Origin of the sequence: Streptomyces sp. NPDC056296, from assembly GCF_042268605.1 — a bacterium.
Lineage (GTDB): Bacteria > Actinomycetota > Actinomycetes > Streptomycetales > Streptomycetaceae > Streptomyces.
This window is the reverse complement of the sequence record NZ_JBHJRX010000004.1, coordinates 1-56,914: the sequence shown is the minus strand read 5'-3', so window position 1 is coordinate 56,914 and position 56,914 is coordinate 1. Positions and strand designations below refer to the sequence as shown.

Genomic DNA, 56,914 nt, shown 5'->3' with positions numbered 1-56,914 from the left:
CGTCCGCATGGACATTCTGGGAGCCACACTGCGCATCTACGTCGACGACCTGGACAAGGCGATCCCCTTCTACGAAGGTCTGGCCGGCGGCCGGGCCCACCGCTTCGAACGCGGCGGTGTCGAAGTCGCCGCGGTCGGCTGCTTCCTGCTGATGAGCGGGCCCGAGTCCCAGCTCGAGGTGTTGCGCAAGGTCGCCGCGACGATCGCCGTGACGGACGTCGAGGAGACCCATCGGGTCCTCACCTCGCTGGGCGCGGACGTCATCGCGGGTCCGGTCCCGACCCCCGCGGGCCGCAACCTGATCGCCCGGCACCCGGACGGGGCGATCTACGAGTACGTGGACCGGCGGGGTTAGCGGGGCCGGCGGGGGCAGCTGGAGCAACGGGGGCAGCTCGGCCTGCTGGGGCAGCGGCGGGGCGGCGGGCTCACCCCTCGTCCGGCCGCATCCGGAAGTCGTGCCGGGCCGGGAGCGGTTCGTCGTCGAGCCGGGCCCACAGCCGGCCGATGCTCTCCGCGCCCTCCCGCAGGTCGGCGACCTCGAAGCCCTCGTCGAAGACGGCCCGCGCCGCCTCGCGCCGGTCCTCGGCGGCCAGCAGTTCCGCCTCGGTCAGCCGGAACCGGCCGCGGGCCCGGGTCTCGGGGTCCAGCCGATCCCACACGGCACGGGCGTCCGCCGTGCGCCCGACGGCGAGCAGTGCCTCGATCGCCTCACGGCCGAGCGCGGCGGCGACGGCCGTCCGCTCCGCGTCGTCAACGCGGACGTCCGTCTCCTCCCGCCGCTCGCGCGGTCGCTCGCACAGGTCGTCGAAGGCCTCGGCGTACCGGTCGGCGGCCCGCTCGTGGTGGCCGTCCTCCCGGTCGGCGACGGCGAGGCAGCGCAGCAGCGGCCAGCCGGCGGCGGCGGTCTTCAGGCCGCGCTCCCAACTGCGCACCGCCTGGGCCCGGTCGTCGCCGTGCCACTGGGCGACGCCGAGGTGGTACTCGGCGAGCGGTGTGGCGGCCGTGGTCTCCAGCATGTCCCGCCAGGGCCGGGCGACCAGCGTGTCCCCGGGCGGTTCGTGGTGCCCCGGTTCGGGCAGGGACCCTGCGCGCAGCAGGTGCAGCCAGGGCCGCTGCTCGTCGCCGAGGGTGTTCTCCTCGAAGGGCGTGCCGGGCAGCTTCCAGCCCGCGCGCAGCACTTCGAGCGCACCCCAGCCCGACCCGGTCGCGAGGGTCTCGCCCGGCTCGGCGTCGGCGTACGGCTGCCAGGCCCGGTACGCCGCGTCGACGTCGGCGCGCGGCAGTACCGCCTCCAGTCGCTCCTCGGCGCCGCGCAGTACGGCGTGCCACTCGCCCTCGGGTGCCGCGTCGAGCGGCCCGTAGGCCTCCAGCCAGGACACCTCGCTCTCCGCCTCCAGCCTGACGTGTTCCAACTGGGTGCGGGCGAGCCCGGCCTGGATCTCGCAGTAGCCGCCGGTACCGGGCTCGGTGAGCCACTCCTGCCAGCGCCGCCCGCCGGGGCCCGTGCCCCACACGAACAGCTTGCGGCCGCGCAGCACGTCGGTGGACGTCTGCGCCAGCCCGTGGCCGTGCTCGTCGAGCGCGGCGATCCAGCGGCGCCGGCCATCCGGCACCTCGTAGAAGTAGTCGGCGGCGTACGTGCTGTTCAGCGGGTACGTCCGGTCGGCTCCGCCGTACGACGGGACGGGCACCCGGCGCAGGCGCCGCTCGTAGCCGAAGTGATAGGCCTCGTCGGCCGGGGCGAGGACGCGCCGCTCCTCGGGCACGGCGATGTTGGACCACCAGTACGTCGGCACCGGGCGCTCGTGCGGGTTGCGGATACGGACGCCGACGTGGAGGAAGTCGGAGCCCTCCGGCAACCACAGGTCGACCTGGAAGGGCAGGTCGCGCAGCCGTTCCCACTCCCACAGGCGCAGCATCTCTCCGCCGTCGGGGGCGGGCACGCGGGCGGCGTGCACGGGCGAGCAGGACAGGGTGGTGTGGCCGGTGGCGCCGATGTTCCATTCGATGCCGCCGGAGAACCAGGCGCCGTTGAGGGCGAAGTTGGCGGGCTGGAGCACGGGGTTGACGTAGAGGAGCTCGCGGTCGGTCGGCTTGTGGTGGAGGGAGGCGATGCGGCCGCCGAGGCCGGGCAGGACGGTGGCCCGCAGCCGGTCGTTCTCGATGACGAGGGCGTCGACCTGCCGGGCCTCGCGCCGCCGGTCGTAGCCGTCCCGGACCCGCACGGGCAGCAGGCTGCGCAGTGGCTCGTAGTCGACCTGGCGGGCCATGTCGCGCGGCAGGCCGGCCCGGTCGCGTTCGTCGATGCGGTGGGCCTCGTCCAGGGGGCGCAACGGCGGCAGGGGGTTGTCCGGTCCCAGCGGCGCGGCGGGCAGGCTCAGTACCTCACGTCGGATCGTCGTCACGCTTCCCCATGGAAGCCGCTCACCGGTGCCGTGAACAGGGGCGCCGCCGGTCACGTTCGCGCGACGTCGCTCACGTTTAATTCGCTGGGTGCCGTGTCGGCGGCGGCACAGGGTCGTGCGGTCGACGCGGGGAAGTCACGGTCTCGGCGGTGATCGCCCAGCGCTGGTGGTCGCGCCAGGCCCCGTCGATGTAGAGCATCCTCGGGGAGAAGCCCTCCAGGTGGAAGCCGCAGGCGCGGGCCAGCCCGATCGAGGCGGCGTTGCCCGGCTGCACGTTGATCTCCAGCCGGTGCAGCCGCATCGGTCCGAACGCGTACCGCACGACGAGGTCCAGCCCCTCGCGCATCAGCCCGCGCCCCGCCGCGTGCGCGAAGGCGCCGTAGCCGAGCGCGCCGCTGAGGAAGCCGCCCTCGACGATGTTGTTGATGTTGACGAACCCGGCGATGGAGCCGCCCTCCGCCCCGTCCTTCTCGCACAGCAGGAACCCGGCCTTCGTCGGGTCCTCGATCAGCCGGGCGGCGTAGGCCTCGTACGCCTGGGCGCTGTCCGGCGGGAAGAGCCACGGGTGGTGCAGGTCCTTGCTCTCCCGGGCCCGGGCGGTGAACTCGGCGCCGTCCTCGTAGGTGAAGTGCCGTATGCCCACGCGAGGGCCTTCGGCGAGGTGGCGGGATGCGTTGTGCGGCATTTCGCCAGCCTACGACGCCGTGTCGCCGCGCGCGGGCCTCGTCGGCGCAGTGGTCAGCCGGCACAGCGGTCAGCGCAGTGCCGGCCGGTCCAGCGTCAAGGTGCCCGCGTCCGCGTCCAGTTCCGCCGTTACGCCGAACGGGACGGTCAGCGCCCCCTCGCAGTGGCCGAAGCCGAAGTCCTCGACGACCGGCACGCCGAGTCCGCCGAGCCGGTCGGCCAGCATCGGCCGCAGCCGCTCGTAGGGCTCGCACGCGTGCCACGAGCCGAGCAGCACCCCGCCGACCCCGTCGAGCCAGCCGGCGCGCAGCAGCTGGGTGAGGTAGCGGTCCAGCCGGTACGTCTCCTCCCCCACGTCCTCCAGGCACAGCAGGCCGCCGCGCGCGGAGGGACGGGCGTGCGGGGTGCCCAGTTCGGCGGCGAGCAGGCACAGGCAGCCGCCGAGGGTGACGCCGCGCGCCCGGCCGGGGACCATCGGCGTGCCACCGGAGGCGATCACGCGGACCGTCTCCGGAGCGAACAGGGTGGCCCGCAGATGCTCCTGCGCCCGCGCGTTCTTCAGGAAGTCGATCCCCGCGGCCATCGGACCGTGCAGTGTGACCAGGCCCAGCCGGGTGGCGAACGCCTCGTGCAGCGCGGTGATGTCGCTGAAGCCGACGAACACCTTCGGCCCGGCCGCGCGCATCGCCTCCCAGTCGAGCAGGTCGGTCAGGCGCTGCACGCCGTACCCGCCGCGGGCGCACAGCACCGCGTCCACGGACGGGTCGCACCAGGCGGCCTGGAGGTCGGCGGCCCGGTCGGCGTCGGCGCCCGCGAGGTAGTGGAAGGTGTCGTGCCGGTCCAGGACGTGCGGGGCCACGACCGGGTCGAGGTCCCAGCCGCGCAGCACGTCCAGGCCCGCCTGAAGCCGCTCCTCGGGCACGGGCCCACTGGGCGCGACGACGGCCACCCGGGCGCCGGGGGCGAGCCGGGCCGGCCGGGTCAGGTCTCCCACCCTCGTCACCGGTCCAGCGCCAGGGTCGGGATGCCGCGCGGATTCAGACCGAAGACCTGGGAGTAGAGGGAGAGTTCGGCCTCCAGAGCGCGCACCATGGTCTCCGCCCGGCGGAACCCGTGCCCCTCGCCCTCGAAGGTGAGGTACGCGTGCGGCACTCCCCGGCCCGCCATGCGGGCGAGGAACCGCTCGCACTGCACGGGCGGGCAGATCACGTCGTCCAGCCCTTGGAGCAGCAGGAACGGCGCGGTGACGCGGTCGGCGTGCTCGGCGGGCGACCGCTCGACGTACCGGGCGGGCACCTCGGCGTACGGGCCGATGAGGCTCTCCAGGTACTTCGACTCGAAGTCGTGGGTCTCCCCCGTGCCCCAGCCGGTCAGGTCGAGGATCGGGTAGCTGACCGTGCCGCAGGCGTAGACGTCGGTCGTGGCCAGCGAGGCGGCGGCCGTCCAGCCACCCGCGCTGCCACCGCGCACGGCGAGCCGCTCCCGGTCGGCGGTGCCCTCGCCGGCCAGGGCGAGGGCGACGGCGGCGCAGTCCTCGACGTCGACCACGCCCCACTGCTCGCGCAGCCGGTTGCGGTACTCCCGGCCGTGCCCCGTGGAGCCGCCGTAGTTGACCTCCGCGACGCCGATGCCGCGCGAGGTGAAGTAGGCGATCTCCAGGTCCAGTACGAGGGGAGACCGGCTGGTGGGCCCGCCGTGCGCCCAGACCACGTACGGCGGCAGCTCACCGTCCGGTGCGCGGCAGCCGGGGTGGTGCGGCGGATAGAGGTGGGCGTGGATCTCGCGCCCGGCGGGTCCGGTGAAGGTGCGGATCCGCGGGTCGGGGTAGTACGCCGGGTCCACCGCGTCGTCGTGCCGGGCGCCGACCACCCGGGCGCGGCCGGTACGGGCGTCGAGCTCGACCACCTCGAAGGCGCTGCGCGGGCTCGCGCCGACGGCCACGACTACCTCGCCGTGCGCGGCGAGGGTCGCCGCGAACTCGGTCCAGGGGCCCGCGGCGTCGACGACCTCACCGGTCTCGGGGTCGAGTATGCCGAGGGCGGTGGCGCCGCGGCCGTGCACGACGGCGATCAGGCCGCTGTCCAGCGGGGCGAACCAGCGCTGCCCGAGCTTCCACAGCGGCCCGCCGAACTCCTCCCCGCGGGCGCAGAGCGGCCGGCCGTCGCGGTAGAGGTTCCACCAGCCGGTGCGGTCGGAGGCGTGGAGCAGAGCACCGTCGGGCGCCCAGTCCGCCTGGGCGATGGACTCCTCGGGCCCGCCGGCGACCGTCCGGGCGTCCCGGAACGTACCGTCGGGGCCGATCTCGGCCACGACCAGTTCGGTGCCGTCCCAGGGCATGCGCGGGTGGTCCCAGGCGAGCCAGGCGGCGCGCCGCCCGTCGGGCGAGACGCGGGGGCCGGTGACGAAGCGGTGCCGGGCGCCGGTGAGTTCGCGGACCGCTTCCCGTTCGTCGGCCGCCGAGCCGTCCAGCGGCACCGCAGCCAGGACCCGGCGCACATCGCTCGGCCCGTCACCGGTGAACTCCTCCAGGACGCACCACACCTCGCCGCGCTCGCCACGCACGTCCGGCTCCGCCCAGCGCAGCCCGCCGCCCACCGGGGAGACGGGCGTCAGCGGGCGCGGCTCTCCGCCGCCCGGCTCGTAGGCGTACAGCCGCTGGTCGGCGAAGTTCACGAAGACCACCAGCGGCCCGGTGTCGGTCATGAGCGCGGCCCAGGGCCGGCCGCCGTACTCGATGACGCGGCTGCGCACGTTCCACGGAGCGGGCAGCACCGGTTCCTCGGCGCCGTCGGGATGCCGCCGCACCAGCGTGCGCCGACCGCCCTCGATGGGCCGGGGCGCGGTCCACCACACCTCCTCGCCGACGAAGGCCACGTCGTCGGGGCGCCCGTCGTGCGCGGCGGCGAGGGCCGCGTCGATGGGCGAGGGCCACGATCCGTACGGCAGAGTCCGCACCGACTCCCCCACTTTCTCCTCCAGATGCTTGTCGAGCGGGCCCTGCTGAGGCCCGGCCGCTACGCCGTGCGCAGGAAACGGTCGAGGACGCGGACGCCGAAGTGCAGCGCCTCGACGGGGACGCGTTCGTCGACGCCGTGGAAGAGGGCCTGGTAATCGAAGCCCTCGGGCAGCTTCAGCGGCGCGAATCCGTAGCCGGTGATACCGAGCCGCGAGAACTGCTTGGCGTCCGTGCCGCCGGACATGCAGTACGGCACCACGTGCCCCTCCGGGGCGAACTCCTCGACGGCTGCACGCATCCTGGCGTACGCCGGCGAGTCCACCGGCGCCTGGAGGGCGACCTCGCGGTGGGCGAACTCCCAGTCCACGTCAGGCCCGGTGAGCCGGTCGAGGGTACTGCGGAACTCGTCCTCGCAGCCGTGCAGGAAGCGCCCGTCGACGTAGGCGACGGCCTCGCCCGGGATGACGTTGACCTTGTAACCGGCGTCCAGCATGGTCGGGTTGCCGCTGTTGCGGACGGTGGCCTCGACCAGCCCCGCGGCGGGCCCGAGCTTGTCCAGCAGCGTGTCGATGTCGCGCAGGTCGGTCTCGATGCCGTAGACGGCGGCGAGTTCGGTGAGGGCGGCGCGCACGGTCGGGGTCAGGCGCAGCGGCCACTCGTGGTCGCCGATGCGGGTGATCGCCGACGCGAGCCGGGTGACCGCGTTCTCCCGGTTCACCTTGGAACCGTGGCCCGCCCGCCCGCGCGCGGTGAGCTTGACCCAGCCCGTGCCGCGCTCGCCGGCGGCGATCGGATAGAACTGCCGCCCGGCGCCGTCGTGGAAGGTGAACGCCCCCGACTCGCTGACGCCTTCCGTACAACCCTCGAACAGCGCCGCGTGCCGGTCGGCGAGGAACCCGGACCCGTCCTCGGCGCTGGCCTCCTCGTCCGCGGTGAACGCGATGACGACGTCCCGCCGGGGCCGTACCCCCTGCCGGGCCCACTCGCGCACGACGGCCAGGATCATCGCGTCCATGTTCTTCATGTCGACGGCGCCGCGCCCCCAGACGACGCCGTCGCGGATCTCGCCGGAGAACGGGTGCACGCTCCAGTCGGCGGCCTCGGCGGGCACCACGTCCAGATGCCCGTGCACCAGCAGCGCACCGGCCGACGGGTCGGTGCCCTCGATCCGGGCGACGACGTTGGTGCGGCCCTCGGTCCGCTCCAGCAGAGTGGGCTCGATCCCGGCCTCGGCGAGCCTCGTGGCGGCGTACTCGGCGGCCGGGCGCTCGCGGCAGTCGCCGCCGCCCCGGTTGGTCGTGTCGATCCGGATCAGCTCGGAGGTGAACCGGACGACCTCGTCCAGCGCCTCCGCGCCGGCGTGCTGGGACTGCTCAGCCATACTGCTCCTCCACCGCGGCCGAGGCGATCGTGGTGACCGCCTTGAAGGTACGGATCGCCTCGAACATGGTGTCGTGGGTGTACGCCACCTTCCGCTCCCCGACCCTCGCCACACCCGGCACCACCGTCGAGGCCGCCGCCAGGTGCTCGGCGTCGAACTCCACGGCGACCGTGAACGGCCCGCCGCTCACCGGCTCGTACCGCACCGCGAGCGCCGCCGCCTCCTTGGCCGCCGCCCGGATGTCGGAGGCGGTCCTGGCCGGCGTACGGCACACGGCCGCGTACCGCGACACATGGTCCTTGACCGCGACCTTCAGCGCCTCGGGCGCGTACCCGAGCGCGTCCTCGCAGGCCACGTCGTCCCCGGTGACCAGCACGACCGGCACCCCGTACTCGGCGACGACGTGTGCGTTGAGCAGACCCTCACTGGCCCGTACGTCGTTCAGCCAGACGCCGGTGATCTGGTTGGCGAGGTAGGTGTGCGCGAGGACGCCCTCCATACCGGCGCCCGCGTGGTACCCGACGAACGCGATGCCGTCCACGTCCCCGTGCTGGACGCCCTCCACCATGGACAGCGCCTTGTGCCGCCCGGTGAGCATCTGCGTACGCTCGTCGAGCCGCTCCAGGAGCAGGTTGCGCATGGTCCAGTGGGCCTCGTTGACGAGCACCTCGTCGGCACCGCCGTCGAGGAAGCCCAGCACGGCCGCGTTCACGTCCGAGGTGAACATCGACCGGCACCGCTCCCACTGCGGCGTCCCCGGCAGCACGTCGGCCGGCCAGGTGACACCGGTGGCGCCTTCCATGTCGGCGCTGATGAGGATCTTCATGCCTCGAAACCGTACGTGGTGCCCAGCGACCTCGGCCAGGGCTGTGGACAACTATCGGTGGTCCGGACCACTGAAGTCACCTCGTACGGTCTACGACCAGCCCTTTCCAAGAGATCGGCCGGTTCGTATCAGCCGTTGGCCGACGGCACTTCTGCGTGGTCCTCGAGTCCGAGCGTGCGGATGAGGTCGTGCATGTCAGCCTCGTACAGCTTGCCGGGCTCGTGGACCTGGTGCCGCAGGTGGCCGTAGACCTCCAGCGTGAGCAGCCCGTGCATCCGGCTCCACACGCGCAGGCAGAGCGCAACCACCGCGGGCGGCAGGTCCGGAAACAACTCCCGGGCCATGACGGCGAGGCTCGGCTGGAAGTCGGACCAGTCGTAGTCGCACCCCGCCTGCGAGGCGGCGGCCTGCGGCCAGGCATCGGCGACCAGCCCGAGGAGCACGGCGCACAGACGGTGTTCGGCTTCCTGGGCGGCACCGGCCTCGGGGGCCTTGTAACCCGGGACCGGGTCGCCGTAGATGAGGCGGAACTCCTCGGGGTTCGCGATGGCCCACTCCCGGTAGGCGTGGGCGTGGGCCAGCACCTTGTCCGCGGAGCGCCCCGACGGCGCGTGCCGGTGTGCGGCCTCCAACACGTTCGCCAACGAGTCGTACACGTCGGCGGTCAGCGCGGTGATCAGATCGTCGCGGCTGGTGAAGTAGCTGTAGATGGCGCCCGCCGTCATGCCCATCTCCCGGGCGATGGCTCGCAGCGAGATGGCCGCCGGGCCGCCGGTCGCCATGTGTGTGAGCGCAATCGCCTTGATCTCGGCTGTGGTCTCGGCCCGCAGTCGGGCCCGCCGGCTCTGCGTCGTCGCGTCTCCCATGCTTGACAGCCTAACAGCGTTGAGCGACAGTACGCCGTGCAAACATTGAACGCCGTGTAGTAATAATTCACCGTGCAGAAATCATCTTCCGCTCAGGCGTTCCCATGCCGTTCGTGCCGACCAACTAAGGAAGCCATGGCCGTGGTTGATACCACCCCCGGGACCCAGCGGCGCACCGGGCTCATGCTCGCGCTGCTGGCGTTCGCCCAGTTCATCGTCGCCGTCGACTACAACATCGTGTTCGTCGCTCTTCCGGAAATCGGCGGAGGGCTCGGCTTCGGCGCCCAGTCGCTGCAGTGGGTGGTCAGCGCCTACGCGGTAGCCTTCGGCGGATTCCTGCTCTTCGGCGGCCGTATGGTCGACCGCCTCGGCGCCCGCCGCATGTTCATCCTCGGGCTCGTGATCTTCGGCCTCTCCTGCCTCCTCGGCGGTTTCGCCGAGTCCCCCGGCGTGCTGATCACGGCGCGCGCCATCCAGGGCTTCGGCGCCGCTCTGCTCACGCCGGCCACGCTCACCCTGATCAACACGCGCTTCGCCGAAGGCCCCGAGCGCAACAAGGCACTCGCGGTCTGGGGTGCCTGCGGCAGTGGCGGTCTGGCCGCCGGCGCGCTGCTCGGCGGGGTCCTGACCGATGCCTGGGGCTGGGAGTGGGTCCTGTTCGTCCTCGTACCGCTGGCCCTGCTCGCGGCGGTCGCCGCTCCCGGCACCCTCGCTCCCGACGAGCGCGCCGCCGGCTCTCAGGGCGGCTTCGACGCCGTGGGCGCGATCCTCGCCACAGCCGGTTCGTCGCTGCTGGTGCTCGGTCTGGTCAGCGGCCCCGAGGCGGGCTGGGGTTCGCTGCGCGGTGCCGGTTCGATCGTCGCCGGTGTCGTGCTCCTCGCCGTCTTCGCGATGGTGGAGAACAAGACCAGCAACCCGCTGGTGCCCATGCGCCTGTTCGGCAACCGCAGCCTCGTGACGGCCATCCTGATCATCCTGGTCTTCCAGAGCGCTCTCGGCGGCTCCTACTACATCTTCACCAACTACCTCCAGGGCGTGCTCGCTTACGACGCGCTGGAGGCCGGCCTCGCCTTCGTCCCGCTGACGATCATCTCGATGGGCGCGTCCCTGAAGCTGGCGGGCCTGCTCCTCGGCTCCTGGGGCCCGCGCGCCACGCTCTTCACCGGCATGGCGGTGAACGGCATCGGCATGATCGTGCTGGCCGTCCCGATGACGACCGGCGCCTCCTTCTGGGCCCTGGTCCCCGGCCTGGTCATCTGGGGTATCGGCGGCGGTGTCACGTTCCCGGCGATGTTCGTCTGCGCCGCGTCGGGTGTGGCTCCGCAGGAGGCCGGTGTCGCCTCGGCGCTGGCCACCACCTCGCAGCACATCGGCGGAGCCGCCGGACTCGCGGTTCTCGTCGCGGTCGCCACGGCCGGCCTGTCCGGCGAAGCCCCCGCCGTGGCGGACCTCTCGGACGGTCTGCGCACCGCGATGTGGATCGGCGGCGCGGCCTCCGTGATCGGTGGTCTGCTGGCGTTCACCCTCAAGAAGCCGGGGGCTCCGGCGGCCGAACCGGTAGAGGTGCCGCAGGAGCGTACCGACGACCTCGGAGTACGCAGCGCGGGCTGACGCGGGCCCGCCCTCAGAACACTTGACCGGCCACGCGTGTCCGCTCAGGCAGGGGCAAGCGCCGCCTCACCACTCGTTCGCGCCCACTCAGCTCCGCGTGTGCCCGACCACCACCCACGTCGACGGCAGCTCGATCCGGGTGCCGTCCGGTGTGTACTCCGTGGTGATCAGCGGCAGTTCACCGCTCGCCAGGACGGTGAGTCCGGCCGCGCGGAGGTACTCCGGCACCGCCTCGTCGGGGACCGCTCCCGGGGTCAAGCCGTGCCGGAGGACGGGCGCGAGCTTGGCAGGCGGTCCCTCGGGCCCCTGGGCCAGCCCCATCAGCACGGTCTTGGCCGCCTGGGAGGGCTCCACCAGGAAGGCGCGGCCGCGTTCCCCGAGGAGCGCGGCGAGGGCGTCGGCCAGCGGTTGCCGGTCGTCGGGCTCGCACTGGTGCAGGACGCCCCGCACATAGACGTTGGCGTCTCCCAGCTCCGCGTGCAGCGTCTCCGCCTCGGCCTTGTCGGCGGCGTCCAGTTGCCGGTACGCCGCCTGGCCGGCGGGGTCGGCGTGCCGGGCGTGGTCGAGGGCGGCGGCGCTCAGGTCGGCGCCGACGACATGCGGGAAGCGGTCGGCGAAGTAGCGGGTCTGGGTGCCGTTGCCGCAGCCGAGGTCGATCATCGGCAGGCCGGGATCGGTGAGGTGCGGCTCGAAGTGGGCCAGGTGGCGGCCGGCGGTCAGTATCGGCTCCGCGTCCCAGAACACCGCTCCTTGGCCCTCGGGTGCCTCGTTCCAGAAGCTCTCCCAGGCGTCCCGGTACCGACTCGTCACGCTCATGCGCGTCTCCCCAGGTGCGACGACGTACGACCCGTCGGCGATGACGGGCTCGTACGGTGTACCGCGCCCGGCGCACGGCCACAAGCGTCCGGCGCATTCCTTCACCGGACGTGCGAACGGAGTGCGCCCCCCGGGGCCGTGAGGCGTCTCAGCGGCGGGGCAGCGTCAGTTCGAACCAGACTGTCTTGCCCGTCCTGGTGCGGCTCGCGCCCCATTCGCGGGCGAGGGTGCTGACCACGCGCAGCCCTCGCCCGGTCTCGTCGTCGGGGCCCGCGCTGCGCAGCGTCGGCAGTTCGTGGTCGTCGTCGTCCACCTCGCACAGCAGCGTGTCGGCGCGGATAAGCCGCAGCTCGACGGGACGTGAGTGGGCGTGCCGTACGGCGTTGGTGACGAGTTCGCTGACCATCAGCTCGGCGGGGTCGGCCAGTTTCGGCAGGCCCCAGTCGTGCAGCTGCTCGCGGACCGCCGCGCGGGCTCGGCCGACCTCGGCCGGGTCGCGGGCGAGGCGCCATTCGGCGACGGCGTCGGGCTCGATGCCGGTGAGTCTGGCCATCAGCAGCGCCACGTCGTCCTTGCGGCCCCCGCGCGTGCCCAGCGCGCGGATGATGGTGTCGCAGGCGTCGTCCATGGACGCGGCCGGGTGGGCGGCGGACTCGCAGAGGGTGGCGAGGCCGACGCCGATGTCCTCGCCGCGCATCTCCACCAGGCCGTCGGTGCACATCACCAGCCGGTCGCCGGGCGCCACCGGCACACGTACCGCCTCGAAGGGCACCCCGCCGACGCCGATCGGCGCTCCCGTGGGCAGGTCGATCAGCTCGCTGTGGCCGTCCTCGGCCCGGACCAGCACGGGTGGGATGTGACCGGCGTTGGCGAGGTGCAGTTCACCGGCGATCGGGTCGTAGACGGCGTACAGGCAGGTCGCCAGGTGGGTGTCGCCGAGCCGCTGGGCGAGGTCGTCGAGGTTGCGCAGGAGTTGGGCGGGCGGCAGGTCGAGCCCTGCCATGGTCTGCACGGCGGTGCGCAACTGGCCCATCATGGCCGCCGAGTTGAGGCCGTGCCCCATGACGTCGCCGACCACGAGGGCGGTGCGGGCGCCGGGCAGCTTGACCGAGTCGAACCAGTCGCCGCCGACCCGGCCGAGGAGGGTGCCGGGCAGATAGCGGGTGGCGATGTCGCAGCCGGCCATGCGCGCGGGGATGTGCGGCAGCATGCTGTCCTGGAGCGTCTCGGCGACGTTCTCCTGGTGCGTGTACATGCGGGCGTTGTCGAGGACGAGACCCGCGCGGGCGGCGAGTTCGGCGCCGGTGACCCGGTCCATGTCGTTGAAGACGGGCCGCTCCGGGTGCCGGAGAAGGATCATGAAGCCCAGGACGACGTTGCGCGCCTTCAGCGGTACCAGCAGCATCGAGCGGCCCGTGATGAGCGGCCGGATGTCCCGCTTCTCGAACTGGGAGGCGATGGCGTGGCCCATCTCCTCGGTGATGCGGGGGACCAGGACCGGCTCGCCGCTGGTCATGCACTGGAAGAAGGGGGTGTGCGCCGGGAACGGCATGGCCTCGCCGACCGGCACGACGTCGTCCCAGCGGCCGGGTTCGTCGGTGTGCTCCAGGGCGACCCGGTGCCACATCGTCGTCGTGTCCGGCACGCCGTCGGGGAACCCCTCGCCGGCGACGACCTGTTCGCGCAGATAGGTGCCCGCGACGTCGGTGAAGCGCGGGACGACCGCCTTGCTGACCTCGACGATGGTCCGGGAGAGGTCCAGCGAGGTGCCGATCCGTCCGCTGACCTCGTTGAGGAATTCCAGGCGCTCGCGGACTGCGGCGTACTCCAGGTCCTCCGCCTCGTCCCGCAGCTCGTCCGGCACCGGCTCGCCCGCCGCCAGCGCCCGGGCCGCCCGCTCGCGACGCGCCCTGCGCTCGGCGCGCCGGGGCACGCCCCAGTCGGGGGTGACGGGCACCCGGTCGTGCTGGCTGAACTCCAGGATCGGGTAGCCCAGTTCGAGGACCTGCGCGACGATGCGGGCGCTCTCGCCGACGCTCATGCTGGGCAGGATCTCGGGGAGGCGGCGGGCGAGTTCCTCGGCGCCGGGGAAGTCGGTGTGCAGCGCGAAGCCGGGCGCGATCCGCTCGACGGCCGTCTCCTCGGCGCCGCCGTCGGCGTAGTCCCGGCGCAGGCCGTCCGCGTCGGCGGCCAGCACCAGCAGCCGCTCCGGGCCGGGTCCCACCAGCGGGTACGCCCACCACAGCACGTCGACGCGGTCGTTGCCCGGCACGGTCAGGCGGGCGCGGCCCGCCGCCGGGTAGGACAAGCGCCCGTCGAGGGAGGACTCCAGACCGGGCCCGAGGCCGTCGTAGGCCGCGTACGAGCCGTATCCGGTGACGTCCTCGTCCCCGGGGAGCACGCCCGAGACGGGCAGCAGGTCGGGGGCGGGTCGGCCGATCGCCTCTTCCTTGGGCAGGGCGAACAGCCGTCGTGCGCCCCGGCTCCAGTGGGAGACCAGCCCGTCGCGGTCCACCACGACGACGGCCAGCGGGACCCGGCCCGCCACGGGGTCCGCCGGCACGGCGCCGGGTCCGGCCCGGCGGCCTGGAGGTGCGTCCCGCTGGGTGCCATGGTCCATGGCGTCAGACCCTCTCTCCCCACGGCTCCGCAAGATCTGTGTCGCCGTCACCACGGTACGGCGGTCGTCGGTGACCATGTGCGGCAACGGGGGAATTGGTGGCGCGCAAACGCACCGGCGCTCACCCGCGCGCCGGCGCCCGCCCTCAGTCCTCGTGCCCGAGCTGGAGGTCGCGCTCCGTGCGGCCGCCGCCGGCCACCTGGAGCACGGTGGCCACGGGCGGGTAGCCGGCGGCGATGACGGTGTACTCGCCGGACGACAGGTCGACGAACCGGAAGGTTCCGTCCGGCCCCGTGGTCAGCGTGTCCACCACGTTGCCCGCCGCGTCGAGCAGCGTCACGCGCGCGTCCTCCACGGCCCGTCCGCCACTGGCGCGCACGGTGCCGCGCAGCACGGCGCCGCCGGCCAGCTCCACGTCCTGGCGGGTCTCCCGGGCGGCCTGGACGCTGACGGGCAGCGCGGCCGGGCGGAAGGCGGGGGCGCTGCCGGCGAGGGTGTACTCGCCGGCCACCAGCTCGGTGATGACGTAGCCGCCCTCCCGGCCGCTGCGGGTGGTGGCGACGACCTCGCCGTGGACGTTGGTGAGCGTGACGGTCGCGTCGCGTACGGGGCTGCCGTCCGCGGTGAGCACACTGCCGGCGAGGCGGCCGGCGCCGCCGAGGACCACGTCCAGTTCCACCGGGCGTTCGCCGACGGTCACGGAGACCGCCTGCGGCTGGTGACCGCCGGCCGCGGCGATCAGGACGTACGTCCCCGAGCCGGGCGTGGCCAGCGCGTACCGTCCGTCGTCGCCGCTGGCGCCCCGGCCGATCTGCCGGCCGCCGACGTCGATGAGGGTGAGCGCCGCGCGGGGCACGACGGTGCCGTCGGGGTGCTGCACCGTGCCGCATACGGCGATACCGGCGGCGTACGGCGACCGGGCCTGGGGAACGGGGGCGGGCTGCGCGGTCTGGGCGGTCTGGGCGGTTTCCTGCTCGGTGACGGGGGCGTTGTGGGACACCAGTGGTTTCTCCTTGAGGAAGAAGGCGATGAGCAGCCCGAGGACGAGTACCGGCACCAGGTAGAGGAAGATCCGCGGCATGGCGTCGGCGTACGCCCCGATGTAGGCGTCGCGCAGCGCCGGGGGCAGGGAGTGGACGAGCTGTGGGGTGATGGCCTCGGCGTCGGGCAGCCCGGCGCCCGTCTCGGCGGGGACCCGGTCGGCCAGGGCGTCGGTGAGCCGGTCGGCGAAGAGGGTGCCGAAGATGGCCGCGCCGACGCTGCCGCCGATCTGCCGGAAGTAGTTGTTGGCACTGGTGGCGGTGCCGAGGTCGGCGGGGCGCACGGAGTTCTGCACGGCGAGGATCAGTACGGGCATCACCATGCCGATACCGGCGCCGAGGACCGCCATCCAGATGCTGTAGTGCAGCCGGGGCGTGTCGGCGTCGAGCCCGGACAGCAGCCACATGCCGACGACGGACAGGGCACTGCCGACGATCGGATGGGACCGGTAGTGCCCGGTACGGCTGATCATCTGACCGGAGATGATCGAGGTGCCGACGATGCCGCCCATCATCGGCAGCATCAGCAGGCCGGACTCGGTGGCGGTGGCGCCGTCGACCATCTGCAGGAAGGTCGGCAGATAGCTGGCGGCGCCGAACAGGGCGACGCCGATGACGAGACCGACCAGGCCGGTGACGTTGAAGACGGAGTCCCGGAACAGCCGCAGCGGGATCAGCGGTTCGGGCGCGAAGTGCTCGGCGACCAGGAAGAGGACGGTGGACGCGACCGCTCCGGCGGCGAGGCCGAGGATGACCTCCGAGCCCCACTCGTACTCGGTGCCGCCCCAGCTGGTCAGCAGCACCAGGCAGGTGGAGGCGGCGGCGAGCAGCAGCGCGCCGAGGATGTCGAGGCGAGGCTTGGCCGTCGGCTTGGGCAGCTTCAGTACCACGGCCACGACGGCCATGGTGACCAGCCCGAAGGGCACGTTGATGTAGAAACACCAGCGCCAGGACAGATGGTCGGTGAAGTAGCCGCCCAGCAGGGGGCCGGCGACCGAGGCGAGTCCGAAAGCGGCGCCGATCAGGCCCATGAAGCGGCCGCGTTCACGGGGCGGCACGATGTCCGCGATGATCGCCTGCACACCGATCATCAGGCCGCCCGCGCCGACACCCTGCACCGCGCGGAAGGCGATCAGCTGGTCCATGGTCTGCGCCCGGCCGGCGAGTGCCGAGCCGACGATGAACACCAGGATGGCGAACTGGAAGACGCCCTTGCGCCCGAAGAGGTCACCGAGCTTGCCGTAGATCGGCAGGCCGACGGTGGAGGTGAGCAGGTAGGCGGTGATCGCCCAGGACATCTTGTCCAGGCCGTACAGCTCGCCGACGATCTTCGGCAGCGCCGTGGCCACGATCATCTGCTCCAGCGCGGCGAGCAGCAGCGCCAGCATCAGTCCGACGAAGACCAGCCGCACCCGGCGCGGGCTCAGCCCGGCACCCGGATCCGGCTCGGGCGCGGGGGGCTCGGGAGGCGTCGGGGGCGCGGTGGCCGGTTCGTCCTGCACCAGAGTGATCCCGCCCACGTATCGCTCCCCTCGTCACACCTGCTCACAATTGCCGCCTGAGGCGACAACTGCGAACAAGTGCGAAGAGTTACGGCATACGGCGGTATCTCGCGGAGATCACTCGAACCGGTGAGGCGGCCAACGACCGCCCCGCACTTGCCCTTTGGCTACTTCTGACTACTTCTCGACCTCGGTGGCGAGCTTGGCGAGCATCGCGTCGTAGATCCGGGCGAGCCCCTTGGGTGCGAAGGTCTTCTCGAAGAATCCGCCGACACCGCCGGCACCCTGCCAGGTGGTCACGACGACCACCCGGGACTTGCCCTCACCGGCCGGGGTGACCCGCCAGGTGGTGACCATGGAGGAGTTGCGGTCCTTCTCGACCAGCTCGCCGTCGGTCGGCTCGGTGACCTCCAGCAGGCAGTCACGGATGCGCTTGCTGGTGGCCTGGAGCTTCCAGTGCACAAGGGTGCCCTCGCCGTCGCCGCCCTCGCGGACCTCGTACTCGCTGAAGTGCTCGGGCAGCAGCTTCTCGCGGGTGCCGCTGTAGTCGGCGAGGGTGTCGAACACCGTCTCCGCGTCCGCTGCGACGATCCGCTCCGTAGTCGCCTCGACCTGCGCCATCGGGTTCCTCCAGGGCCTGGTTCTCGGGGTCCGGGCAAGCCAACCACCCCACCGCCCGGCCACCAAATCGGGGGGCGCGAAGCGGCCCCGCGCGACTCATCCGCACGATCAAGGGAACAAGTGTTCTATTGTGTGGGCAGTGCTACCGAGGAGGCGTCAATGCGCTGGGAGAACCTCACGGACTCCGACCACGCCCGGGCGGCCGACCCCGCGCTGTTCGGCGCGGACGCGGTCACCACCCGCACGTTCGACACGCCCGAGTTCCGCGGCATCACCTTCCACGAGGTGCGGGCCCGTTCGGTCCTCAACCGGGTGCCGGGCGCCTCGCGCATGCCCTTCGAGTGGACGGTGAACCCCTACCGGGGCTGCTCGCACGCGTGCGTCTACTGCTTCGCGCGCAAGACGCACAGTTACCTGGACCTCGACACGGGGCTCGGCTTCGACTCGCAGATCGTCGTCAAGGTGAACGCGCCCGAGCTGCTCCGCCGCCAGCTGGCCTCGCGCCGATGGCAGGGCGAGCACGTCGCGATGGGCACCAACGTCGACTGCTACCAGCGCGCCGAGGGCCGCTACCGGCTGATGCCGGGCATCATCGCGGCCCTCACCGAGCGGGCCAACCCCTTCTCGATCCTGACCAAGGGCACGCTGATCCTGCGCGACCTGGACCTGCTGACGCGGGCGGCCCGGGTGACCGACGTGGGAATCTCGGTCTCGGTCGGCTTCACCGACCCCGAGCTGTGGCGCACCGTGGAGCCGGGTACTCCGGCGCCGGAGCGCCGCCTGGAGGTCGTACGGGCCCTGGGTGAGCACGGCATCGGCTGCGGCGTGCTGATGGCACCGGTCATCCCGTTCCTCAGCGACGAACCGGCCCAACTGCGAGCGACCGTACGGGCGATCGCCGCCGCCGGCGCCACGTCGGTGACCCCCCTGGTGCTGCATCTGCGGCCAGGCGCCCGGGAGTGGTTCATGGCCTGGCTGACGCAGCACCACCCACACCTGGTGCGCCGGTACGAGCGGCTGTACGCGGAGGGCGCCTACGCCCCGAAGTGGTACCAGCGCCGGATCACGCGCCAAGTGCACGACCTGGCCCAGGAGTACGGCATCGGGCCCACGCGCGCGGGGATGCCGCGCCGGATCGCGGAGCCGGCACCGCCGGAGCCGGATCAGCTCGCGGCGACCGAGCCGGTCCAGCTCTCGCTTCTCTGAGCGCTGTCTTCCCGTAGCGGGATCTTTCGTCAGGCCTCCCAGTAGAGGCCGCGCACATACGCCGCCGTGATCGTGATCGGCGCCTGGTCGCCGCTGTCGGCCGGGTAGTACATGAACTCGAATCGCAGTCGCTCGTCGGCGACGATGGACCCGCTGTTGTGGAAGTCCGCGAAGCTGCTGCCGTCGGTGCCGGTCCGTTCGGTGATCGGGCCGTTCCAGCGGGAGCCGCCTGGACGCAGGTGGTAGAAGCGGCCCTGGAGGGTGGAGCCCGGCGGGACTTCCGCCTGGATCTGGGCCATGGCCTGGTAGTGGGACGCCCGGGTGAGCAGGTCCACCCCGTCGACGTTGAGCGTGGTCCACTTGCGGGGCGTGATCCGCTGGTCGTCGCTGTCGTAGCGGCCGATCGCTCGCGGCATGTCGTCCTCCTCGGGGTCGCCGGGGGTCCAGCCGGCGGGGTGGGTGAGGCGTTCTTCGATCCGGGCGCGCATCGAGGCCATGGTGAAGCCGCGCGGGTCGACCTTTCCGGGCTGCCATTCGAGGTGGCCGATCACGGAGCGCTCGTTCCAGCCGTGGCGGCGGCAGACGGCGGCGGCGGCGCGTTCGATGGCGTCCAGTTGGGCGGCGGGCCAGGGGTCGTCGCCGTTGCCGAGGTTCTCGCACTCGAAGCCGTAGAAGTGCCGGTTGCCGTCGGTGTTCGCCTCGTTGTCCGCCGGCAGACGCGCTTCGTCCATGACGGCGCGGAGGACGTCGTCGTCTCCCAGCCCCGCGTGGTTGGCCCGCCCGTAGCCGACCAGGTGCACTTTGCCGTCCTTGGTGATGACGCCGTGGCACAGCGGCCCCGGCAGTCCCGCGTAGCCCTTGCGGCAGATCTCCACCGTGCGGGCGCTGCCCCTGGTGACGGTGTGGTGGATCATCACGCCGTGCACGGGCCCCCAGGGACCCGTGTGGTTGCGGTTGTGTTCCTCCCAGGCGCCGACCTCGACGACGACCAGGCCCTCGTCCCTGAGGGCTTGCAGGAAGCTCCGCGCTCCCATCGGCGCGGCCATCACGCACGCTCCGGCCACGACCAGGTGGTCGCCGACGTGACGATGCCGCTCGGGCTGGGTGGTTGGGGCATGTCAGCCTCCGGTCGTGGGGTGCGGGGCCCTCGTCAGGGAGATACCCGGTGGGAGCACCAGGTCCGCGCCGACGGCCGGGCCGATGTGGGACACCGCATGGATCAGGCCATCCATCAGGCCACCAGTCGAGGGCATTCGCCGACGCAATTGGGTCAAGTACGGGCGGAATGTGTTCCTTCACGGACTCTCCCCGGGACGATGCGGCGAGGACCGCGACCCGCGCGGGCCGCAGCCTCTCCGTCCGGGAGGACGCCATGAGACAACGCGCAGCCGTGCTGTGCGGCGCCGCCGTCATCGCCGCCGGGACCGTCACGGCCGTCCCCGCCGAGGCGAGCGCGCCGCACCCCGCGAGCGCAGCGCCTCCCGCGAGCACCTCGCGGGCCGCGAAGCTCAGCTGGAAGAAGTGCGGCACGGCCGACTACCCGACGCTCCAGTGCGCGTCCCTCTCGGTGCCGCTCGACCACGCGCGTCCGGACGGGAAGCGGATCACGCTGGCGCTGTCCCGCATCCCGCACACCGCCGAGAAGTACCAGGGGCCGCTGCTGGTCAATCCCGGCGGCCCTGGTGGGAGCGGGCTGACGCTCGCCGGGTTCGTGGCGTCCTCGCTGCCCGCGGAGGTGGCCGCCCAGTACGACGTCATCGGCTTCGACCCGCGCGGCGTGGGGAAGAGCAAGCCCGCCCTGAACTGCCGGCCGGGCCACTTCGATCCGGTCCGCCCCGACTCCCTGCCCGCCACCCCGGCCGTCGAGAAGGCCAACCTCGCGCGCGCGAAGTCGTTCGCCGAGGCCTGCGGCGAGAAGTACTCGGACGTGCTGCCGTACATCGACACGGTCAGCGCCGCACGGGACGTGGACGCGATCCGCCGGGCGCTCGGCGAGGAGAGGATCAACTACTTCGGCTACTCGTACGGCACCTATCTGGGCGCCGTATACGCCAAGCTCCACCCGAACCGGGTGCGGCGCCTTGTCCTGGACTCCGTCGTCGACCCGACCGGCGTCTGGTACGACGCCAATCTCCATCAGGACCACGTCTTCAACGACCGTCACCGGGCCTTCCTCGCCTGGATCGCCGAGCACGACACGACGTACGGGCTGGGCACCGACCCCGAGCGGATCGAGGGCGCCTGGTACGCCATGCGGACGGCACTGGCGAAGCAGCCCGCGGACGGGAAGGTCGGGGCCTCGGAGCTGGAGGACACCTTCATTCCCGGCGGCTACTACAACGGCTACTGGCCCTACCTGGCGGAGGCGTTCGCCGCGTACGTGAACGACCGGAGCACCGACCCGCTCGTCGAGGCGTACGAGAACTTCGGGGCCGTGGACGCCTCCGGCGACAACGGTTACAGCGTCTACACCGCGGTGGAGTGCCGCGACGCGGGCTGGCCGCGCGACTGGGACGACTGGCGCGACGACAACTGGGACGTGTACGAGAAGGCTCCCTTCATGGCCTGGAACAACGCCTGGTACAACGCGCCGTGCGCGTTCTGGCCCACGGAATCGCGACAGCCTGTGGACGTCACCAACCACGAACTGCCGCCGGCGCTGCTGTTCCAGGCGACCGGCGACGCGGCCACCCCGTACGAGGGCGGCGTCACCGTGCACCGGCTGCTGCGCGGCTCCAGCCTGGTGGTCGAGGAGGGCGGCGGGAACCACGGCATCACGCTGAGCGGGAACAGCTGCCTGGACAAGCACCTGGCCGCATATCTGGCCGACGGCACCGTGCCACGCGGCGACAGCGAGGCGGACGCGGTGTGCCCGGCGCTGCCCGCCCCGAAGCCGCTGGAGTCCAAGGCGGCGTCGACGTCCTCACGCGGCTCGACGCTCCACGGGCTGCTCGGCTTCCGGGGGTAGCCCCGGAGTCGGCGACTCGGCAGGGGCGTTGTCAGTGCCATGGTCCACCATGGACGCATGAGTGAGCTGACCAGGATTCCCGCCCCCGACGGCGTCGCCCCCGCCGCCCAGTACGCCCATGTCGTCCTCGGCACCGGACGGTTCGTGGCCGTCTCCGGTCAGCTCGCCCTGGACGAGGACGGAGAGCTGGTCGGCGAGGGCGACCCCGCGGCTCAGGCCCGCCAGGTCTTCGAGAACCTGCGCCGGTGTCTGACGGCGGCCGGCGCCACCTTCGACGATGTGGTGAAACTGACCTTCTTCGTCACGGACATGGCGCACATGTCCGCGATCCGCGCGGCCCGCGCCGAGCACATACCCGACGACCGGCTGCCGGCCGCGTCGGCGGTACAGGTCGCCGCACTGGTCCGGCCGGAGTTCCTCATGGAGATCGAGGCGTTCGCGGTCGTGTCCCCGTGAGCGCACCGCTGGTGCGGGAGATGACGCTCGCCGACTGCGACCGCGTGTCCGCGATCCACATCCGGGGGTGGCAGACGGCGTACCGGGGCCTCATGCCGCAGCCGTACCTGGACAGGCTCGACGTGGGCGCGGACGCCGAACGGCGCCGCGAGTTCTTCACCCGCGCCCCGGACGACGTGGTGAACCTGGTCGCCGAGGACGACGGCGGCGAGGTCGTCGGCTGGGCCTGCCACGGCCCGTACCGCGACGGCGAACAGCGCGCCGTCGGCGCCGAGTTGTACGCCCTTTATGTGGACGCCGGGCGTCTCGGCACCGGCATCGGGCAGGCCCTGCTCCGGGAGTCGGTACGCCGGTGCACGGCCGCCGGGCACGCGCGCATGCTCCTGTGGGTGGTCGAGGGCAACGCCCGCGCCCAGCGCTTCTACGAACGGGCGGGTTTCCGCGCCGACGGGGCCGAGGAGCCGTTCGAGGTGGACGGGGTCGCGGTGCCCGAGGTGAGGTACGCCAGGCGCCTCACCGGCTGACGCCTCATCGGCTGACAGCTCACCGGCTGACGGCTCACCGCTGCCCCGGGATCCGCGCCAGCGCCCGCACCGCCGCCTCCGCCAGGGCGGGGTGGGCCAGGGCGTCGTTCAGGACGGGAGCGGCACGGTCGTCGCCCAGCGCCCCCAGCCCGTCCACGCAGGCGAGCGCCACCCGCCGGTACGGGTCGTGCGGACGCAGCCGCCGCTCCAACGTGGTGATCAGGGCGGGCACGGCCTCCGGGGCACGCAGTTCGACCAGCAGCCGCACCGGGTGCAGGGCGTAGGCGACCCGCAGTTCGTTGGTGGCGAGGGCGGCCGCGGCACGGGCGGTGCGGGGGTCGCCGAGGCGGGCGAGGGCGTGGGCGGCGGAGGCGCAGCGCGGCGGGTCGCGGTGGTTCAGCAGCAGCACGAGGGACTCGAAGGCCCGCCGGTCCCCAGCGACGCCGAGCCGGAACGCGGCCAGTTCCCGGGCCCAGAGCGGGTGCCCGGGCTCGGTGAGCACCGCGGCCAGTTCGTCCGGGTCACCGGTCGCCACGAGCCGGTCGTACGCCGCCGAGGCCTCCGTCGTGCCCGACGCCGCCGACTCGGCCCGTAAGCGCTCCGTGAGCGTTCGCAACTCTTCGTCCATGACACCGAGGTTAGGGGCGTCACAGGGCGGGTGGGACGTACATCACGAACACCGGGGGCTGGCGCGCTCGTTACCCGCGAGTTAATCTCAGACGAGCGAGTTACCCACTCGCGGTACTCCTCACGGCGGTCTGGTGACGCGGCCACCGTGAGAGCAGAGAGCAGTCGGTTCGGTACCGGGTATTCAGGTACCGCAGTACGACTCGGCCTCGGGACAGGGCCGGTCGGACACCGCCGCCGCGCGGGCGTGTGCACGCCCTCAGCGACGGTACCGGGCGTGTGCGCCAGTCAGCCCGGCAACACCCGCACTCCATTCCTCACGCACCCGGTGCGCCTCCAAGGGCATCCGGGCGCGTTCCCGTCGTCACCCTCATTCCTGGAGTCCCGCGATGGCCACTCCCCTGTCCGACACCCCTCTGTCCCCGCTCCGGACCATCGCCGTCGTCGGCCTCGGCACCATGGGCACCGGCATCGCCGAGGTCCTGGCCAGGGCCGGCCGCGACGTCGTCGGCATCGACATCAGCGAGGCGCAGGCCGCGACGGCCGTCGCCGCGCTGGAGTCCTCCACCGCCCGTGCCGTCGAGCGCGGGCGCCTCACCGAGCGGGAGCGCGCCGACGCCCTCGCCCGCATCCGCACCTCCACCGACCTGCGGACGGCTGCCGATGCCGACCTGGTGATCGAGGTGACCCCGGAGTCGTACGAGATCAAGCAGCAGGTCTTCCGGGAACTGGACGGGATCGTGCGCCCCGAGACCATCCTGGCGACCGGCACCAACGCCCTGTCGGTCACGCGGCTGGCCGCCGAATCGTCCCGCCCGGAGCGGGTGCTCGGTCTGCACTTCTTCAACCCGGCTCCGGCGATGAGGCTGGTGGAGGTCGTCTCCTCCGTGCTGACCGCGCCGGGCGCCGTCACGGCCGTCACCGACCTCGCGCTCGACCTGGGCAAGGAGCCCGTCGCGGTCGGCGACCGGCCCGGCTTCGTCGCCGACGGACTGCTGTTCGGCTACCTCAACCAGGCCGCGGCGATGTACGAGGCGAACTACGCCTCCCGTGAGGACATCGACGCGGCGATGCGGCTCGGCTGCGGCCTGCCGATGGGGCCGCTGACCCTGTTGGACCTGATCGGCGTGGACACCGCGCGCACGGTCCTGGAGGCCATGTACGCCGCCTCCCACGACCGTCTGCACGCTCCCGCCCCGATCCTCAGGCAGCTCAGCGAGGCGGGCCTGACGGGCCGCAAGGCCGGGCGCGGCTTCTACACCTACGAGGCGCCGGGCAGCGCGGTCGTCGTGCCGGACGGGCTGACCCCGAGCGCGGGTGACAGCCCGGTGGCCGGCCGTGCCGTCCGTGCGGTGGGCGTCGCCGGGTCGGGCACCATGGCGTCCGGCATCGCCGAGGTGTTCGCCAAGGCCGGGTACGAGGTCGTCCTCGCCGCCCGCAGCGCGGAGAAGGCGCAGACGGCCAAGGCCCGGATCGGCAAGTCCCTGGCGCGCGGCGTCGACAAGGGCAGGATGACCGCCGAGGCCGCCGCGCAGACGCTGGAGCGGATCACGCCGACGGGGACGTACGACGACTTCTCCGACGTCGATCTGGCCGTGGAGGCGGTCGCCGAGGACCTGGAGGTCAAGCGGCAGCTGTTCGCCACGCTGGACAAGGTCTGCAAGCCGGGCGCGGTGCTGGCCACCACCACCTCGTCGCTGCCCGTCGTCGCCTGCGCCCGCGCCACCTCGCGCCCGCAGGACGTGATCGGCATGCACTTCTTCAACCCCGCGCCGGCCATGAAGCTGGTCGAGGTGGTGCGTACGGTGCTGACGGCGGACGACGTGCACGCCACCGTCCGCGAGGTGTGCACGAACATCCGCAAGCACGCCGTGGACTGCGGCGACCGGGCCGGGTTCATCGTGAACGCGCTGCTGTTCCCGTACCTCAACAACGCCGTGAAGATGGTGCAGGAGCACTACGCGACGCTCGACGACATCGACGCGGCGATGAAGCTGGGCGGCGGCTACCCGATGGGGCCCTTCGAGTTGCTGGACGTGGTCGGTCTCGACGTCTCGCTCGCCATCGAGAGGGTCCTGCACCGCGAGTTCCGCGACCCGGGCCTGGCCCCGGCGCCGCTTCTGGAACACCTGGTCGCCGCGGGCTGCCTCGGCCGCAAGACGGGCCGCGGCTTCCGCGAATATGCCCGCCGCTGAGTCCGGTCCCGGCGACTGGTTCCGGTCCGAGGAGGACTGGGGCGGACTGCTCGAGCCCGCCGGGTCTCCCCCGCCCTCCGCGGGCGGGGGAATCCCCGGTCACGCGCATGATTGCGCGCACATGCAGTACGTTCGGGTCATGTCCCAGCCCGCCAAGTCCTCACGTACACCAGCTACGCCCGACGCGCCGGAGAGCGCGGCCGGCGGCCGAGCCGCCGCCCAGCGGCTCAAAATGCGCCGGGAGCTGGCGGCAGCCGCGATGGAGCTGTTCGCGACCAAGGGGTACGAGGCGACCACCGTCGACGAGATCGCGGCCCGCGCCGGGGTCGCCCGCCGGACCTTCTTCAGGCACTTCCGCTCCAAGGAAGAGGCGATCTTCCCGGACCACGACGACACCCTGGTGCGCGCCGAGGCGGTGCTCAACGCGGCGCCCGCACACGAGCATCCGCTCGACACCGTGTGCCGGGGCATCAAGGAAGTCATGAAGATGTACGCGGCCCGGCCGGAGATCTCGGTCGCCCGCTACAAGCTGACGCGCGAGGTGCCCACCCTGCGTGAGGCGGAGATCGCGTCGGTGGCTCGCTACGAGCGCCTCTTCACCCGCTATCTGCTCGGCCACTTCGACGAGCACGCGCACGACGACGACGCCAACGACGACCCGCTGCTGGCGGAGGTCGCCGCGTCCGCCGTGGTCACCGCCCACAACCACGTACTGCGGCGCTGGCTGCGGGCGGGCGGGCAGGGGGACGTGGAGACCCAGCTCGACCACGCCTTCGCGATCGTACGGAAGACGTTCGGCACGGGCATCGGTGCCGGGCGCGACACGGCGTCCGCCGCGCGGACCGGCGCCTCCTCGGCCTCCGTGCAGGGCGAGGTGCTGGTGACGGTCGCGCGTACCGACGCGCCGCTGCACGAGGTGATGCGGACCATCGAGAAGGCACTCAAGGAGCGCTGACCCGCCCCGTCCCACCCCGTCCCATCTGTGACGACGGCCACCCTCCGGGTGGCCGTTTTCGCATGTCAATGCCCCTTTTCGCAGCCCTCGCGACCCCCGTTCGATCGATCATCGCTCATCTGTCGGGTAAAGATTTCATCTGAGAGCAGTTTCTGGCACTCAGTGCCTTGCGGGGTGACACGCGGTGTCATACGTTGAAGGTGTCCGGGCTGTCCCCGCAAGCGATCGCCTGCGTGCCCGGCGCCTGCGTCACAGGCACCCTCCCGCGCCACAAAGCGCTGCCGAACAGCACCACCGCCGAACCGACGGCAACCTCCCTCACCAACCCTCAGCAGCACCGACGTAACCCTCAGCGCCCCTCCCTCAGGGCGCTCGACGCCGGAGGCAACACCGTGACCATGAAGGACATCCTGGCCGCGATCCAGTCGACCGACTCCACGCCGGCCGACATCGCCGCCCTGCCGCTCCCCGAGTCGTACCGCGCGATCACCGTGCACAAGGACGAGACCGAGATGTTCGCGGGCCTCGAAACCCGCGACAAGGACCCCCGCAAGTCGATCCACCTCGACGAGGTGCCGCTGCCCGAGCTGGGCCCCGGCGAGGCCCTGGTCGCCGTCATGGCCTCCTCGGTCAACTACAACTCGGTGTGGACCTCGATCTTCGAGCCGATGTCGACGTTCGGCTTCCTGGAGCGCTACGGCAGGGTCAGCGAGCTGGCCAAGCGCCACGACCTGCCGTACCACGTCATCGGCTCCGACCTGGCCGGCGTCGTCCTGCGCACCGGCCCGGGCGTCAACGCCTGGCAGACCGGCGACGAGGTCGTCGCGCACTGCCTCTCCGTCGAGCTGGAGTCGTCCGACGGCCACAACGACACGATGCTCGACCCCGAGCAGCGCATCTGGGGCTTCGAGACCAACTTCGGCGGCCTGGCGGAGATCGCCCTCGTCAAGTCCAACCAGCTGATGCCCAAGCCGGGCCACCTCAGCTGGGAGGAGGCCGCCGCCCCGGGCCTGGTCAACTCCACCGCGTACCGCCAGCTGGTCTCCCGCAACGGCGCCGGCATGAAGCAGGGCGACAACGTGCTCATCTGGGGCGCGAGCGGCGGCCTCGGCTCGTACGCCACGCAGTTCGCGCTGGCCGGCGGCGCCAACCCGATCTGTGTCGTCTCCAGCGAGCAGAAGGCGGACATCTGCCGCTCGATGGGCGCCGAGGCGATCATCGACCGCAGCGCCGAGGGCTACAAGTTCTGGAAGGACGAGCGGACCCAGGACCCGAAGGAGTGGAAGCGCTTCGGCAAGCGCATCCGCGAGTTCACGGGCGGCGAGGACATCGACATCGTCTTCGAGCACCCCGGCCGCGAGACCTTCGGCGCGAGCGTCTACGTCACCCGCAAGGGCGGCACCATCACCACCTGCGCCTCGACCTCGGGCTACATGCACGAGTACGACAACCGCTACCTGTGGATGTCCCTGAAGCGCATCATCGGCTCCCACTTCGCCAACTACCGCGAGGCCTGGGAGGCCAACCGCCTCATCGCCAAGGGCAAGATCCACCCGACCCTCTCCAAGGTGTACTCCCTTCAGGACACCGGCCAGGCCGCCCACGACGTCCACCGCAACGCCCACCAGGGCAAGGTCGGCGTGCTGTGTCTGGCGCCCGAGGAGGGCCTGGGCGTGCGCGACGAGGAGACGCGCGCCAAGCACGTCGACGCCATCAACCGCTTCCGGAACATCTGAGGACGGCGGAGGCCACACATGACTGAGCGTCAGAAGGACCGGCCGTGGCTCATGCGCACCTACGCCGGTCACTCCACGGCCGAGGCGTCCAACGAGCTGTACCGGCGCAACCTCGCCAAGGGCCAGACGGGTCTGTCGGTCGCCTTCGACCTGCCGACCCAGACCGGCTACGACTCCGACCACATCCTCGCCCGCGGCGAGGTGGGCCGGGTCGGGGTGCCGGTCGCGCACCTCGGTGACATGCGCCGGCTGTTCCAGGACATCCCCCTGGAGCAGATGAACACCTCGATGACCATCAACGCCACGGCCATGTGGCTGCTGGCGCTCTACCAGGTCGTCGCCGAGGAGCAGGGCGCGGACGTCACCAAGCTCCAGGGCACGACCCAGAACGACATCGTCAAGGAGTACCTGTCCCGGGGGACGCACGTCTTCCCGCCGGGGCCGTCCCTCCGCCTGACGACGGACATGATCGCGTACACGGTCTCCCACCTCCCGAAGTGGAACCCGATCAACATTTGCAGCTACCACCTGCAGGAGGCGGGCGCCACGCCGGTCCAGGAGATCGCGTACGCGATGTCCACCGCGATCGCCGTGCTGGACGCCGTGCGCGACGGCGGCCAGGTGCCCGAGGAGCGCATGGGCGATGTCGTCGGCCGCATCTCCTTCTTCGTGAACGCGGGTGTCCGCTTCGTCGAGGAGATGTGCAAGATGCGCGCCTTCGGCCGCATCTGGGACCGCGTCACCCGCGAGCGGTACGGCATCGAGGATCCCAAGCACCGCCGCTTCCGCTACGGCGTCCAGGTCAACTCCCTGGGACTGACGGAGGCCCAGCCCGAGAACAACGTCCAGCGGATCGTGCTGGAGATGCTGGCCGTCACCCTCTCCAAGGACGCACGCGCGCGTGCCGTGCAGCTGCCGGCCTGGAACGAGGCGCTGGGCCTGCCCCGGCCCTGGGACCAGCAGTGGTCGCTGCGCATCCAGCAGGTGCTGGCGTACGAGAGCGACCTGCTGGAGTACGGCGACCTCTTCGAGGGCTCGAAGGTGGTCGAGGCGAAGGTGGACGAGCTGGTCGAGGAGTCGCTCGCCGAGATCGAGCGCATCCAGGAGATGGGCGGCGCGATGGCGGCCGTCGAGTCCGGCTATCTCAAGTCGCAGCTGGTCGCCTCGCACGCCGAGCGCCGGGCCCGGATCGAGTCCGGCCAGGAGAAGATCATCGGTGTCAACGCCTTCGAGGGCACCGAGCCGAACCCGCTGACCGCCGACCTGGACACCGCGATCCAGACGGTCGACCCGGCGGTGGAGGCCCGCGTCATCGCCTCGCTCCAGAACTGGCGCGACACCCGCTACCAGCCGCCCTTCAACCACCCGCGCCCCTGCAAGGCGCTGGAGAAGCTGAAGGAGGCCGCCAAGGGCACCGCCAACCTCATGGAGGCCACCCTGGAGTGCGCCCGCGCCGGAGTCACGACCGGGGAGTGGGCCGGGGCGCTGCGCGAGGTGTTCGGTGAGTTCCGGGCGCCGACCGGTGTCTCGTCCGCGCCGGTCGCGATCCCCGCCGAGGAGGGCTCGGCGCTGTCCCAGGTGCGCCGCAAGGTGGACCTGACCGCCAAGGACCTGGGCGTCGGCAAGCTGCGCTTCCTGGTCGGCAAGCCGGGTCTGGACGGCCACTCCAACGGCGCCGAGCAGATCGCCGTGCGGGCCCGCGACGCCGGGTTCGAGGTGGTCTACCAGGGCATCCGGCTCACCCCGGAGCAGATCGTCGACGCCGCCCTGGCCGAGGACGTGCACGCGGTGGGCCTGTCCATCCTCTCCGGCTCGCACGCCCAACTGGTGCCGGACGTACTGGAACGGCTGCATGTGGCCGGTGCCACAGATATTCCGGTGATCGCCGGTGGCATCATCCCGAACGGAGACGCCGAAGCGCTGCGGGCCGCCGGAGTGGCCGCGGTCTTCACACCGAAGGACTTCGACATCACCGGAATCATCGGCCGCATCGTCGACGAGATCCGCAAAGCGAACAAGCTCGACCCCCTGGAGGTCCCCGCATGACGACCGTCAACCGCCTTCGCCCCCGCCGTTCGTGTCTGGCGGTACCCGGAAGCAACCCCCGCTTCCTGGAGAAGGCCCAGGGCCTCCCGGCCGACCAGGTCTTCCTCGACCTGGAGGACGCCTGCGCGCCGCTCGCCAAGCCGGAGGCGCGGCACACCATCGTCAAGTTCCTCAACGAGGGCGACTGGACCGGCAAGACCCGCGTGGTGCGCGTCAACGACTGGACGACCGAGTGGACGTACCGGGACGTGGTGACGGTGGTCGAGGGCGCCGGCCCGAACCTCGACTGCATCATGCTGCCGAAGGTCCAGGACGCCCAGCAGGTCGTCGCGCTCGACCTCCTCCTCACCCAGATCGAGAAGACGATGGGCTTCGAGGTCGGCCGCATCGGCATCGAGGCGCAGATCGAGAACGCGCAGGGCCTGAACAACGTCAACGAGATCGCGCAGGCCTCACCGCGCGTCGAGACCATCATCTTCGGCCCGGCCGACTTCATGGCGTCCATCAACATGAAGTCGCTGGTCGTGGGCGAGCAGCCGCCCGGCTACCCGGCGGACGCCTACCACTACATCCTGATGAAGATCCTGATGGCCGCCCGCGCCAACAACCTCCAGGCGATCGACGGCCCCTACCTCCAGATCCGCAACGTCGACGGCTACCGCGAGGTCGCGCAGCGCGCCGCCGCGCTCGGCTTCGACGGCAAGTGGGTGCTGCACCCGGGCCAGGTCGAGGCGTCGAACGAGATCTTCTCGCCGTCCCAGGAGGACTACGACCACGCCGAGCTGATCCTGGACGCGTACGAGTACTGCACGTCCGAGGCGGGCGGCAAGAAGGGCTCCGCGATGCTCGGCGACGAGATGATCGACGAGGCCAGCCGCAAGATGGCCCTGGTCGTCGCGGGCAAGGGACGCGCCGCCGGTATGCGGCGCACCAGCAAGTTCGAGATCCCGGAGGCGTGACGGCCATGCAGTTCGGACGCACCTACGAGGAGTTCGAGGTCGGGGCGACGTACAAGCACTGGCCGGGCAAGACGGTCACGGAGTACGACGACCACCTGTTCTGCCTCCTCACCATGAATCACCACCCGCTCCACATGGACACCAACTACGCCGAGAAGACGACCGACTTCGGCAAGAACGTGGTGGTCGGGAACTACATCTACTCCCTCCTGCTGGGCATGTCGGTGCCGGACATCTCGGGCAAGGCGATCGCCAACCTGGAGATCGAGTCGCTCAAGCACGTGGCGCCGACCTTCCACGGCGACACCCTGTACGGCCAGACGACCGTGCTCGACAAGTGGCCGTCCAAGTCGAAGAGCGACCGCGGCATCGTGCACGTCGAGACCAAGGGCTACAAGCAGGACGGCACGCTGGTCTGCGTCTTCCGCCGCAAGGTGATGGTGCCCACCGAGACGTACATCAAGGAGCGCGGCGGCGAGCAGCCGGGCCGCCCCGACCTGAAGGAACAGGGGAAGTAGAGATGAGCCGCCTCGCCCAGACCCACGGCCTCACGGACGTCCAGCGGGAGATCCTCTCCACCGTCCGGGACTTCGTGGACAAGGAGATCATCCCGGTCGCCACCGAGCTGGAGCACCGGGACGAGTACCCGCAGGACATCGTCGACGGGCTCAAGGAACTGGGCCTGTTCGGCCTGATGATCCCGGAGGAGTACGGGGGCCTGGGCGAGTCGCTCCTCACCTACGCGCTCTGCGTGGAGGAGATCGCCCGCGGCTGGATGTCGGTCTCCGGCATCATCAACACGCACTTCATCGTGGCGTACATGCTCAAGCAGCACGGCACGCGGGAGCAGAAGGACCACTTCCTGCCCCGTATGGCCGCGGGCGACATCCGGGGCGCCTTCTCGATGTCGGAGCCGGCGCTGGGCTCGGACGTCTCGGCGATCTCCTCGAAGGCGGTGCGGGACGGCGACGAGTACGTCCTGAACGGCCAGAAGATGTGGCTGACGAACGGCGGTACGTCGTCGCTGGTGGCCGTTCTGGTGAAGAGTGACGAGGGTCACCCGGACGGCACGGCGCCGCACAAGTCGATGACGACCTTCCTGGTGGAGAAGGAGCCCGGTTTCGGCGAGGTCCGCCCCGGACTGACCATCCCCGGCAAGATCGACAAGATGGGCTACAAGGGTGTCGACACCACCGAGCTCATCATGGACGACCTGCGCGTTCCGGCCGATCGGGTGCTCGGCGGCGTCACCGGCCGAGGTTTTTACCAAATGATGGACGGCGTCGAGGTCGGTCGCGTCAACGTCGCCGCCCGTGGCTGCGGTGTCGCTCAGCGTGCCTTCGAGCTGGGTGTCCAGTACGCCCAGCAGCGTCACACTTTCGGCAAGCAGATCGCCCAGCACCAGGCCATTCAGTTCAAGCTGGCGGAGATGGCTACCAAGGTGGAGGCGGCGCATGCGATGATGGTGAACGCTGCACGCAAAAAGGACTCGGGCGAACGAAACGACCTGGAAGCGGGGATGGCCAAGTACCTCGCCTCCGAGTACTGCAAAGAGGTCGTGGAGGACGCCTTCCGGATCCACGGCGGTTACGGCTTCTCCAAGGAGTACGAGATCGAGCGCCTCTACCGAGAGGCCCCGATGCTCCTGATCGGTGAAGGCACCGCCGAGATCCAGAAAATGATCATCGGCCGCCGACTGCTCGAAGAGTATCGATTCCAGGGTTAGATGTCCGGATACGGGGTGTTTTCTTGGAGAACAAGGTCACACCCCGTAGGCAGTGTTCGGCCGCCGACTCGGCTTCCTGGCTTACCCAGTTGCGGCGGAGAGCCGCTACGATCGCCGGAAAGCCGCCGTCCCCCGTCAGTGTGCGGCATCATCCGCTACGAAGGTCATCCATGCCCCACAGCCAAACCTCTGCATCTCGCGACAGCCTGGCCGGCGTACGCCTCGCGCGCGGAGCATCGCCGTGGCTTCTGCCGACCGTCGCCACCGCAGCCGTCAGCCTCCTCCGTGCCCGCCGTTCCGGCGCCGCCAAGGCCGTCGCCGTCCCCGCCACCGCGCTCGCGGCGGGGATGCTGTGGTTCTTCCGCGACCCCGAGCGCGAGATCACCCAGGGCCGGGTCATCTCGCCCGCCGACGGTGTGGTGCAGAGCATCATGCCGTGGAAGGACGGCCGTACCCGCGTCGCGATCTTCATGAGCCCGCTCAACGTCCACGTCAACCGTGCGCCCCTCTCGGGCACGGTGACGTCCGTCGAGCACGTCCCCGGTGGCTTCGTTCCCGCCTTCAACAAGGAGAGCGAGAACAACGAGCGGGTGGTGTGGCACTTCGACACCGAGCTCGGCGACATCGAGATGATCCAGATCGCCGGCGCGGTGGCCCGCCGCATCGTGCCCTACGTGCCGCAGGGCACGAAGGTCGAGCAGGGCGACCGGGTCGGACTGATCCGGTTCGGCTCGCGCGTCGACCTTTACCTGCCGGAGGGCGTCGAGGTGGATGTCGAGGTGGGTCAGAAGACGGTGGCTGGGGTGACTCGAATTGACCGTGATTGATCCACAGACCCAGGCCGGGTGGGTGCCCGAGGCCGACGAGGTGGACGACGAGGAGGAGATGCCCCTCTCGCTCCGCCTGTCGATAGCGGACACGCTCACGCTCGGCAACGCCACGTGCGGCTTCATGGCGGTGTACTTCACCACCACCGGCATTCTGATCCCGCACCTCATGGGCAGCGACGAGTCGGGCATGGCCCGGCACAGCGCGGCCACCGCGGTCATCCTGATGCTGCTCGCGGCGATCTTCGACCTGTGCGACGGCCTGGTCGCGCGCAAGCTGCGCAGCTCGCCGATGGGCGCCGAGCTGGACAACCTCTCCGACCTGATCAGCTTCGGGCTGGCGCCGGCGTACTTCGTCCTCGTCTACGGCATGGTCGCGGACGACGCGTACCAGCGGGTGGCGGCGGTGGGGGCGATCGTGGTGCTGCTGGCGGTGGTGCTGCGGCTTGCGCGGTTCTCCTGCGTCACCGTCAAGGACGGCACCTTCCAGGGCATGCCGTCGCCTTTCGGGGCGCTGACGGTGGTGTCGATCGTGCTGCTGGAGCTGCCCTTCGTGGCTACGCTGCTGGCGATCCTCGGCACGGCATGGCTGATGGTGAGCCGGGTCGAGTACCCGAAGCCGCGGGGGCGGCTCGCGGTGGCGATGCTCGCCTGGATCGTCCTGTCGATGGGGCTGCTGGCCGGCTGGGCCTTCGACGCGCCGAGCGGACAGCTGCTGTTGCAGACGGGGTGTGCGCTGCAGCTGGTGATGGGCGCGGTGATTCCCCTGTTCGCCACGGCTCGCAGGGTGAACAATTTCCGTGACAATCGGCGGGAGGCGCGGGCGGCGCAGTTGCCGTAGCGCTCCGCTGAGTGGGCCCCGGACCCGGGTGGGTTCGGGGCCCTTCTGTTTGTATGCGGCCGGCGCTGGTGCGGGCGTTGCTGGGGGCTCCGCCCCCAGACCCCCGGCCTATGCCCACCCGCCGCCCGACTCGGTTGGGACAGAGGTGAGGTTCCAGCCCGTCCGGCGTTTGAGGACGAGGCCCGTTCAGGGCCGAAGCGGGGGTCCGGGGGCGGCAGCCCCCGGGTACGGGAAGGGCAGGGGCGGCGGGGGCGGAACTCCCCTACGCCAGGAAGTCCCGCGCGATGCCCTCCGCCACCCGCTCCAGAATCGGCCCCGCATCCGCGATGCACTTCGCCACGTCCGGCTCCACATCCGTCAGCGGATACGCCCGCCGGATCCCGGCCCGTCCGAGCACCTCCGCCGGCAGCGCCAGCCGCCCGCACACCGCGACGACCTCCTTGCCCGCGGCCCGCGCCGCCGCGGCGACACCGGCCGGGGCCTTCCCGTGCAGGGTCTGCTCGTCCAGCGAGCCCTCGCCCGTGATCACCAGGTCCGCCCGCTCCAGCGCCGGCGCGAAGCCGAGCACGTCCAGCATCACCTCGATGCCGGGCCGGAAACGCGCCCCGAGGAGCATCGCGCCGAACCCGATGCCGCCCGCGGCGCCCGCGCCCGGCGAGGCGGCGTACTCGGCCGCCCGCGCGCCCACGGTCTCCGTGCCCTCCAGCACCTTCGCGAAGTGCGCGAGGGCCGCGTCCAGGGCCTCCACGTCCGCCGGGGAGGCCCCCTTCTGCGGGCCGTAGACCGCCGGGGCACCCTTCGGCCCGGTCAGCGGATTGTCGACGTCGCTCGCGAGCACCAGCTCGACGGCGGAGAGCCGCGGGTCCAGCCGGGACAGGTCGGCCGAGGCCAGGTCGGCGAGGCCGCCCCCGCCCGGCGCGACCGGCTCCCCGTCACTGCCCACGAACCGCGCGCCCAGCGCCGCCAGCATCCCGGCGCCGCCGTCGGTGGTCGCGCTGCCGCCGACTCCGAACACGATCGTCCGCGCCCCCGCGTCCAGCGCGGCCCGCAACAGCTCACCCGAGCCGTGCGTGGACGCGGTCAGCGGCGCGAGGCCGTCGGCCGGCAGCAGCTGCAGGCCACTGGCCTCGGCCATCTCCACCACCGCGGTGTCGCCGCGCAGCGCGAACGCGGCCGTCACCTGGTCGCCGAGGGGCCCGGCGACCCGTACCTCCCGGCGCTCGAACCCGGCCGCGACCGCCGCGGCCACGGTGCCGTCGCCGCCGTCGGCCACGGGCAGCGCCTCGACGGCGAGGTCCGGCACGACGCGGCGCAGTCCGGCCGTCACCCGCTCGGCCACCTCGACGGCCGTCAGCGACCCCTTGAACTTGTCCGCGGCGACGAGCACCCGGCGGGTCCCGTCCACTGCAGCGTCAGCCACCTTGCTCTCCCCTTGCTCTTCGAGCCTTGCGCACGTCAAGGCAGTCGCGCCGCTGCGACCATAACCGGAGGACGGCCACGCCGTCATGCCCTGCCCGCACCCTGGAACGGCCGGGGCGGGGTCGGGCTCGTTACGCTTCCGGGATGACCACCCCTGACTACGCCACCTACATCGCCGGCCTCCCCCGCGTCCTCGCCGGCGCCGCCGCGGTCCTCCGGGACGCCGAGGGAAGGGTTCTGCTCGTCGAACCCGGCTACCGCGAGGGGTGGACGCTGCCCGGCGGGACGATCGAGTCCGAGGACGGGGAGACCCCGCGGCAGGGCGCCCGGCGGGAGACCCTGGAGGAGATCGGGCTGGACGTCCGGCTGGGCCGGCTGCTGGCGGTGGACTGGGCGCACGGTCCGGGCCGGCCGCCGATCGTGGCGTATCTGTACGACGGCGGGATCCTGACCGAGGACGACCTCAAGGCGATCCGGTTGCAGGAGGAGGAGCTGCTGTCCTGGCGGCTGGTGCCGCGCGAGGAGCTGGGCGATCACCTGCTCGACGCCCTGCACGGCCGGGTCCTCGCGGCTCTGGACGTCCTGGCGGACGGCTCGGGGACGGCCGAGCTGGAGAACGGTCTCCGGGTCGACCGATAACCGTTCGCCGGGCGCACACCGGCGTCCTACCCTCGACGGCATGACCAGCAAGCCCCTCGTCGCCATCCTGAGCGGCGCCGGCATCTCGACGGACTCCGGCATCCCCGACTACCGCGGGCCGAACGGGCTGTGGCGGCGCGATCCGGAGGCCGAGAAACTCGTCACGTACGAGTACTACATGGGCGATCCGGAGATCCGGCGCCGCTCCTGGCAGATGCGGCGCGGGAACCAGGCGCTGCGGGCCCGGCCGAACGCGGCGCACCGCGCGGTGGCGGAGCTGGAGCGGTCCGGGGTGCCGGTCCGGGTCATCACGCAGAACGTCGACGGTCTGCACCAGCTCGCCGGGCTCTCCGCCCGCAAGGTCCTCGAACTGCACGGCACCGCGCGGAGCTACGTGTGCACCGGCTGTCACGCCCGGGGGCCGATGGAGGACGCGCTCGCCCGGGTCGTGGCCGGCGAGGACGACCCGCCGTGCCTGGAGTGCGGCGGCATCCTGAAGTCGGCGACCGTGATGTTCGGCGAGCGGCTCGACCCCATGGTGCTCGGCGAGGCGGCCGCCATCAGCAAGGCGTGTCAGGTGTTCGTGGCCGTCGGCACCAGCCTCCAGGTGCAGCCCGCGGCCGGGCTGGCCGGCGTGGCCGCCGACCACGGCGCCCGTCTGGTCATCGTCAACGCCGAGCCGACCCCGTACGACGAGCTCGCCGACGAGGTCGTCCGGGAGCCCATCGGCACCGCCCTGCCAGAGCTGCTGCGGGGGCTGAACCACGACGGGAGCCAGGACGATGACTGATCACGTGGACGAGGAGGTCATTCCGATCCTGCGCGTGGCCGACGCCGCCGCGGCCGTGCGGTGGTACGCGCGGCTGGGCTTCGCCGAGCAGTGGGAGCACCGCTTCGAGCCGGGCCTCCCGGCGTTCGTGGAGGTCGCGCGCGGGCGGGTGCGGCTGTTCCTGTCGGAGCACACCGGGGACGCCCGGCCGGACACGCTGGTGTATCTGCGGGTGGCCGACGTCGACGCGGTCGCCGCCGAGTTCGGTGCGCGGGTCGAGGAGGCGCCCTGGGCGCGCGAGGTCGAGCTGCGCGACCCGGACGGCAACCGCCTCCGGGTCGGCACGCCTCGGCCCACCGAGTGAGTGAGGTGACCGGTCCGTGGCAGGAGAACTCTCACCCCGGCTCGCGGAGATCGTGGACGCGCTGCCCCTGACGCCCGGGGCGCGGGTCCTGGAGATCGGCTGCGGGCCGGGGGCCGCCGCGCGGGCGGTGGCGGCACGGCTCGTGTCCGGGCACGTTCTCGCCGTCGACCGTTCGGCGCGGGCGATCGCGCTGGCGGAGGCCGGCTCGGCCCGGGAGATCGCCTCGGGTCGTATGAGCGTGCGGTGCGTCGCGGCGGAGGACTTCGTCCGGGAGCCCGGTGAGGGGCCCTTCGACCTGGTCTTCGCGGTACGCGTCGGCGCACTCGACGGCCGCCACCCGGAGGCGGGACGGCGCGCGCTGGAGCGCGTGGCCGCGGCGCTGGCGCCGGGCGGTCGGCTGTTCGTCGACGGCGGCAGGCCCCTGCGGGAGATCCCCCTCTCCCCCGGGATTCACGGTGTTCGCGATGTTCGCAGTGTTCGCGGTGTTCGCGGTGTTCGCGGTGACTAGAAGAGCGCCGAGCCCCGTTCGAAGTCCAGCAGGCGCTGCTTGCGCTCCAGGCCGCCGCCGTAGCCGGTGAGTCCGCCGCTCGCGCCGATGACGCGGTGGCAGGGCACGATGATGCCGATCGGGTTGCGACCGTTGGCGAGGCCGACGGCGCGGGAGGCGGCCGGGTTGCCGAGGGCGTCGGCGAGTTCGCCGTAGGTGCGGGTCTCGCCGTACGGGATCTCGCGCAGCTGGTCCCAGACCGTGCGTTGGAACGGGGTTCCGTTCCGGCACAGGTCGAGGGTGAAGTCCTTCAGGTCGCCGGCGAAGTACGCCGTCAGCTGCTCCTCCGCCTCGGCGAACGGCCCGTCGTCGGCCGCTCCGAAGGTCTCCTCCGCCGGGCGGTGTCGCTGGTCGGTCATGTAGAGGCCGCACAGGACGCCGTTCTCGGCGACGAGGGTGAGCAGTCCGTACGGGCTGTCGACGACGGTGTGCTGTTTCAGGGTTCCCACGGAATTTTCCTCACACGGGCAGGAAGTTGATCGGGTGGCTGTCGGTGGCCCACAGGTACTGGACGGCGTACGCCCGCCAGGGCCGCCAGGCCGCCGCGCGGGCGGTGAGCGCCGCCGGTGTCGAGGGCAGTCCCAGCTCCCCGGCGGCCCGGCGGATGCCGAGGTCGGTGGGGAGGAAGGCGTCGGGGTCGCCGAGGGCCCGCATCGCGATGACGTCGGCGGTCCAGGGGCCGAATCCGGGGAGGTCGAGGAGCCGGGTGCGGGTCTCGGCCCAGTCGCCCTCGACCCCGAGGTTGAGCGAGCCGTCGGCCAGGTGGGACACGAGGGTGGTGAAGGTCGTGCGGCGGGTGCGGGGCATCGCCAGGGTCCCGGGGTCCACCGCCGCCAGCGCCGCCGCCGACGGGAAGAGGTGGGTGAGGCCCCCCTCTGGGTCGTCGACCGCGTCGCCGTGTGCCGTGACCAGGCGGGCGGCGTGGGTGCGGGCGGCGGCGGTGGAGACCTGCTGGCCGAGCACGGCCCGTACGGCGAACTCCGCCTCGTCGACCGTGCGGGGGACCCGCCTGCCGGGTGCCTTGTCGACCAGCGGCGCGAGCAGCGCGTCGGCGCGCAGCTGGTCGTCGATGGCCACCGGGTCGGCGTCCAGGTCGAGCAGGCGCCGGCAGCGGCTGATGGCGACGGTCAGGTCGCGCAGGTCGCTGAGGGTGAGACGGCAGGCGATGTGGTCGGGGCGGGGGGCGAGGGTCACGATGCCGTGACCGTACGGGAGGCGCAGGGTGCGCCGGTACGCGCCGTCCCGCCACTCCTCCACGCCGGGTACGGCGGTGGCGGCGAGGTGGCCGAAGAGGTTGTCGGGGTTGAGCGGGGCGCGGAACGGGAGGCGGAGGGAGAGGGCGCCGGGGGTGGTGCCGGCGAGGCTGCGCTTCGGGGCGCGGGTGCGCAGCTCGCTCGGGGAGAGCGCGTAGACCTCGCGGACCGTGTCGTTGAAGGTGCGGATGGAGGAGAAGCCGGCCGCGAAGGCGACGTCCGCCATCGGCAGCGGGGTCGTCTCGATGAGCAGCCGGGCGGTCTGGGAGCGCTGCGCGCGGGCGAGGGCGAGCGGACCGGCGCCCAGCTCGGCGAGGAGCTGGCGTTCGACCTGCCGGGTGCTGTAGCCGAGCCGGGCGGCGAGACCGGGCACACCCTCGCGGTCCACGACGCCGTCGGCGATCAGCCGCATGGCGCGGGCCGTGAGGTCGGCGCGCTGGTTCCACTCCGGCGAGCCGGGGCTGGTGTCCGGGCGGCAGCGTTTGCACGCCCGGAACCCGGCCTGCTGGCAGGCCGCCGCGCTCGGGTGGAAGGTCATGTTCTCGGGCTTCGGCGGCACCGCCGGGCAGCTGGGCCGGCAGTAGATGCGGGTCGTCAGGACGGCCGTGAAGAACCAGCCGTCGAAGCGCGCGTCCTTCGACTGGACGGCGCGCACGCAGCGCTCCGTGTCGGTGTGCATTCCCGTCTGCATGCGTCCAGGATGGTCCACCGGCCGGGCCGGGGCTGGCGGAAATCCGACATGGACGTCGCACATCCTGGGCTCCGCCGGATCGCCCTGGTCGGCCCGACCGCTCGGGTCGCCCTCGTAGCCCTCGCCGCCCCGGTCACCCGGATCGCCATGCCGACTCGCGCAGCAGCCGCAGGCCGTTGAGGCCCACCAGCACGGTCGAGCCCTCGTGTCCGGCGACGCCGAGCGGCAGCGGGAGGTGCCCGATCAGGTCCCACAGGACGAGGACCGTGATGAACGTACCGGCGATGACCAGGTTCTGCAGCACCAGTCGACGCGCGCGCCGGGACAGCCGTACGACGGCGGGTACGGTCGCCAGCTCGTCGCGCACCACGATCGCGTCGGCCGTCTCCAGGGCCAGGTCGGAGCCGGCGCGGCCCATGGCGACGCCGGCGTGGGCGGCGGCGAGGGCGGGGGCGTCGTTGACGCCGTCGCCGACGAAGAGCACCTTGCGGCCGGCCCGCTCCAGTTCCCGTACGGCCTCGACCTTGCCCTCGGGCAGCAGGTCCGCGCGGACGTCGGTGAGGCCGGTCGCGTCGGCGACGCGGGCGGCGGCGGGCGCGTTGTCGCCGGTGAGGAGGGTGGCGGCGGTGCCGGTGAGGGCGGTGAGCGCGGCGGTGGCCGGGGCGGCGTCGACGCGGAGGCGGTCGGTGAGGGCGAGGGTGCCGACGGGGGTGCCGTCGCGGGTGACCTGGACGGTGGTCTCGGCGCCCTCGGGCTGCTGGGCGCGGCCGACGTGCACCTCGTGGCCGTCGACGACCGCGGTGACGCCGAGCCCCGGAGCCGCGGCGAAGTCCTCGGCGGGCGCGATGCGCAGGCCGCGTGCGCGGGCGGCGGTCACGATCGCGCGGGCCAGCGGGTGCTCACTGGGGTGCTCCGCGGCGGCGGCGAGTGCGAGGAGGGCGCCCTCGTCGAGCCCGGAGCCGGGCAGCGGCCGTACGGCGGTCACCTCGGGGGTGCCCTCGGTGAGGGTGCCGGTCTTGTCGAGGGCGGCGGCGTCGATCTCGCCGAGGCGTTCCATGGCGACCGCCGACTTCACCAGGACGCCGTGCCGGCCGGCGTTGGCGATGGCGGACAACAGGGGCGGCATCGTCGCGAGGACGACCGCGCAGGGCGAGGCGACGATCATGAAGGTCATGGCGCGCAGCAGGGCGTCCGTGAGGTCGGCGCCGAAGGCGAGCGGGATGCCGAATACCGCGAGGGCGGCGGCGACGATGCCGACCGCGTAGCGCTGCTCGATCTTCTCGATGAACAGCTGCGTCGGCGCCTTGGTGCGGGACGCCTCCTCGACGAGGGTGACGATGCGGGCGATCACCGAGTCGGCCGGGTCGCGGTCGACGCGGACGCGCAGGGCGCCGGTGCCGTTGAGGGTGCCGGCGAAGACGTCGTCGCCGGGACGCTTGAGGACGGGGACGGACTCGCCGGTGATGGTGGCCTGGTCGACCTCGCCGGCGCCGTCGACGACCGAGCCGTCGGCGCCGATCCGCTCCCCCGGCCGGACCAGGAGCAGGTCACCGACGGCGAGGTCGGCGGTCGGGACGGTCTCCTCGCGGTCCCCGGTCACACGGGTCGCGGTGGTGGGCGCGAGGTCGAGCAGGCCGCGCACGGAGTCGGCGGTGCGGGCGGTGGCCAGGGCCTCCAGGGCGCCGGAGGTGGCGAAGATGACGATCAGCAGGGCGCCGTCGAGGACCTGCCCGATGGACGCGGCGCCGAGTGCGGCGACGATCATCAGCAGGTCGACGTCCAGGGTCTTCTCGCGCAGCGCCCGCAGACCCTCCAGCGCGGGCTCCCAGCCGCCGGCGGCGTAGGCGACCGCGTAGAGCGGGCCGTACGTCCAGGCGGGGGCGGAGCCGAGGTCGAGGGGGAGCGCCAGCAGGAACGCGACGAGGGACGCCAGCGCCCAGCGGGCCTCGGGCAGGGCGAGGACGCGGGTACGGCTGCGGGGCGCCCGGCGGACGGACGCGGGGACCGGGGTGGGGGCAAGCGTGGTGGACACGCGGCACACCATACAGGAACAGATGAAGACTCATTCATGCATTCATGTGTGGTGAGTAGGATGAACCGTATGGGTCACGGAGCCGCCACCACCGCGCAGGACGCCACCGCACGCGTGCGCCTGGACGCGGACAACGTCGCCAAGGTCGCCACCACGCTCCAGGCCCTGTCCACCCCCTCCCGGCTGCTGATCCTGGCCCGTCTGCGCGAAGGCCCGCTGCCCGCGACCGAGTTGGCGGCGGAGGTCGGCATGGAGCAGTCCGCCTGCTCCCACCAGCTGCGGCTGCTGCGCAATCTGGGCCTGGTGGTGGGTGAGCGACGTGGCCGGTCGGTGGTGTACGCGCTGCACGACGACCATGTGGCCGGGCTGCTCGACCAGGCCGTGTACCACGTGGAGCACCTGCGGCTGGGGATCAGCGACACGGCCGAGTGAGCAGCCGCCGCATGGTCTCGGCGGCACGTACGGCGGCGTCCGCGCAGCAGTTGTTGAACAGCACGTGCAGCTCGTCCGTCTGCCGGGCGGCGCGCCGCAACCGGGGTACCCAGGCGGCGAGTTCGGCCACGTCGTAGTCGTACCGGAAGCGGTCCTCCTTGCTGCCCCTCCCCCAGGCCGTACTGCGGCCGTGGAACCGTACGACGGCGAGGCCGGGACGGGTCACCGGGGCGATGGGCGGCAGCGACGCGGGCATGCCCTGGGCCATGTCGGTGCCGACGGCCGACGCGCCGAGAGCGGACAGCGACGCGTGCGTGGCGTCCGCCCGTTCCGGCTCCCACCACCCCGGGTGGCGGAACTCGACGGCGAGCGGCCGGCCCTTCGTGCGCAGGGCGCACGCTTCGAGCGTCGCCTCGGCCGGGTCACCCGGCGCGAACCATGGCGGGAACTGGAACAGCACGGTGCCGAGCCGCCCGGCCTTGCGCAGCGGCTCGACCGCCTCGGCGAAGCGCCCCCACACCTCGTCCAGCAGGCCCTCACCCGCCTGCCCACGCCTCAGCGGGCCCGGGTCGGCTCCGCGCAGGTCCGCGGGCAGGGCCTCCGCGCGCGTGGGGTGGCCGGTCAGCAGGGAGAAGGCCTTGACGTCGAACCGGAAGCCCTCCGGCGTACGCTCCACCCACAGCTCGCTGTTGCGCCGGCTCGGCAACGCGTAGTATCCGGCGTCCACTTCGACGACGGGCAGCCGCGAGGCGTAGTGCCGCAGCCGCCCCTCGGCGTCCCGTCGCCCGCGCGGATACCAGCCGCTCCCGAGCAGTTGGCGGTCCGTCCAGGAACACGCTCCGACCAGTACGTCACCCATGGGAGCCCGGGTTGCCCCGGACTCCCCGTTCATCCCTCGGTCACCCGGTCGCCGTGGGCCTGCGCGAGGCCGCCATCGCCTCCTTCACGTCCGTCAGCGGGCGCAGCCGGTAGGTGTAGGAGTAGTCCCGGTCGGCGAAGAGCTTGAACTCGTCGTGCGTGTGCGCGCCCCAGCTGTTGTCGCCGCCGACACCCATCTGCCGGTGGCTCAGCCGGAGGACGACGGCGTCCCTCGGCGTGAGCTGGTAGTCGTGCCGCACCCCGGCAGACAGGTCCTCCGGCGTGAAGTGGGAGGCGTTGGCCTCCAGCAGGGGCTCACCCGAGGCGAGCAGGCCCACCCCGTCGCCGCCGGTGAGGGCGATCCACCGGACGTCGGTCTTGTTGCCGTTCTCCTGCGGGCGGATGTACGGCGTCCACTGCTCGGCGACGGTCCCGGAGTACAGGCCGACGTCGGTGCCGGTGTTGCGGTCCCAGTGGTTCTCCTCGGGGCCGCGGCCGTAGTAGTGCAGGCGGTCCAGGCCGCGCGGCAGGAACAGCATCGTGCCGACCTCGGGGATGTACGGCAGGTTCGCGGCCCCCGGGTGCAGGGTGTTGTCGACCTTGATCTCGCCGTTGCCGAACACGGTGTACGTGGTGGTGTACGCCGACTCCACGGTGGTGGGCAGGGTGCCGCTGACCTTGATCTCGACGGCCCGGTCGCCCAGGTCCCGCACGGCGACGTCCGTGACCTTCCGCCGGTCGCCCGCGTCGCGCCAGGTCTGGTTGCGGGTGTGCTGGCCGTTGCCGTGGTCGTTGTCGGTGGGCGCGCGCCAGAAGTTGGGCACCGGCCCGGAGGTGATCAGCCGCCTGCCCTTCGCCTCGTACGAGGTGATGGTGCCGGCGCGCTTGTCGACGGTGACCGAGAAGCCCCGGCCGTCGACGGTGACCTCGTCGTCGCCGTCCCGGTGGCGCAGGGACGGCACCCGGTCCAGGGGCACGGGGGCCACCGCGCGGACGTCCGCGTCGAGGGCGAGCTGTGCCCGGGCGACCTCGAAGCCCGCCTTCGCCCAGGGGGCGGCCTCCTTGGTGGTGAAGGACAGCTGGAGGAAGTACTCCGTGCCCGGTGCCGGATCGCCCGGCAGCCGTACGGGCACGGTGATGTCCTTGCGGGACAGCGGCTCCACGTCCAGTTGGTCGCGGGTGAGCCGTCCGCGCCGTACGGTCCTGCCGTCGGTGACGAGTTCCCAGTGGCCGTCGAACTCGCGGAGGTTGGTGAACAGGTACTCGTTGACGAGCGTGACCGCGCCGGCGCCGCCGGACCGCTGCTCGACGCCGACGGCCTGGTAGACGCGCTTGATCTCGGCGGCCTTGCCGGTGTGGCCGCGGTCGGCGAGGACGATGCCGTCGGCGACGAAGCAGCCGTCGTTGGGGTTGTCGCCCCAGTCGCCGCCGTACGCGAAGAAGGTCTTCTCCTTCGTCCGCTTCTTCTCCGCCTTCACGGTCTCCGCGTCGAACCAGAACCGCACGCCGTCGCCGCCGGGGCCGCGGTCGCCCCCGGCCAGTTCGGTGGCGCCGAGGGCGCGGGCGTAGACGCGGGCGCGGCGGATGGTGCCGCTGAACTCGCGGATCTGGTTGTCGGCGTCGGTGGCCAGGGCCAGGGGGGCCGTGTTGTTGGTGGGCCGCCGGTCGGTGGTGCGGGTCGCCCGCCGCTCGCCGTCGACGTACAGGGTGAGGGTGCCGGCCTCCGCGTCGAAGACGCCCGCGATGTGGTGCTCGCGGCCGGTCCAGTCCTCCGGCACCGTCCAGGTGGCGGTGATCCACTGACCGCCGGAGTGGATGAAGAACTCCAGGGTGCGGTTGTTCTGCTTCAGGGCGTACTGGGTGTCGCCCTTGGCGATGATCGGCTGGTGGTAGCCGGTGAAGTGCGGGGTGACCCAGGCCTCCAGGGTCAGCGAACCGGTGAGGTCGAGGCCCTCGTCGCGGGCGAAGACCGTGCCGCCGGACAGGCCCTTGCCGCGCTCGAAGGTGCCGGAGGCGGCGAGGATCTCACCGGTCAGGCCGGCGGGTCCCGCCTCGGTCAGCAGGGTGCGCCGCGGGACCGGCCAGGTCAGCGACTGGTCGACGAAGTCCCAGATCCAGCCGCCCTGGAGCACGTCGTACGAGCGGATGATGTCCCAGTACTTCTTGAAGTTGCCGTTGGAGTTCCCCATCGCGTGGGAGTACTCGATCATCACGTACGGCCGGGTGTCCGAGGTGTCCTTCGCGCGCTGCTCGACGCGCTGCGGGGTGTCGTACATCTCGGAGCGGATGTCGCTGATGCCCGGGCGGTCGTCGCCCTCGTACTGGATGACGCGGGTGGCATCGTAGGAGCGGATCCAGTCGTGCATGGCGGTGAAGGTGCTGCCGCCGCCCGCCTCGTTGCCGAGCGACCAGATGACGACCGAGGCGTGGTTCTTGTCGCGGTGGACCATGTTCTGGGCGCGGACCACGCAGGCCTCGGTCCAGTCGGGGTGGTCGCCGGGGTACTCGTCGCGGATGCCGTGGGTCTCCAGGTTGGTCTCGTCGACGAGGTAGAGGCCGTACTCGTCGGCGAGTTCGTACCACAGCGGGTTGTTCGGGTAGTGCGAGGTGCGGACGCTGTTCATGTTCATCCGCTTGATGATCCGGATGTCCTCGACCAGGTCGTCGCGGGTGAGGGCCGTGCCGCGGTCCGGGTGCATCTCGTGGCGGTTGGTGCCGCGGAAGGAGACGGGCTTGCCGTTGATGCGCATCAGCCCGTCGGTGAGCGCGAACTCCCGGAAGCCGACCCGGTGGGACAGGGTCTCGACGACCTTGCCCGCCGGATCCCGCAGCCGCAGTACGGCCGTGTAGAGGTCCGGGTGCTCGGCCGACCACAGCCTGGGCTTCGGTACGGCCTTGGCGGCCCGTACGGTGACGTCCTGGCCGGCGCCGACCGTGCCGAGGTCGGCGGACTGCTCCAGCGGGCGGGACCAGACGGCGTGGCCGCGCGCGTCGTACAGCTGGGTCTCGACGGTGTACTTGCCCGCGTCGCCGCCGCCGTCGCCGTACGCCCGCACGCTCGCGGTGACGGCCAGCTCGGCGTCCGTGTACGTGTCGTTCAGCGGGGTGTCCAGCTTGAAGTCGCGCAGGTGCACGGACGGGGTGGAGTACAGGTAGACCGAGCGGAAGATGCCGCTCAGCCTGATCATGTCCTGGTCCTCCAGCCAGTCCCCGTCGGAGTAGCGGTACACCTCCACGGCGATCTGGTTGGTGCCGGGCTTCAGGTGGTCGGTGATGTCGTACTCGGACGGGGTGAAGGAGTCCTCGTCGTAACCGACCAGTTCGCCGTTGATCCACACGTAGTGCGCGGACTTGACGCCCTCGAAGTGCAGGAAGGTGCGGCGGCCCGTCCAGTCGCGCGGGACGGTGAAGGTGCGCCGGTACTGGCCGACCGGGTTGTAGCGGGTCGGCGCGGTGGGCGGCTGCGGGTCCTCGCCGCGGCCGTTGGGGCCCCAGTACGGGTAGGTGATGTTCAGATAGATCGGGTGGTCGTGGCCGTGCAGCTGCCACACGGACGGCACCGGGATGGTCTCCCAGTCGCCGTCGTCGGTGTCGGTGCGGTGGAAGTCGGCGTCCCGGTCCTCGGGGCGGTCGGCGTAGGCGAACTTCCAGGTGCCGTCGAGGCCGATCCGGTAGGGCGAGCGGGTGCGGTCGCCGGTGAGGGCCGCTCGCACGTCCGCGTACGGCATGAGCGTGGTGTGCGGCGGCTCGGTGCCGAGCCGGAAGACGCCGAAGTCGTTCCACTCCGGGGGCTCGTCGGCCGCCGCCCGCCGGCCCGCCGCGTGCGCCGCGACGGGCGACGCGGACAGGGCGAGCGCGCCGAGAACGGCGGCACTCCCCTCCAGGAGGCGGCGGCGGCTGACGACGGGGTGGGACGGGCGGGCCGGGGATTCGGCGGGTGACACGGGCGAGTGCGGCATGACCGTGGCCTTCCGTGGGCTTCGGGGGCGGCTCAACGCACGGTGCTGTGAGAGCAGTTGATGTGGGGGTGGATCGCAACTGCCGGTGACGCAGCGACTACTGAGTCAGCCACACCCTAGGACCCGAACACAACCGAATCAATTACCCCATGGGACTTTGTTGGTTCCTGATGGACACCCCTCAGGCGTCCTGGACGCCCGGCACGCCCGCCTCGATCACGAACGACTTGTCGGTGCGGACCGGGGCGCCGGGCCGGGTGACGTAGTCGACCACGCGGTAGTCGGCGGTGTACCGGTCCCTGGACGCCGAGCAGCGGACGTAGCCTCGGCGGCTGCTGTAATACTTGGTGTGCGGGTTCTCGTCCCAGTACACCTGGCCGGGGTCGTGGGTGGCCGAGCCGTCGCCGCCCGAGGTGATCGACGTGGTGACGAACTCGCTGCCCAGCAGTCGCGTCCCGGGGCGCTCGAAGTCGCGGCGCAGGTCGTTGGTCCAGTTGTTGTGAACGTCGCCGGTGAGGACCACGAAGTTGTCGACGCGGCGCTGTTCGACGTAGCCGAGCACCCGGTCGCGGGAGACGCGGTAGCCGTCCCAGCCGTCGTTGTAGCCGCCGTCGTCCGGGCCGGCGACGGCGTCCCAGTTGGCGAAGTAGATCTGCTGCGGGAGCACGTTCCAGGTGGAGCGCGAGCGGGAGAGGCTGCGCTCCAGCCAGGCGTGCTGCTCGTCGCCGAGGATGGTGGCCTTCGGGTCCCACTGCTCCGGGCCGGAGACCTGCCACTTGTCGCCGTACGGCTGGTTGGTGCGGTACTGGCGGGTGTCCAGGACGCTGAAGGTCGCGGTGGCGCCGAACTCCAGGCGTCGGTACAGCGGCAGGGCCGTGTCCACCGGCTTGCGGAAGCGGCGCAGCGGCATGTGCTCCCAGTAGGCCTGGTAGGCGGCCCGGCGGCGGGCGGCGAAGCGGGCGGTGGTGTCGTTGCCCTGGCCGGCGTCGTTGTTCTCGGGACTCAGGTCGGCGTAGTTGTTGTCGGTCTCGTGGTCGTCCCAGGTGACGACGAACGGCGCCGTGGCGTGCAGCAGCCGCAGGTCCGGGTCGGTCTTGTACTGGGCGTGCCGTGCGCGGTACTCGGCGAGGGTGTTCATCTCGTCGCCGTGGTGCGTGCGCACGTCGCCGTTGACGCCGGCGGCGTACTCGTAGAGGTAGTCGCCGAGGTGGAAGACGACGTCCGGCCGGTCGGCCGCCATGTGCCGGTACGCCGTGAAGTGGCCCTGCTCCCAGTTCGCGCAGGAGGCGAACGCGAAGTCGACGGTGGGGGCGGTGCCGGGGGCCGGGGCGGTGCGGGTGCGGCCGACCGGGGAGATCTCGTCGCCGGCGCGGAAGCGGTAGTAGTACTCGTGGTGGGGCCGCAGGCCGCGTACGTCGGCGTGGACGGTGTGCGCCTCGGCGGGCACGGCGTGCTCCACGCCGCGCTTGACGACCTTCCGGAACCGCTCGTCGAGGGCGATCTCCCACCGCACGGCGACGGGACGCCGGGGCATGCCGCCGTCGTCGTCGAGCGGCCTCGGCGCCAGGCGGGTCCACAGGACGACGCCGTCGGGGAGGGGGTCGCCGGATGCGACACCGAGCCGGAAGGGGTCGCCGGGGACGCGGCCCGGTGCGGCGGACGCGACGGGTGCGGCACCGGTGCCGAGCAGCACCGCACCGGCGCCGGCGGCGCCCGCGATACCGAGGAACCCCCTTCTCTTGAGGGAGTTCGGAGAGCTGGTGCGCGGCGGGGTCATCGAACCTCCAGAGGACGGATGGTCGGACGACAACCAGGCAAACGGCACGGGGTGAACCCCGCCTGCTGCGCTCGTGGACCGCGCTTGACCGATACATGTCGGCGAAGGGGCTCGGCGGGGCCGGGGGCGAGGGCGCGGTCAGGGGCGCGGTCAGGGGTGCGTCAGAGTGGCCCATTCGACGGTGCGGTCGCACCAGTGGTCGAGCAGGACGCGGTCGTGGCCGACGGCCAGCAACCCCGCGCCGGTGGCGGCCCGGTACTCCTCCACCACGCGGACCAGGGCGGCGGTGGTCGAGGCGTCGAGCATCGCCGTCATCTCGTCGCACACCAGCCAGCGCGGGCGCAGCACGAGGGCGCGGGCCAGACAGGCGCGCTGCAACTGCCCGTCACTGACCTCGTGCGGGCGCCTGCTCAGCAGGTCGGTGGTCAGCCCCACGGTGGCGGCCAGTTCGGCGACCCGGTCGGCGATGCCCTCGCGCCGGCCGGTGGCGCGCAGCGGTTCGGCGATCAGGTCGGTGAGCGCCAGCCGGGGGTCCGCGGAGAGCCGAGCCTGCTGGAAGACGACGCCGAAGGCGGTGCGCTGCTCGCGCGGGGCGCGGTGCCGCCAGCGCCGTACGGGTGTGCCGTCGACCACCAGGGTGCCGGCGTCGGGGTGGTGCAGCAGGGCCGCGACGCGCGCGAGGGTGGACTTGCCGCAGCCGCTCGGGCCGAGCAGCCCGACGCCCTCGCCGGGCTTGATCGACAGGGATATGTTCCGGATCACGGGCGCGTTCCGGTCGTATCCGGCGGTGATGTCGCTCAGTTCAAGCACGGTCGGCGGCCTCCGTGAGCGCTGCGTGCGGGTGGTGGCAGGCGACCGTGCCGGCCAGCGGCGGCGGCGTGGCGCAGGCGTCGGTGGCCCGTTCGCAGCGGGCGGCGAAGGCGCAGCCGCCGGGGAGGGCGCCGAGCTCGGGCGGCAGGCCGGGGATGGGGGTGAAGGCGCGGTCGGGCAGGGCGTCCAGCAGGCCGCGGCTGTAGGGGTGGCGGGGGCCCGGGGTGTCGAAGAACTCACGGGCGTCGGCGAGTTCGACGATGCGGCCCGCGTACATGACGGCGATCCGGTCGGCGATGCGCTCGGCGGCCGCCAGGTCGTGGGTGATCATCAGCAGGGCGCGGCTCTCGCTGCCCGTTCTGTTGTCGACATGTCGTCGTAGCTCGTCGACGGTGCGGTCCACCAGGTCCCGGTCGAGTCCGGTGGTCGGTTCGTCGGCGAGCAGCAGCGGGGCGTCGCCGACCAGGGCGAGGGCGGTGGCGGCGCGCTGGGCGAGACCGCCGGAGAGTTCGTGCGGGTGGTGGTCGAGGTGGTCCACCGGGAACGCGGCGCGCTCGGCGGCGGCTTCCGCGGCCTCGCGCAGGGCCGCACGGCCGCGGACCGAGGTGTGTGCCGCGACCGTCTCCTCCAGCTGGGAGCGGACGGTGCGGACCGGGGTGAGGTGCGCGGCCGGACTCTGCGGGACGAGGCCGATCAGCCTGCCGCGCACGGTGCGGGTGAAGGTCCGCTCGTCGGCGGCGAGCAGGTCCAGTTCGCCGAGCAGCGCGCTGCCCGCGGTCCGCGCGTTGCCGGGCAGCAGCCCGAGCAGAGCGGAGGCGAGGACGGACTTGCCGCAGCCGCTCTCACCGATCAGGGCCAGGCACTCGCCGGCCGCCACGTCGAAGTGGGCGTCGGTGACGGCGGCGACGCGGCGCCCGCCCGGCATCAGGAAGCGCACCGACAGACCGCGTACCGACAGCACGGGGGCTCGCTCGGTCACAGCATCAGCTCCGATCGGCGGCGGGGGTTGATCCGCTCCCGCCAGGCACCCGCGAGACCGGCGACGGCGAGGGTGGGGACGATGAGGAACAGGCCGGGGAAGAGGGTCGGCCACCACTGCCCGGCGAGCAGCGATCCCCGCGCTTCCTGGATCAGGTTGCCGAGGCTCGCGGTGTGGGTGGGCAGCCCCAGCCCGAGGAAGGACAGCGCCGACTCGTGCCACATGGCGTGCGGCACCATCAGTACGGCGGCCAGCGCGGCCTGCGGCAGCACGCCCGGCAGCAGATGCCGTACGGCCACCCGCCACCGGGACGCGCCGCCGGAGACGGCCGCGTCGATGTAGGGGCGCGAGCGCAGCGACAGCACCTCGGCGCGGACGATGCGCGCGGTGGACAGCCAGTGGGTGAGCGCCACGGAGATCACCACCGGCCAGACGCCGGGCCGGAACATCGCGACGATGAAGATGCCCATCAGCAGGTGGGGCACGGAGGAGAACGTGTCGACGACCCGCATGACGGCCCGGTCGACCCAGCCGCCCAGCGCTCCGGCGGTGGCGCCCACGGCGGTGCCGACCACGGTGGCCGTCAGCGCCGCCGCCACCCCGACGAGCAGGGAGACGCGCAGGCCGTAGACGCAGCGCAGCAGCAGGTCCCGGCCGACGTCGTCGGTGCCGAACGGGTGCTCCCAGCTGGGCGGTTGCAGCTTGGCGGCCAGGTCGACGGCCTGCTGGTCGAGCTGGACCAGCGGCGGCACGAGCAGCACGGCGAGCACGGTCACGGTCAGCAGCACCGCGGAGGTGCGCAGGCGCAGGGTGCGGGTGGAGCGGCGGTCCGTGCCGTGGGACCGCCACACGGTGGGCCGTTCCGCCTTCTCGGCTGTGATCTCAGCCATGGGACTCACATTTCACTGAGTTTCACCCTCGGGTCGAACAGTCCGTAGAGCAGGTCGGCGAGCAGGTTGCCGGCGAGTACGGCGGCGGTGGCGAGGGTGGTCAGGGCGGCCAGCAGCGGGAAGTCGACGGCGGTGGCCGCCTCGACGGTGGCCGCGGCGATGCCCGGCCAGCTGAAGACGCTCTCCACCAGCAGGGCGCCGGTGATGAGTTCGGGGACACGGGAGCCGATCAGCGTGAGCACCGGCAGCAGCCCCGAGCGCAGGGCGTGTCCGAACAGGACGGTGCCCTCCCCGATGCCGCGGGCCCGCGCGCCGCGCACCGGGTCCTCGGCGAGGGCGTCACCGACGCCCTGGCGCACGTAGAGGGTGAACCAGGGCAGCTGGGAGACGGCGAGCACGCCCGCGGGCAGCACGACGTGGCTCGCGACCTGTCCGAAGGTGACCTGTTCGCTGGCGGTGTCCGTCAGGCCGCCGGCCGGCAGGACGTCCCACTGGAGGGCGAACAGCCACACGGCGAGCAGCGCGATCCAGAAGACCGGCGCCGCCTCCAGGGTGTACGCGAGCGAGGTGACGGCCCGGTCGAGCATGGATCCGGGGCGGCGGGCGGCCAGCACACCGAGGAGCGTGCCGACCAGGACGGCCACGGCGAAGGCTACGGCGCACAGCAGCGCGGACCACACGAGGCGTTCGCCGATGACCTGCGCCACGGGCTGGCGCATCACCCCGGAGTGGCCGAGGTCGCCGGTGAGCGCGGAGGTCAGCCAGTCCCACCAGCGGACGACGAAGGACTGGTCCACGCCGAGGTTGTCCCGCAGCCGGTCCAGGGTCTCCTGGTCGGCGCCGAGCGCGGCGGTGCCGGCGTAGGCCTTGACGGGGTCGAACGGGGAAGCGGCGGCGATGGCGAACACGCCGAAGGTGACGACGAGGACGACGGGGACGGCGAACAGCGCCCGCCGTCCCGCCAGGCGTGCCATCGCTCCCCAGGGCAGCCGCCCGGGAGATCGGGTCATTTCTTCGGCTGCCAGTCCTCGATGTTCCACCAGGGTCCGCTGGCGAAGCCGTGTTCGTGCGGCTCCAGCTGGGTGGTCAGCCCGTCCCAGCGGTCGGCGAGGACGTAGAGGTGGTCGATGTGGGTGAGGAAGGTGTAGCCGGGGTTCTCGACGAGGGCCCGCTGGATCTCGTCGTAGGCGGCCTCGCGCTTCTTCGGGTCCTGGGTGCGGCGCCCGGCGTCGAGTGCCTCGTCGACCGCCTTGACGTCGTAGCCGGCCATGTTGTTGAAGCCGTCGTTGGCGAGGGAGGAGTGCAGCAGGGTGTAGAGGCCGAAGTCCGGGTCGCCGACGCTGCCGAAGCCCGCCAGGACCGCGTCCTGCTTCATCCGCGGCTCGATGACCTCCCAGGTGGCGCCCTCCACCTTCACCTCGATGCCGGCCTTCTTGGCGTCGGAGGCGTAGGCGAGCGCGTGGTCCTGGCGGACCTTGTCGCCCGAGGGGTAGTACAGGGTGAACGAGGCGCGCTGCCCGTCCTTGGCACGGACGCCGCCGGAGCCGGCCTTCCAGCCCGCCTCGTCCAAAATGCGCTTGGCCTTGTCGAGGTCGTGCGGGCGCTCGATGCCGCGCGCGTACCAGGGGTCGTCGGCGGGCAGCGGCCCGTACGCCGGCCGGCCCGCGCCGTCGAGGATCTTGTCGACCATGGCCTGGCGGTCCACGGCGGCGTCCAGCGCCTGCCGGACGGCCCGGTCGCCGGTGACCTCGCCCGTGGTGGGCAGGGTGACGGCCCGGAAGTCGTAGGAACTGGCCTGGTACGTGCGCCTGCCGTCGTCCTTCTTGAAGGTGGCGGCGAGGTTGGGCGGCAGGACGGCGCCGTCGAGGTCGCCGGAGCGCAGGCGGGTGGCGCGGACGTTGTCGTCGGCGATGATCGCCATGGTGAACGACTTCACCGCGGGCTTGCCGCCCCAGTAGTGCGGGTTGGCCTTGAAGGTGATCTTCTCGCCCTTGCTCCAGTCGGCGAGCACGTACGGGCCGGTGCCGACGGGCTCGGTGTTGAACGCGCCGGTGTTGGGGTCCTGCTCGCCCGCGATGTGCTCGGGGACGATGGGCAGCACCGTGCGGGCCGCGAAGGCCGCGTACGGGTACTTGAGGGAGAAGACGACGGTGTCGTCGCCCTTCGCGCGGACCTCCTTGACGGCGTCCAGCTCGCTGCGGGCGGTGTTGTTGGTCTTCGCGTCGAGGACGGTGCGGTACGTGTAGACCACGTCCTGGGCCGTCAGCGGTTCGCCGTCGCTGAACTTCACGCCGTCGCGCAGGGTGTACGTGTACGTCCGGCCGCCGTCGCCGACTTTCGGCAGCGCGGTCGCCAGGGCGGGCTTCAGCTTCAGGTCGGTGTCGCGGGCGAGCAGCCCGTCGAAGATCTTGGAGTTTCCGTCCTTGCCGTAGCCGAGCAGCGGGCTCAGCGTGTCCGGCTCGGAGGCCACGCCGATCACGACGGACTCGGCGGCCTTGGCGTCGCCGTCGCCCGTTCCGTCCCCGGGTGCGGAGCAGGCGGTGACGCCGGCGGCGAACGCCGCCACGGCGGCGGCGCTTCGTATCGGACGGATCCGACGGGTTGTCATGTCTCCCCCACGCTTGTTGTTGGTGCGGGGTTATTGCACATCAGTTGCAATTGACGCGTCAAGCCAGGTGGGGATGTGTCCGGGGCGTGGGACGGGCGGTGCTCGGGTCCGTCAGCCGATCCGCGCGGCGAACGCCTCGTACGCCCGGTCGTCGAACAGGACGAACCGGGCCTCCGCCACGGATGTCTCGGCGGCGCGCACCGTCTCGACGGCGATGCGGGCCGCGTCGTCCATCGGCCAGCGGTAGACGCCGGTGGAGATGGCCGGGAAGGCGACCGTGCGGGCGCCCAGTTCGTCGGCGACGCGCAGGGACTCGCGGTAGCAGGAGGCGAGGAGTTCGGAACGGTCCTCGGTCTCGCTGTGCACCGGGCCGACCGTGTGGATCACCCAGCGCGCGTCCAGGTCACCGGCGGTGGTGGCGACGGCCCGGCCCGTGGGCAGGCCCTTGCCGTAGTGCCCCGCGCGCAGCTTGCGGCACTCCGCGAGGATCTCGGGGCCGCCGCGCCGGTGGATGGCGCCGTCGACGCCGCCTCCGCCGAGCAGGGAGGAGTTGGCCGCGTTGACGATCGCGTCGGCGCTCTCGCGGGTGATGTCGCCCTGGACGAGCGTGATGGTGGTCATGGCTGTTCCCCCGATCGGTGCGGTTTCGTCGTCACGCCTGCCACCCGGTCACGCCGGTCATGTCTGCCGCAGCCTGCGCCAGACGGCCTTGGCGGCGTTGTGCCCCGACATGCCGTGCACTCCGGGGCCGGGCGGGGTCGCCGACGAGCAGATGAAGACGGCCGGGTGCGGGGTGGCGTACGGGAAGAGGGACAGCTTGGGGCGCAGCATGATCTGGAGGCCGGAGACCGCGCCGGAGGCGATGTCGCCGCCGACGTAGTTGGCGTTGCGGGCGGCGAGTTCGGGCGGGCCGGCGGTGGCGCGGGCGAGCACGCGGTCGCGGAAGCCCGGGGCGAAGCGCTCCAGTTGACGCTCGATGGCGTCGGTGAGGTCGCCGGTCCAGCCGTTGGGGACGTGTCCGTACGCCCAGAAGACGTGCTTGCCCTCCGGGGCGCGGGTGGGGTCGGCGACGCTCGGCTGCACGGTGATGAGGAACGGTGCGTCGGACGCCCGGCCCTCGCGGGAGGCCGCGTTCAGTGCCGCGCCGATCTCCGCGCTGTCGGCGCCGATCTGCACGGTGCCCGCGTTGCGGGGCTCCGGGGCGGTCCACGGGACGGGGCCGTCCAGCGCGTAGTCGATCTTGAAGACGCCGGGGCCGTACCGGTAGTCGGCGTAGTGGTTGCCGAGGCCGGCGATGCGGGCCAGGGCCGTGGGCGAGGTGTCGAAGACGTAGGCGCGCGCGGGCGGCAGGTCGTCGAGGCGCTTGACCTCGTAGTCGGTGTGGACGGTGCCGCCGAGATCCTTGAGGTAGGCGGCGAGGGCGTCGGAGATGGCCTGCGAGCCGCCGCGGGCCACGGGCCAGCCGCGGGCGTGCGCGGCGAGGGCGAAGACCAGGCCTATGGCGCCGGTGGCGAAGCCGCCGAGCGGGGCCATGACGTGCGCGACGAGCCCGGCGAAGAGGGTCTTGGCCTTGTCGTCGCGGAAGCGGCGCATCAGCCACGTCGACGGGGGCAGGCCGGCCAGGCCGAACCGGGCGAGGGTGACCGGGTCGCGCGGCAGCGCGGTGAGTGGAAGGGACATGAAGTCGCGGGCGAGCGTGTCCCACCTGGGGAGGAAGGGCTCGACCAGCCTGCGGTACGCGCCCGCGTCGCGCGCTCCGAAGGAGGCGGCCGTCTCACCGACCGACCGGGACAGCACGGCGGCCGAGCCGTCCGGGAACGGATGCGCCATGGGCAGCCCGGCGTGCAGCCACTGAAGCCCGTACCGCTCCAGGGGGAGGGCGCGGAACGCGGGCGAGTTGATGCCCAGCGGATGCGCGGCGGAGCACGGGTCGTGCCGGAAGCCCGGCAGGGTCAGCTCCTCCGTGCGGGCCCCGCCGCCCACGGTGCTCTGCGCCTCGAACACGGCGACCGAGAAGCCGCGGCGGGCCAGCTCCACGGCAGCGGTCAGTCCGTTCGGCCCCGCACCCACTACGACCGCATCGAGCATCGACGGCACCTTCGGACCCCTTCATCAGCCGATGGCCACTGGGGATCAGGATAGGCCCGGGCGCCGACAGCCCGCGGTCGCGGGTGGGGCGGACGGGAACGGCTGGGGCGGGCGGGAGGGGCCAGGAGCGGCTGGGGCGGTCGGGAGTGACACGAGCGGCTGGGGCGGACGGGAGCGGGCCGGAGCGGCTGGGGCAGACGGGAGCGGACAGGAGCAGCTGGGGCAGACGGGAGCGATCGGGAACGGCTGAGGCGGACCGGAGCGGACGGGAGCGACCGGAGCGGGCCGAAGCGGCTGAGGCGGGCGGGAGCGGCTGAGGCGGGCCCGAGGCCCTGGGGCGGGCCCCCGAGGGACTGAGGCGGGCCCGAGGCCCTGGGGCGGGCCCCCGAGGGACTGAGGCGGGCC

Annotated in this window: 46 protein-coding genes and 1 pseudogene; 20 read left to right on the top strand and 27 right to left on the bottom strand. The window is 72.2% G+C overall.

The features are described 5' to 3' along the window. Positions 1-7: 7 nt before the first annotated feature. Positions 8-355, top strand: coding sequence for a VOC family protein (locus tag ACFCZF_RS04365; protein ID WP_375905213.1), 348 nt, complete (start codon positions 8-10; stop codon positions 353-355). Between the two features lie 70 nt (positions 356-425). Here the strand turns inward: ACFCZF_RS04365 and ACFCZF_RS04360 are convergent, their stop codons facing one another. From ACFCZF_RS04360 to ACFCZF_RS04330, 7 genes are all read right to left on the bottom strand, one after another. Next, positions 426-2,405, bottom strand: coding sequence for a DUF5107 domain-containing protein (locus ACFCZF_RS04360; RefSeq protein ID WP_376670349.1), 1,980 nt, complete (start codon positions 2,403-2,405; stop codon positions 426-428). 76 nt (positions 2,406-2,481) lie between these two features. Beyond that, positions 2,482-3,090: a GNAT family N-acetyltransferase gene (locus tag ACFCZF_RS04355; RefSeq protein WP_376670348.1), complete on the bottom strand. Its 609-nt coding sequence runs from the start codon at positions 3,088-3,090 to the stop codon at positions 2,482-2,484. A 69-nt stretch (positions 3,091-3,159) separates the two neighbouring features. Continuing rightward, complete coding sequence (locus ACFCZF_RS04350) at positions 3,160-4,083, bottom strand: LD-carboxypeptidase (RefSeq protein WP_375905297.1); 924 nt, start codon at positions 4,081-4,083, stop codon at positions 3,160-3,162. Between the two features lie 5 nt (positions 4,084-4,088). Further along, positions 4,089-6,044: a prolyl oligopeptidase family serine peptidase gene (locus ACFCZF_RS04345; protein ID WP_376670347.1), complete on the bottom strand. Its 1,956-nt coding sequence runs from the start codon at positions 6,042-6,044 to the stop codon at positions 4,089-4,091. 59 nt (positions 6,045-6,103) lie between these two features. Continuing rightward, complete coding sequence (locus ACFCZF_RS04340; protein WP_376670346.1) at positions 6,104-7,426, bottom strand: M20/M25/M40 family metallo-hydrolase; 1,323 nt, start codon at positions 7,424-7,426, stop codon at positions 6,104-6,106. After that, a complete protein-coding gene (locus ACFCZF_RS04335; protein WP_375905224.1) occupies positions 7,419-8,252 on the bottom strand; it encodes a M55 family metallopeptidase in 834 nt (277 codons plus the stop codon). Before ACFCZF_RS04335 ends, ACFCZF_RS04340 begins: the two co-directional genes overlap by 8 nt. 128 nt (positions 8,253-8,380) lie before the next feature. Then, on the bottom strand, positions 8,381-9,118 hold the full coding sequence (locus tag ACFCZF_RS04330) for a TetR/AcrR family transcriptional regulator (protein WP_376670345.1): 738 nt from the start codon (positions 9,116-9,118) through the stop codon (positions 8,381-8,383). Between the two features lie 135 nt (positions 9,119-9,253). On the opposite strand from ACFCZF_RS04330, the gene ACFCZF_RS04325 reads away from it, so the two are divergent. Beyond that, complete coding sequence (locus tag ACFCZF_RS04325; protein WP_376670344.1) at positions 9,254-10,729, top strand: MFS transporter; 1,476 nt, start codon at positions 9,254-9,256, stop codon at positions 10,727-10,729. An 87-nt stretch (positions 10,730-10,816) separates the two neighbouring features. Here the strand turns inward: ACFCZF_RS04325 and ACFCZF_RS04320 are convergent, their stop codons facing one another. The 4 genes from ACFCZF_RS04320 to ACFCZF_RS04305 form a co-directional block, all read right to left on the bottom strand. Further along, on the bottom strand, positions 10,817-11,545 hold the full coding sequence (locus tag ACFCZF_RS04320; protein ID WP_376670343.1) for a class I SAM-dependent methyltransferase: 729 nt from the start codon (positions 11,543-11,545) through the stop codon (positions 10,817-10,819). Between the two features lie 148 nt (positions 11,546-11,693). After that, complete coding sequence (locus tag ACFCZF_RS04315; RefSeq protein WP_376670342.1) at positions 11,694-14,165, bottom strand: SpoIIE family protein phosphatase; 2,472 nt, start codon at positions 14,163-14,165, stop codon at positions 11,694-11,696. Between the two features lie 145 nt (positions 14,166-14,310). Continuing rightward, the gene (locus tag ACFCZF_RS04310) at positions 14,311-16,725 is read right to left on the bottom strand and encodes an MFS transporter (protein ID WP_376670341.1); all 2,415 of its coding nucleotides are present in this window, start codon (positions 16,723-16,725) and stop codon (positions 14,311-14,313) included. Between the two features lie 159 nt (positions 16,726-16,884). Next, a complete protein-coding gene (locus ACFCZF_RS04305) occupies positions 16,885-17,328 on the bottom strand; it encodes an SRPBCC family protein (RefSeq protein ID WP_376670340.1) in 444 nt (147 codons plus the stop codon). 159 nt (positions 17,329-17,487) lie between these two features. Here ACFCZF_RS04305 and ACFCZF_RS04300 point away from each other — a divergent pair, with 159 nt between their 5' ends. Beyond that, positions 17,488-18,534, top strand: a complete 1,047-nt coding sequence (locus ACFCZF_RS04300) for an Rv2578c family radical SAM protein (RefSeq protein WP_376670339.1) — start codon at positions 17,488-17,490, stop codon at positions 18,532-18,534. Positions 18,535-18,995: 461 nt separating this feature from the next. Here ACFCZF_RS04300 and ACFCZF_RS04295 read toward each other — a convergent pair. Next, positions 18,996-19,568: pseudogene (locus tag ACFCZF_RS04295) on the bottom strand (N-acetylmuramoyl-L-alanine amidase); the annotation flags it as partial. A gap of 338 nt (positions 19,569-19,906) precedes the next feature. Here ACFCZF_RS04295 and ACFCZF_RS04290 point away from each other — a divergent pair. The 3 genes from ACFCZF_RS04290 to ACFCZF_RS04280 are packed head-to-tail and all read left to right on the top strand — an operon-like array spanning position 19,907 to position 22,482. Then, positions 19,907-21,502 carry an alpha/beta hydrolase gene (locus ACFCZF_RS04290; protein ID WP_376670338.1) on the top strand — a complete coding sequence of 532 codons (1,596 nt, stop codon included), beginning with the start codon at positions 19,907-19,909 and terminating at the stop codon, positions 21,500-21,502. A gap of 57 nt (positions 21,503-21,559) precedes the next feature. Continuing rightward, a complete protein-coding gene (locus ACFCZF_RS04285; RefSeq protein WP_376670337.1) occupies positions 21,560-21,958 on the top strand; it encodes a RidA family protein in 399 nt (132 codons plus the stop codon). A 20-nt stretch (positions 21,959-21,978) separates the two neighbouring features. Next, a complete protein-coding gene (locus tag ACFCZF_RS04280) occupies positions 21,979-22,482 on the top strand; it encodes a GNAT family N-acetyltransferase (protein ID WP_376670445.1) in 504 nt (167 codons plus the stop codon). Between the two features lie 34 nt (positions 22,483-22,516). Here the strand turns inward: ACFCZF_RS04280 and ACFCZF_RS04275 are convergent, their stop codons facing one another. Then, a complete protein-coding gene (locus ACFCZF_RS04275; protein ID WP_376670336.1) occupies positions 22,517-23,110 on the bottom strand; it encodes an adenylosuccinate lyase in 594 nt (197 codons plus the stop codon). A gap of 388 nt (positions 23,111-23,498) precedes the next feature. Here ACFCZF_RS04275 and ACFCZF_RS04270 point away from each other — a divergent pair, with 388 nt between their 5' ends. The 9 genes from ACFCZF_RS04270 to pssA all read left to right on the top strand — a co-directional run bounded on the left by ACFCZF_RS04270 (position 23,499) and on the right by pssA (position 34,394). Then, positions 23,499-25,304 (top strand): 3-hydroxyacyl-CoA dehydrogenase family protein, encoded by a 1,806-nt coding sequence (locus ACFCZF_RS04270; RefSeq protein ID WP_376670335.1) that lies wholly within the window; start codon positions 23,499-23,501, stop codon positions 25,302-25,304. Between the two features lie 139 nt (positions 25,305-25,443). Then, positions 25,444-26,259: a TetR family transcriptional regulator gene (locus ACFCZF_RS04265; RefSeq protein ID WP_375905260.1), complete on the top strand. Its 816-nt coding sequence runs from the start codon at positions 25,444-25,446 to the stop codon at positions 26,257-26,259. 398 nt (positions 26,260-26,657) lie between these two features. Then, entirely contained in the window at positions 26,658-27,995 is a 1,338-nt protein-coding gene (gene ccrA / locus ACFCZF_RS04260; RefSeq protein ID WP_376670444.1) for a crotonyl-CoA carboxylase/reductase, read from the top strand. 18 nt (positions 27,996-28,013) lie between these two features. Beyond that, positions 28,014-30,041, top strand: coding sequence for a protein meaA (locus tag ACFCZF_RS04255; protein WP_376670334.1), 2,028 nt, complete (start codon positions 28,014-28,016; stop codon positions 30,039-30,041). Then, positions 30,038-31,000, top strand: coding sequence for a CoA ester lyase (locus ACFCZF_RS04250; protein ID WP_210962386.1), 963 nt, complete (start codon positions 30,038-30,040; stop codon positions 30,998-31,000). Before ACFCZF_RS04255 ends, ACFCZF_RS04250 begins: the two co-directional genes overlap by 4 nt. Positions 31,001-31,005: 5 nt before the next feature. Next, a complete protein-coding gene (locus ACFCZF_RS04245; RefSeq protein ID WP_376670333.1) occupies positions 31,006-31,518 on the top strand; it encodes a MaoC family dehydratase in 513 nt (170 codons plus the stop codon). Positions 31,519-31,520: 2 nt separating this feature from the next. Then, the gene (locus ACFCZF_RS04240; RefSeq protein ID WP_376670332.1) at positions 31,521-32,726 is read left to right on the top strand and encodes an acyl-CoA dehydrogenase family protein; all 1,206 of its coding nucleotides are present in this window, start codon (positions 31,521-31,523) and stop codon (positions 32,724-32,726) included. A 170-nt stretch (positions 32,727-32,896) separates the two neighbouring features. Continuing rightward, positions 32,897-33,553, top strand: coding sequence for a phosphatidylserine decarboxylase (locus ACFCZF_RS04235; RefSeq protein WP_375905274.1), 657 nt, complete (start codon positions 32,897-32,899; stop codon positions 33,551-33,553). A 22-nt stretch (positions 33,554-33,575) separates the two neighbouring features. Further along, on the top strand, positions 33,576-34,394 hold the full coding sequence (gene pssA / locus ACFCZF_RS04230) for a CDP-diacylglycerol--serine O-phosphatidyltransferase (protein WP_375905305.1): 819 nt from the start codon (positions 33,576-33,578) through the stop codon (positions 34,392-34,394). 262 nt (positions 34,395-34,656) lie between these two features. Here pssA and ACFCZF_RS04225 read toward each other — a convergent pair whose 3' ends face one another. Then, positions 34,657-35,799, bottom strand: coding sequence for a glycerate kinase (locus ACFCZF_RS04225; RefSeq protein WP_376670443.1), 1,143 nt, complete (start codon positions 35,797-35,799; stop codon positions 34,657-34,659). Between the two features lie 158 nt (positions 35,800-35,957). On the opposite strand from ACFCZF_RS04225, the gene ACFCZF_RS04220 reads away from it, so the two are divergent. The 4 genes from ACFCZF_RS04220 to ACFCZF_RS04205 are packed head-to-tail and all read left to right on the top strand — an operon-like array spanning position 35,958 to position 38,093. Next, a complete protein-coding gene (locus tag ACFCZF_RS04220) occupies positions 35,958-36,452 on the top strand; it encodes an NUDIX domain-containing protein (protein WP_376670331.1) in 495 nt (164 codons plus the stop codon). Positions 36,453-36,492: 40 nt separating this feature from the next. After that, a complete protein-coding gene (locus ACFCZF_RS04215) occupies positions 36,493-37,242 on the top strand; it encodes an NAD-dependent deacetylase (RefSeq protein ID WP_376670330.1) in 750 nt (249 codons plus the stop codon). A gap of 4 nt (positions 37,243-37,246) precedes the next feature. Then, entirely contained in the window at positions 37,247-37,585 is a 339-nt protein-coding gene (locus tag ACFCZF_RS04210) for a glyoxalase superfamily protein (RefSeq protein ID WP_376670442.1), read from the top strand. A 16-nt stretch (positions 37,586-37,601) separates the two neighbouring features. Continuing rightward, a complete protein-coding gene (locus ACFCZF_RS04205) occupies positions 37,602-38,093 on the top strand; it encodes an SAM-dependent methyltransferase (RefSeq protein WP_376670329.1) in 492 nt (163 codons plus the stop codon). On the opposite strand, the gene ACFCZF_RS04200 is transcribed toward ACFCZF_RS04205, so the two are convergent. The 3 genes from ACFCZF_RS04200 to ACFCZF_RS04190 form a co-directional block, all read right to left on the bottom strand. Next, positions 38,090-38,572: a methylated-DNA--[protein]-cysteine S-methyltransferase gene (locus ACFCZF_RS04200; protein ID WP_376670441.1), complete on the bottom strand. Its 483-nt coding sequence runs from the start codon at positions 38,570-38,572 to the stop codon at positions 38,090-38,092. The genes ACFCZF_RS04205 and ACFCZF_RS04200 overlap by 4 nt on opposite strands. A gap of 19 nt (positions 38,573-38,591) precedes the next feature. Next, positions 38,592-40,076, bottom strand: coding sequence for an AlkA N-terminal domain-containing protein (locus ACFCZF_RS04195; protein ID WP_376670328.1), 1,485 nt, complete (start codon positions 40,074-40,076; stop codon positions 38,592-38,594). Between the two features lie 133 nt (positions 40,077-40,209). After that, positions 40,210-42,120, bottom strand: a complete 1,911-nt coding sequence (locus ACFCZF_RS04190) for a heavy metal translocating P-type ATPase (RefSeq protein ID WP_376670327.1) — start codon at positions 42,118-42,120, stop codon at positions 40,210-40,212. A gap of 57 nt (positions 42,121-42,177) precedes the next feature. On the opposite strand from ACFCZF_RS04190, the gene ACFCZF_RS04185 reads away from it, so the two are divergent. Then, positions 42,178-42,540 (top strand): ArsR/SmtB family transcription factor, encoded by a 363-nt coding sequence (locus tag ACFCZF_RS04185; RefSeq protein ID WP_376670326.1) that lies wholly within the window; start codon positions 42,178-42,180, stop codon positions 42,538-42,540. Here ACFCZF_RS04185 and ACFCZF_RS04180 read toward each other — a convergent pair. The 10 genes from ACFCZF_RS04180 to ACFCZF_RS04135 all read right to left on the bottom strand — a co-directional run bounded on the left by ACFCZF_RS04180 (position 42,521) and on the right by ACFCZF_RS04135 (position 56,509). Then, the gene (locus ACFCZF_RS04180) at positions 42,521-43,399 is read right to left on the bottom strand and encodes a DUF72 domain-containing protein (protein ID WP_376670325.1); all 879 of its coding nucleotides are present in this window, start codon (positions 43,397-43,399) and stop codon (positions 42,521-42,523) included. The genes ACFCZF_RS04185 and ACFCZF_RS04180 overlap by 20 nt on opposite strands. Before the next feature lie 40 nt (positions 43,400-43,439). Continuing rightward, the gene (locus tag ACFCZF_RS04175; protein ID WP_376670324.1) at positions 43,440-47,357 is read right to left on the bottom strand and encodes a glycoside hydrolase family 2 TIM barrel-domain containing protein; all 3,918 of its coding nucleotides are present in this window, start codon (positions 47,355-47,357) and stop codon (positions 43,440-43,442) included. Positions 47,358-47,538: 181 nt separating this feature from the next. Further along, positions 47,539-49,134 (bottom strand): alkaline phosphatase D family protein, encoded by a 1,596-nt coding sequence (locus tag ACFCZF_RS04170; RefSeq protein ID WP_376670323.1) that lies wholly within the window; start codon positions 49,132-49,134, stop codon positions 47,539-47,541. Between the two features lie 150 nt (positions 49,135-49,284). Next, positions 49,285-49,944: an ABC transporter ATP-binding protein gene (locus ACFCZF_RS04165; protein WP_376670322.1), complete on the bottom strand. Its 660-nt coding sequence runs from the start codon at positions 49,942-49,944 to the stop codon at positions 49,285-49,287. Next, positions 49,937-50,923: an ABC transporter ATP-binding protein gene (locus tag ACFCZF_RS04160; protein ID WP_376670321.1), complete on the bottom strand. Its 987-nt coding sequence runs from the start codon at positions 50,921-50,923 to the stop codon at positions 49,937-49,939. Before ACFCZF_RS04160 ends, ACFCZF_RS04165 begins: the two co-directional genes overlap by 8 nt. Beyond that, positions 50,920-51,813 carry an ABC transporter permease gene (locus ACFCZF_RS04155; protein ID WP_376670320.1) on the bottom strand — a complete coding sequence of 298 codons (894 nt, stop codon included), beginning with the start codon at positions 51,811-51,813 and terminating at the stop codon, positions 50,920-50,922. The genes ACFCZF_RS04160 and ACFCZF_RS04155 overlap by 4 nt, the downstream gene beginning before the upstream one ends. Before the next feature lie 5 nt (positions 51,814-51,818). Continuing rightward, positions 51,819-52,787, bottom strand: coding sequence for an ABC transporter permease (locus ACFCZF_RS04150; RefSeq protein ID WP_375920990.1), 969 nt, complete (start codon positions 52,785-52,787; stop codon positions 51,819-51,821). A gap of 32 nt (positions 52,788-52,819) precedes the next feature. After that, entirely contained in the window at positions 52,820-54,421 is a 1,602-nt protein-coding gene (locus ACFCZF_RS04145; RefSeq protein ID WP_376670319.1) for an ABC transporter substrate-binding protein, read from the bottom strand. A gap of 111 nt (positions 54,422-54,532) precedes the next feature. Then, positions 54,533-55,042 (bottom strand): O-acetyl-ADP-ribose deacetylase, encoded by a 510-nt coding sequence (locus ACFCZF_RS04140; protein ID WP_376670318.1) that lies wholly within the window; start codon positions 55,040-55,042, stop codon positions 54,533-54,535. A gap of 57 nt (positions 55,043-55,099) precedes the next feature. Further along, positions 55,100-56,509 (bottom strand): phytoene desaturase family protein, encoded by a 1,410-nt coding sequence (locus ACFCZF_RS04135; RefSeq protein WP_376670317.1) that lies wholly within the window; start codon positions 56,507-56,509, stop codon positions 55,100-55,102. Positions 56,510-56,914: the final 405 nt, after the last annotated feature.

What these genes read in the sequence shown, in the direction of transcription:
- ACFCZF_RS04245 (WP_376670333.1), top strand. Translation starts at nt 31,006, where the DNA reads ATGCAGTTCGGACGCACCTACGAGGAGTTCGAGGTCGGGGCGACGTAC.
- ACFCZF_RS04150 (WP_375920990.1), bottom strand. Translation starts at nt 52,787, where the DNA reads ATGGCACGCCTGGCGGGACGGCGGGCGCTGTTCGCCGTCCCCGTCGTC.
- ACFCZF_RS04220 (WP_376670331.1), top strand. Translation starts at nt 35,958, where the DNA reads ATGACCACCCCTGACTACGCCACCTACATCGCCGGCCTCCCCCGCGTC.
- ccrA (WP_376670444.1), top strand. Translation starts at nt 26,658, where the DNA reads ATGAAGGACATCCTGGCCGCGATCCAGTCGACCGACTCCACGCCGGCC.
- ACFCZF_RS04335 (WP_375905224.1), bottom strand. Translation starts at nt 8,252, where the DNA reads ATGAAGATCCTCATCAGCGCCGACATGGAAGGCGCCACCGGTGTCACC.
- ACFCZF_RS04325 (WP_376670344.1), top strand. Translation starts at nt 9,254, where the DNA reads ATGGCCGTGGTTGATACCACCCCCGGGACCCAGCGGCGCACCGGGCTC.
- ACFCZF_RS04170 (WP_376670323.1), bottom strand. Translation starts at nt 49,134, where the DNA reads ATGACCCCGCCGCGCACCAGCTCTCCGAACTCCCTCAAGAGAAGGGGG.
- ACFCZF_RS04235 (WP_375905274.1), top strand. Translation starts at nt 32,897, where the DNA reads ATGCCCCACAGCCAAACCTCTGCATCTCGCGACAGCCTGGCCGGCGTA.
- ACFCZF_RS04180 (WP_376670325.1), bottom strand. Translation starts at nt 43,399, where the DNA reads ATGGGTGACGTACTGGTCGGAGCGTGTTCCTGGACGGACCGCCAACTG.
- ACFCZF_RS04270 (WP_376670335.1), top strand. Translation starts at nt 23,499, where the DNA reads ATGGCCACTCCCCTGTCCGACACCCCTCTGTCCCCGCTCCGGACCATC.
- ACFCZF_RS04215 (WP_376670330.1), top strand. Translation starts at nt 36,493, where the DNA reads ATGACCAGCAAGCCCCTCGTCGCCATCCTGAGCGGCGCCGGCATCTCG.
- ACFCZF_RS04305 (WP_376670340.1), bottom strand. Translation starts at nt 17,328, where the DNA reads ATGGCGCAGGTCGAGGCGACTACGGAGCGGATCGTCGCAGCGGACGCG.
- ACFCZF_RS04365 (WP_375905213.1), top strand. Translation starts at nt 8, where the DNA reads ATGGACATTCTGGGAGCCACACTGCGCATCTACGTCGACGACCTGGAC.
- ACFCZF_RS04300 (WP_376670339.1), top strand. Translation starts at nt 17,488, where the DNA reads ATGCGCTGGGAGAACCTCACGGACTCCGACCACGCCCGGGCGGCCGAC.
- ACFCZF_RS04280 (WP_376670445.1), top strand. Translation starts at nt 21,979, where the DNA reads ATGACGCTCGCCGACTGCGACCGCGTGTCCGCGATCCACATCCGGGGG.
- ACFCZF_RS04135 (WP_376670317.1), bottom strand. Translation starts at nt 56,509, where the DNA reads ATGCTCGATGCGGTCGTAGTGGGTGCGGGGCCGAACGGACTGACCGCT.
- ACFCZF_RS04155 (WP_376670320.1), bottom strand. Translation starts at nt 51,813, where the DNA reads ATGGCTGAGATCACAGCCGAGAAGGCGGAACGGCCCACCGTGTGGCGG.
- ACFCZF_RS04265 (WP_375905260.1), top strand. Translation starts at nt 25,444, where the DNA reads ATGTCCCAGCCCGCCAAGTCCTCACGTACACCAGCTACGCCCGACGCG.
- ACFCZF_RS04185 (WP_376670326.1), top strand. Translation starts at nt 42,178, where the DNA reads ATGGGTCACGGAGCCGCCACCACCGCGCAGGACGCCACCGCACGCGTG.
- ACFCZF_RS04255 (WP_376670334.1), top strand. Translation starts at nt 28,014, where the DNA reads ATGACTGAGCGTCAGAAGGACCGGCCGTGGCTCATGCGCACCTACGCC.
- ACFCZF_RS04320 (WP_376670343.1), bottom strand. Translation starts at nt 11,545, where the DNA reads ATGAGCGTGACGAGTCGGTACCGGGACGCCTGGGAGAGCTTCTGGAAC.
- ACFCZF_RS04140 (WP_376670318.1), bottom strand. Translation starts at nt 55,042, where the DNA reads ATGACCACCATCACGCTCGTCCAGGGCGACATCACCCGCGAGAGCGCC.
- ACFCZF_RS04355 (WP_376670348.1), bottom strand. Translation starts at nt 3,090, where the DNA reads ATGCCGCACAACGCATCCCGCCACCTCGCCGAAGGCCCTCGCGTGGGC.
- ACFCZF_RS04190 (WP_376670327.1), bottom strand. Translation starts at nt 42,120, where the DNA reads ATGGTGTGCCGCGTGTCCACCACGCTTGCCCCCACCCCGGTCCCCGCG.
- ACFCZF_RS04275 (WP_376670336.1), bottom strand. Translation starts at nt 23,110, where the DNA reads ATGGACGAAGAGTTGCGAACGCTCACGGAGCGCTTACGGGCCGAGTCG.
- ACFCZF_RS04195 (WP_376670328.1), bottom strand. Translation starts at nt 40,076, where the DNA reads ATGCAGACGGGAATGCACACCGACACGGAGCGCTGCGTGCGCGCCGTC.
- ACFCZF_RS04175 (WP_376670324.1), bottom strand. Translation starts at nt 47,357, where the DNA reads ATGCCGCACTCGCCCGTGTCACCCGCCGAATCCCCGGCCCGCCCGTCC.
- ACFCZF_RS04240 (WP_376670332.1), top strand. Translation starts at nt 31,521, where the DNA reads ATGAGCCGCCTCGCCCAGACCCACGGCCTCACGGACGTCCAGCGGGAG.
- ACFCZF_RS04250 (WP_210962386.1), top strand. Translation starts at nt 30,038, where the DNA reads ATGACGACCGTCAACCGCCTTCGCCCCCGCCGTTCGTGTCTGGCGGTA.
- ACFCZF_RS04285 (WP_376670337.1), top strand. Translation starts at nt 21,560, where the DNA reads ATGAGTGAGCTGACCAGGATTCCCGCCCCCGACGGCGTCGCCCCCGCC.
- ACFCZF_RS04340 (WP_376670346.1), bottom strand. Translation starts at nt 7,426, where the DNA reads ATGGCTGAGCAGTCCCAGCACGCCGGCGCGGAGGCGCTGGACGAGGTC.
- ACFCZF_RS04315 (WP_376670342.1), bottom strand. Translation starts at nt 14,165, where the DNA reads ATGGACCATGGCACCCAGCGGGACGCACCTCCAGGCCGCCGGGCCGGA.
- ACFCZF_RS04290 (WP_376670338.1), top strand. Translation starts at nt 19,907, where the DNA reads ATGAGACAACGCGCAGCCGTGCTGTGCGGCGCCGCCGTCATCGCCGCC.
- ACFCZF_RS04330 (WP_376670345.1), bottom strand. Translation starts at nt 9,118, where the DNA reads ATGGGAGACGCGACGACGCAGAGCCGGCGGGCCCGACTGCGGGCCGAG.
- ACFCZF_RS04145 (WP_376670319.1), bottom strand. Translation starts at nt 54,421, where the DNA reads ATGACAACCCGTCGGATCCGTCCGATACGAAGCGCCGCCGCCGTGGCG.